This window comes from Actinokineospora alba, from assembly GCF_004362515.1.
GTDB classification, from domain to species: domain Bacteria; phylum Actinomycetota; class Actinomycetes; order Mycobacteriales; family Pseudonocardiaceae; genus Actinokineospora; species Actinokineospora alba.
On record NZ_SNXU01000001.1, the window covers coordinates 1,885,822 to 1,939,745 of the forward strand.

General features: G+C 68.0%; 60 protein-coding genes, 4 tRNA genes and 1 pseudogene (1 of these 65 running past the window's edge). 30 read left to right on the forward strand and 35 right to left on the reverse strand.

Annotated elements, in window-relative coordinates; translation table 11 throughout:
• The first annotated feature begins 515 nt into the window (after positions 1-515).
• Together C8E96_RS09005 and C8E96_RS09010 are read left to right on the forward strand one after the other, a co-directional pair.
• Positions 516-941 carry a MarR family winged helix-turn-helix transcriptional regulator gene (locus C8E96_RS09005; RefSeq protein WP_091380631.1) on the forward strand — a complete coding sequence of 142 codons (426 nt, stop codon included), beginning with the start codon at positions 516-518 and terminating at the stop codon, positions 939-941.
• A gap of 38 nt (positions 942-979) precedes the next feature.
• Positions 980-1,064 (forward strand) — tRNA-Ser (locus C8E96_RS09010).
• Between the two features lie 77 nt (positions 1,065-1,141).
• Here C8E96_RS09010 and C8E96_RS09015 read toward each other — a convergent pair.
• The 15 genes from C8E96_RS09015 to C8E96_RS09070 form a co-directional block, all read right to left on the reverse strand.
• Positions 1,142-2,449, reverse strand: a complete 1,308-nt coding sequence (locus C8E96_RS09015; protein ID WP_091380372.1) for a tyrosine-type recombinase/integrase — start codon at positions 2,447-2,449, stop codon at positions 1,142-1,144.
• 10 nt (positions 2,450-2,459) lie between these two features.
• A complete protein-coding gene (locus tag C8E96_RS09020) occupies positions 2,460-2,756 on the reverse strand; it encodes an excisionase family DNA-binding protein (protein ID WP_091380369.1) in 297 nt (98 codons plus the stop codon).
• Positions 2,753-3,940: a DUF3631 domain-containing protein gene (locus tag C8E96_RS09025; RefSeq protein WP_091380366.1), complete on the reverse strand. Its 1,188-nt coding sequence runs from the start codon at positions 3,938-3,940 to the stop codon at positions 2,753-2,755. Before C8E96_RS09025 ends, C8E96_RS09020 begins: the two co-directional genes overlap by 4 nt.
• The gene (locus tag C8E96_RS09030) at positions 3,937-4,905 is read right to left on the reverse strand and encodes a DNA cytosine methyltransferase (protein WP_133794282.1); all 969 of its coding nucleotides are present in this window, start codon (positions 4,903-4,905) and stop codon (positions 3,937-3,939) included. The genes C8E96_RS09025 and C8E96_RS09030 overlap by 4 nt, the downstream gene beginning before the upstream one ends.
• Positions 4,902-5,411: a hypothetical protein gene (locus C8E96_RS09035; RefSeq protein WP_091380363.1), complete on the reverse strand. Its 510-nt coding sequence runs from the start codon at positions 5,409-5,411 to the stop codon at positions 4,902-4,904. The genes C8E96_RS09030 and C8E96_RS09035 overlap by 4 nt, the downstream gene beginning before the upstream one ends.
• A 213-nt stretch (positions 5,412-5,624) precedes the next feature.
• Positions 5,625-7,856 (reverse strand): FtsK/SpoIIIE domain-containing protein, encoded by a 2,232-nt coding sequence (locus tag C8E96_RS09040; RefSeq protein ID WP_091380360.1) that lies wholly within the window; start codon positions 7,854-7,856, stop codon positions 5,625-5,627.
• The gene (locus C8E96_RS09045; protein WP_091380357.1) at positions 7,856-8,779 is read right to left on the reverse strand and encodes a hypothetical protein; all 924 of its coding nucleotides are present in this window, start codon (positions 8,777-8,779) and stop codon (positions 7,856-7,858) included. Before C8E96_RS09045 ends, C8E96_RS09040 begins: the two co-directional genes overlap by 1 nt.
• Positions 8,776-8,937: a hypothetical protein gene (locus tag C8E96_RS33155; protein ID WP_166657927.1), complete on the reverse strand. Its 162-nt coding sequence runs from the start codon at positions 8,935-8,937 to the stop codon at positions 8,776-8,778. The genes C8E96_RS09045 and C8E96_RS33155 overlap by 4 nt, the downstream gene beginning before the upstream one ends.
• Entirely contained in the window at positions 8,937-9,110 is a 174-nt protein-coding gene (locus C8E96_RS33160; RefSeq protein ID WP_166657928.1) for a hypothetical protein, read from the reverse strand. The genes C8E96_RS33155 and C8E96_RS33160 overlap by 1 nt, the downstream gene beginning before the upstream one ends.
• Complete coding sequence (locus tag C8E96_RS09050; RefSeq protein WP_091380354.1) at positions 9,110-9,517, reverse strand: hypothetical protein; 408 nt, start codon at positions 9,515-9,517, stop codon at positions 9,110-9,112. Before C8E96_RS09050 ends, C8E96_RS33160 begins: the two co-directional genes overlap by 1 nt.
• A 23-nt stretch (positions 9,518-9,540) precedes the next feature.
• Entirely contained in the window at positions 9,541-9,699 is a 159-nt protein-coding gene (locus C8E96_RS33165; protein WP_166657929.1) for a hypothetical protein, read from the reverse strand.
• On the reverse strand, positions 9,696-10,139 hold the full coding sequence (locus C8E96_RS09055) for an RRQRL motif-containing zinc-binding protein (RefSeq protein ID WP_228770101.1): 444 nt from the start codon (positions 10,137-10,139) through the stop codon (positions 9,696-9,698). The genes C8E96_RS33165 and C8E96_RS09055 overlap by 4 nt, the downstream gene beginning before the upstream one ends.
• A complete protein-coding gene (locus C8E96_RS09060) occupies positions 10,139-10,669 on the reverse strand; it encodes a hypothetical protein (protein ID WP_091380351.1) in 531 nt (176 codons plus the stop codon). Before C8E96_RS09060 ends, C8E96_RS09055 begins: the two co-directional genes overlap by 1 nt.
• Complete coding sequence (locus tag C8E96_RS09065; RefSeq protein WP_091380347.1) at positions 10,666-11,328, reverse strand: HNH endonuclease family protein; 663 nt, start codon at positions 11,326-11,328, stop codon at positions 10,666-10,668. The genes C8E96_RS09060 and C8E96_RS09065 overlap by 4 nt, the downstream gene beginning before the upstream one ends.
• Entirely contained in the window at positions 11,328-11,579 is a 252-nt protein-coding gene (locus C8E96_RS09070) for a hypothetical protein (RefSeq protein ID WP_091380344.1), read from the reverse strand. Before C8E96_RS09070 ends, C8E96_RS09065 begins: the two co-directional genes overlap by 1 nt.
• A gap of 196 nt (positions 11,580-11,775) precedes the next feature.
• Between C8E96_RS09070 and C8E96_RS09075 the strand changes: the two genes are divergently transcribed.
• The 3 genes from C8E96_RS09075 to C8E96_RS09085 all read left to right on the forward strand — a co-directional run bounded on the left by C8E96_RS09075 (position 11,776) and on the right by C8E96_RS09085 (position 13,947).
• The gene (locus tag C8E96_RS09075) at positions 11,776-12,630 is read left to right on the forward strand and encodes a GntR family transcriptional regulator (RefSeq protein WP_091380341.1); all 855 of its coding nucleotides are present in this window, start codon (positions 11,776-11,778) and stop codon (positions 12,628-12,630) included.
• A 145-nt stretch (positions 12,631-12,775) separates the two neighbouring features.
• Positions 12,776-13,174, forward strand: coding sequence for a hypothetical protein (locus C8E96_RS09080; RefSeq protein ID WP_228770100.1), 399 nt, complete (start codon positions 12,776-12,778; stop codon positions 13,172-13,174).
• Positions 13,175-13,617: 443 nt separating this feature from the next.
• A complete protein-coding gene (locus C8E96_RS09085; protein WP_091380335.1) occupies positions 13,618-13,947 on the forward strand; it encodes a hypothetical protein in 330 nt (109 codons plus the stop codon).
• Between the two features lie 282 nt (positions 13,948-14,229).
• On the opposite strand, the gene C8E96_RS34595 is transcribed toward C8E96_RS09085, so the two are convergent.
• From C8E96_RS34595 to C8E96_RS09105, 4 genes are read right to left on the reverse strand one after another with little or no spacing between them, the layout of a single operon-like run.
• Positions 14,230-14,529: a CPCC family cysteine-rich protein gene (locus C8E96_RS34595; protein ID WP_091380332.1), complete on the reverse strand. Its 300-nt coding sequence runs from the start codon at positions 14,527-14,529 to the stop codon at positions 14,230-14,232.
• A 60-nt stretch (positions 14,530-14,589) separates the two neighbouring features.
• On the reverse strand, positions 14,590-14,982 hold the full coding sequence (locus tag C8E96_RS09095; protein WP_091380328.1) for a DUF5313 family protein: 393 nt from the start codon (positions 14,980-14,982) through the stop codon (positions 14,590-14,592).
• Positions 14,979-15,431: a MarR family winged helix-turn-helix transcriptional regulator gene (locus C8E96_RS09100; protein WP_091380325.1), complete on the reverse strand. Its 453-nt coding sequence runs from the start codon at positions 15,429-15,431 to the stop codon at positions 14,979-14,981. The genes C8E96_RS09095 and C8E96_RS09100 overlap by 4 nt, the downstream gene beginning before the upstream one ends.
• A 51-nt stretch (positions 15,432-15,482) precedes the next feature.
• Positions 15,483-16,118, reverse strand: coding sequence for a hypothetical protein (locus tag C8E96_RS09105; RefSeq protein ID WP_091380320.1), 636 nt, complete (start codon positions 16,116-16,118; stop codon positions 15,483-15,485).
• Positions 16,119-16,365: 247 nt separating this feature from the next.
• On the opposite strand from C8E96_RS09105, the gene C8E96_RS09110 reads away from it, so the two are divergent.
• Positions 16,366-19,527 carry an SdrD B-like domain-containing protein gene (locus C8E96_RS09110; protein WP_133794285.1) on the forward strand — a complete coding sequence of 1,054 codons (3,162 nt, stop codon included), beginning with the start codon at positions 16,366-16,368 and terminating at the stop codon, positions 19,525-19,527.
• 63 nt (positions 19,528-19,590) lie between these two features.
• On the opposite strand, the gene C8E96_RS09115 is transcribed toward C8E96_RS09110, so the two are convergent.
• The gene (locus C8E96_RS09115) at positions 19,591-20,832 is read right to left on the reverse strand and encodes an MFS transporter (RefSeq protein WP_091380313.1); all 1,242 of its coding nucleotides are present in this window, start codon (positions 20,830-20,832) and stop codon (positions 19,591-19,593) included.
• 113 nt (positions 20,833-20,945) lie between these two features.
• Between C8E96_RS09115 and C8E96_RS09120 the strand changes: the two genes are divergently transcribed.
• Together C8E96_RS09120 and C8E96_RS09125 are read left to right on the forward strand one after the other, a co-directional pair.
• Positions 20,946-21,650, forward strand: a complete 705-nt coding sequence (locus C8E96_RS09120) for a GntR family transcriptional regulator (protein ID WP_228770099.1) — start codon at positions 20,946-20,948, stop codon at positions 21,648-21,650.
• Positions 21,651-21,675: 25 nt separating this feature from the next.
• Positions 21,676-22,431 carry a sulfite exporter TauE/SafE family protein gene (locus tag C8E96_RS09125; RefSeq protein ID WP_091380308.1) on the forward strand — a complete coding sequence of 252 codons (756 nt, stop codon included), beginning with the start codon at positions 21,676-21,678 and terminating at the stop codon, positions 22,429-22,431.
• Between the two features lie 37 nt (positions 22,432-22,468).
• Here C8E96_RS09125 and hisC read toward each other — a convergent pair whose 3' ends face one another.
• Entirely contained in the window at positions 22,469-23,536 is a 1,068-nt protein-coding gene (gene hisC / locus C8E96_RS09130) for a histidinol-phosphate transaminase (protein ID WP_091380305.1), read from the reverse strand.
• A gap of 120 nt (positions 23,537-23,656) precedes the next feature.
• On the opposite strand from hisC, the gene C8E96_RS09135 reads away from it, so the two are divergent.
• Positions 23,657-24,322: a dienelactone hydrolase family protein gene (locus C8E96_RS09135; RefSeq protein WP_091380302.1), complete on the forward strand. Its 666-nt coding sequence runs from the start codon at positions 23,657-23,659 to the stop codon at positions 24,320-24,322.
• A gap of 36 nt (positions 24,323-24,358) precedes the next feature.
• On the opposite strand, the gene C8E96_RS09140 is transcribed toward C8E96_RS09135, so the two are convergent.
• Both C8E96_RS09140 and C8E96_RS09145 read right to left on the reverse strand, forming a co-directional pair.
• Positions 24,359-25,021: a CoA transferase subunit B gene (locus tag C8E96_RS09140; RefSeq protein WP_091380299.1), complete on the reverse strand. Its 663-nt coding sequence runs from the start codon at positions 25,019-25,021 to the stop codon at positions 24,359-24,361.
• 2 nt (positions 25,022-25,023) lie between these two features.
• Complete coding sequence (locus C8E96_RS09145) at positions 25,024-25,791, reverse strand: CoA transferase subunit A (RefSeq protein WP_091380296.1); 768 nt, start codon at positions 25,789-25,791, stop codon at positions 25,024-25,026.
• A gap of 209 nt (positions 25,792-26,000) precedes the next feature.
• Between C8E96_RS09145 and C8E96_RS09150 the strand changes: the two genes are divergently transcribed.
• Together C8E96_RS09150 and C8E96_RS09155 are read left to right on the forward strand one after the other, a co-directional pair.
• Positions 26,001-26,090, forward strand: a tRNA-Ser gene (locus C8E96_RS09150).
• 35 nt (positions 26,091-26,125) lie between these two features.
• Positions 26,126-26,201: transfer RNA gene (locus C8E96_RS09155), tRNA-Arg, on the forward strand.
• A 176-nt stretch (positions 26,202-26,377) separates the two neighbouring features.
• Here C8E96_RS09155 and C8E96_RS34600 read toward each other — a convergent pair.
• Positions 26,378-26,770, reverse strand: a pseudogene (locus tag C8E96_RS34600) (tyrosine-type recombinase/integrase); the annotation flags it as partial.
• Between the two features lie 366 nt (positions 26,771-27,136).
• Here C8E96_RS34600 and C8E96_RS09170 point away from each other — a divergent pair.
• From C8E96_RS09170 to C8E96_RS09185, 4 genes are all read left to right on the forward strand, one after another.
• A complete protein-coding gene (locus tag C8E96_RS09170) occupies positions 27,137-27,496 on the forward strand; it encodes a hypothetical protein (protein ID WP_133794287.1) in 360 nt (119 codons plus the stop codon).
• Between the two features lie 354 nt (positions 27,497-27,850).
• Positions 27,851-28,720: a ParB N-terminal domain-containing protein gene (locus tag C8E96_RS09175; protein WP_133794289.1), complete on the forward strand. Its 870-nt coding sequence runs from the start codon at positions 27,851-27,853 to the stop codon at positions 28,718-28,720.
• Positions 28,721-28,966: 246 nt separating this feature from the next.
• Positions 28,967-29,548 (forward strand): hypothetical protein, encoded by a 582-nt coding sequence (locus C8E96_RS09180; protein WP_133794291.1) that lies wholly within the window; start codon positions 28,967-28,969, stop codon positions 29,546-29,548.
• Positions 29,535-30,698 carry a DUF262 domain-containing protein gene (locus C8E96_RS09185; protein WP_166657930.1) on the forward strand — a complete coding sequence of 388 codons (1,164 nt, stop codon included), beginning with the start codon at positions 29,535-29,537 and terminating at the stop codon, positions 30,696-30,698. Before C8E96_RS09180 ends, C8E96_RS09185 begins: the two co-directional genes overlap by 14 nt.
• Positions 30,699-30,728: 30 nt before the next feature.
• Here C8E96_RS09185 and C8E96_RS09190 read toward each other — a convergent pair whose 3' ends face one another.
• The 5 genes from C8E96_RS09190 to C8E96_RS09205 form a co-directional block, all read right to left on the reverse strand.
• Positions 30,729-31,214, reverse strand: coding sequence for a hypothetical protein (locus C8E96_RS09190; protein ID WP_091380290.1), 486 nt, complete (start codon positions 31,212-31,214; stop codon positions 30,729-30,731).
• A gap of 52 nt (positions 31,215-31,266) precedes the next feature.
• The gene (locus C8E96_RS33170; protein WP_166657931.1) at positions 31,267-31,422 is read right to left on the reverse strand and encodes a hypothetical protein; all 156 of its coding nucleotides are present in this window, start codon (positions 31,420-31,422) and stop codon (positions 31,267-31,269) included.
• 155 nt (positions 31,423-31,577) lie between these two features.
• The gene (locus tag C8E96_RS09195) at positions 31,578-32,828 is read right to left on the reverse strand and encodes an MFS transporter (protein ID WP_228770098.1); all 1,251 of its coding nucleotides are present in this window, start codon (positions 32,826-32,828) and stop codon (positions 31,578-31,580) included.
• Between the two features lie 92 nt (positions 32,829-32,920).
• The gene (locus C8E96_RS09200) at positions 32,921-34,504 is read right to left on the reverse strand and encodes an ABC transporter permease (RefSeq protein ID WP_091380286.1); all 1,584 of its coding nucleotides are present in this window, start codon (positions 34,502-34,504) and stop codon (positions 32,921-32,923) included.
• Positions 34,501-35,394, reverse strand: coding sequence for an ABC transporter ATP-binding protein (locus tag C8E96_RS09205; RefSeq protein ID WP_091380282.1), 894 nt, complete (start codon positions 35,392-35,394; stop codon positions 34,501-34,503). Before C8E96_RS09205 ends, C8E96_RS09200 begins: the two co-directional genes overlap by 4 nt.
• A 72-nt stretch (positions 35,395-35,466) precedes the next feature.
• Here C8E96_RS09205 and C8E96_RS09210 point away from each other — a divergent pair, with 72 nt between their 5' ends.
• On the forward strand, positions 35,467-35,937 hold the full coding sequence (locus C8E96_RS09210; RefSeq protein ID WP_228770097.1) for a GbsR/MarR family transcriptional regulator: 471 nt from the start codon (positions 35,467-35,469) through the stop codon (positions 35,935-35,937).
• Positions 35,937-36,638 carry a GDSL-type esterase/lipase family protein gene (locus tag C8E96_RS09215; protein WP_091380613.1) on the forward strand — a complete coding sequence of 234 codons (702 nt, stop codon included), beginning with the start codon at positions 35,937-35,939 and terminating at the stop codon, positions 36,636-36,638. The genes C8E96_RS09210 and C8E96_RS09215 overlap by 1 nt, the downstream gene beginning before the upstream one ends.
• On the opposite strand, the gene C8E96_RS09220 is transcribed toward C8E96_RS09215, so the two are convergent.
• A complete protein-coding gene (locus C8E96_RS09220; RefSeq protein WP_228770096.1) occupies positions 36,619-37,071 on the reverse strand; it encodes an SRPBCC family protein in 453 nt (150 codons plus the stop codon). The genes C8E96_RS09215 and C8E96_RS09220 overlap by 20 nt on opposite strands.
• A gap of 59 nt (positions 37,072-37,130) precedes the next feature.
• On the opposite strand from C8E96_RS09220, the gene C8E96_RS09225 reads away from it, so the two are divergent.
• Entirely contained in the window at positions 37,131-38,759 is a 1,629-nt protein-coding gene (locus tag C8E96_RS09225) for a DUF885 domain-containing protein (RefSeq protein ID WP_091380278.1), read from the forward strand.
• 57 nt (positions 38,760-38,816) lie between these two features.
• Positions 38,817-39,470, forward strand: coding sequence for a DUF2238 domain-containing protein (locus tag C8E96_RS09230; RefSeq protein WP_091380274.1), 654 nt, complete (start codon positions 38,817-38,819; stop codon positions 39,468-39,470).
• Here C8E96_RS09230 and C8E96_RS09235 read toward each other — a convergent pair.
• Positions 39,445-40,215, reverse strand: a complete 771-nt coding sequence (locus tag C8E96_RS09235) for a hypothetical protein (RefSeq protein ID WP_133794293.1) — start codon at positions 40,213-40,215, stop codon at positions 39,445-39,447. The two genes, C8E96_RS09230 and C8E96_RS09235, sit on opposite strands and share 26 nt — an antisense overlap.
• A gap of 274 nt (positions 40,216-40,489) precedes the next feature.
• Between C8E96_RS09235 and C8E96_RS09240 the strand changes: the two genes are divergently transcribed.
• From C8E96_RS09240 to C8E96_RS09250, 3 genes are all read left to right on the forward strand, one after another.
• On the forward strand, positions 40,490-41,647 hold the full coding sequence (locus C8E96_RS09240) for a thioester domain-containing protein (protein WP_091380268.1): 1,158 nt from the start codon (positions 40,490-40,492) through the stop codon (positions 41,645-41,647).
• A 188-nt stretch (positions 41,648-41,835) separates the two neighbouring features.
• Positions 41,836-42,051, forward strand: coding sequence for an antitoxin (locus tag C8E96_RS09245; protein ID WP_091380266.1), 216 nt, complete (start codon positions 41,836-41,838; stop codon positions 42,049-42,051).
• On the forward strand, positions 42,048-42,686 hold the full coding sequence (locus tag C8E96_RS09250) for a putative glycolipid-binding domain-containing protein (RefSeq protein WP_228770095.1): 639 nt from the start codon (positions 42,048-42,050) through the stop codon (positions 42,684-42,686). Before C8E96_RS09245 ends, C8E96_RS09250 begins: the two co-directional genes overlap by 4 nt.
• Here the strand turns inward: C8E96_RS09250 and C8E96_RS09255 are convergent.
• Genes C8E96_RS09255 through C8E96_RS09265 form a run of 3 tightly spaced genes read right to left on the reverse strand, consistent with a single transcriptional unit; the run spans position 42,683 to position 46,928 of the window.
• Positions 42,683-44,638: a fibronectin type III domain-containing protein gene (locus C8E96_RS09255; RefSeq protein ID WP_091380262.1), complete on the reverse strand. Its 1,956-nt coding sequence runs from the start codon at positions 44,636-44,638 to the stop codon at positions 42,683-42,685. The genes C8E96_RS09250 and C8E96_RS09255 overlap by 4 nt on opposite strands.
• Before the next feature lie 57 nt (positions 44,639-44,695).
• Positions 44,696-45,673, reverse strand: a complete 978-nt coding sequence (locus tag C8E96_RS09260; RefSeq protein ID WP_091380260.1) for a prephenate dehydrogenase — start codon at positions 45,671-45,673, stop codon at positions 44,696-44,698.
• A 40-nt stretch (positions 45,674-45,713) separates the two neighbouring features.
• Positions 45,714-46,928, reverse strand: coding sequence for a M20 metallopeptidase family protein (locus C8E96_RS09265; RefSeq protein WP_091380258.1), 1,215 nt, complete (start codon positions 46,926-46,928; stop codon positions 45,714-45,716).
• 77 nt (positions 46,929-47,005) lie between these two features.
• On the opposite strand from C8E96_RS09265, the gene C8E96_RS09270 reads away from it, so the two are divergent.
• From C8E96_RS09270 to C8E96_RS09285, 4 genes are all read left to right on the forward strand, one after another.
• Positions 47,006-47,491 carry a tRNA adenosine deaminase-associated protein gene (locus C8E96_RS09270; RefSeq protein WP_091380610.1) on the forward strand — a complete coding sequence of 162 codons (486 nt, stop codon included), beginning with the start codon at positions 47,006-47,008 and terminating at the stop codon, positions 47,489-47,491.
• Positions 47,492-47,505: 14 nt separating this feature from the next.
• Positions 47,506-47,943: a nucleoside deaminase gene (locus C8E96_RS09275; protein ID WP_091380607.1), complete on the forward strand. Its 438-nt coding sequence runs from the start codon at positions 47,506-47,508 to the stop codon at positions 47,941-47,943.
• Between the two features lie 93 nt (positions 47,944-48,036).
• Complete coding sequence (locus tag C8E96_RS09280; RefSeq protein WP_091380256.1) at positions 48,037-48,246, forward strand: CsbD family protein; 210 nt, start codon at positions 48,037-48,039, stop codon at positions 48,244-48,246.
• A 106-nt stretch (positions 48,247-48,352) separates the two neighbouring features.
• A tRNA-Ser gene (locus C8E96_RS09285) sits at positions 48,353-48,443 on the forward strand.
• Positions 48,444-48,493: 50 nt separating this feature from the next.
• Here the strand turns inward: C8E96_RS09285 and C8E96_RS09290 are convergent.
• Positions 48,494-48,757: a YrhB domain-containing protein gene (locus C8E96_RS09290; protein ID WP_091380254.1), complete on the reverse strand. Its 264-nt coding sequence runs from the start codon at positions 48,755-48,757 to the stop codon at positions 48,494-48,496.
• A gap of 116 nt (positions 48,758-48,873) precedes the next feature.
• Between C8E96_RS09290 and C8E96_RS09295 the strand changes: the two genes are divergently transcribed.
• The 4 genes from C8E96_RS09295 to C8E96_RS09305 form a co-directional block, all read left to right on the forward strand.
• On the forward strand, positions 48,874-51,300 hold the full coding sequence (locus C8E96_RS09295; RefSeq protein ID WP_407642612.1) for a lamin tail domain-containing protein: 2,427 nt from the start codon (positions 48,874-48,876) through the stop codon (positions 51,298-51,300).
• A gap of 87 nt (positions 51,301-51,387) precedes the next feature.
• Positions 51,388-52,815: an aminopeptidase P family protein gene (locus C8E96_RS09300; RefSeq protein WP_091380252.1), complete on the forward strand. Its 1,428-nt coding sequence runs from the start codon at positions 51,388-51,390 to the stop codon at positions 52,813-52,815.
• A 36-nt stretch (positions 52,816-52,851) separates the two neighbouring features.
• On the forward strand, positions 52,852-53,004 hold the full coding sequence (locus C8E96_RS33175; RefSeq protein ID WP_091380250.1) for a hypothetical protein: 153 nt from the start codon (positions 52,852-52,854) through the stop codon (positions 53,002-53,004).
• 72 nt (positions 53,005-53,076) lie between these two features.
• Positions 53,077-53,924, forward strand: partial view of a DUF2786 domain-containing protein gene (locus C8E96_RS09305; RefSeq protein WP_133794295.1) — the 5' portion only. The gene runs 325 nt beyond the window's last position; only the first 848 of its 1,173 coding nucleotides appear in the window; the start codon lies at positions 53,077-53,079; its stop codon lies off the right edge, out of view.

A 53,924-nucleotide genomic window follows, 5' to 3' on the forward strand; every position in this document is an offset into this window, starting at 1 on the left:
CGAACGGTCTGGAGACACGTCCGACGCAGGGTTCAACAGCGTCGAGGTGCCATCCGGATGCGTGTCACGCATGGGCACTCTCGAACCCGGTGAATCCGCCGCTCACAATCACAGCTGGGTCGATGCTGTCGCCTCAGCCGCGGGGTCGCGGCGTGCCGCCGGCCACTACTGGGGATAGCTGCTCCGCCACGGCACCACCTATCCTTCCTCGGCAGGCACGGCGACCAGCGCGTTCGGCCTAGCGCTCGGGTCCACTCGGGCCAGCCGTCTCCCTTCCCATGTTGCTCCCATCACCCTCGGCTGACAACCCCCTCACGGGTCCTGAACTGGTGAAATTCACCCTCACTGTCCGGAACGGACCGCCCGCGTTCCGTTGTGGACACACCCACAAGCGGCGCCACGGATGAGTGACCGAACTGGCATGGCGTGAAAACGCGAAGAACATTGGCCGGCGCCGGTTTGGCCGTAACCTTGGGCCCGTGACACCTGAACCCCGCTGGCTGCAGCCCGACGAGATGCGCTCCTGGCGCGCGTACGTCATCGGCAGCGAACTGCTGCGTCAGCGGCTCAGCCGCGAACTGCAGGAGAGCGAGGGCATCGCCCTGCCGGACTACGAGGTCCTGGTCCGCCTCTCCGAGTGCGACGGGTGGCAGATGCGGATGAGCCACCTGGCGGGCCAGGTCGCGTCGTCCAAGAGCAGGCTCTCCCACCAGATCTCCCGCATGGAAAAACTCGGCCTCGTCAAACGCGTCGAATGCCCCGACGACGCCCGGGGCGTCATCGCGGAGCTGACGCAGAAGGGCATGGACACCCTCCGGGCGGCCGCCCCCACCCACGTCGAAGGCGTCCGAGCGCACCTCGTGGACCTGATGACCCCCGAGGAACAAAAGGTCGTCGCCGCCCTGTTCGAGCGCGTGATCGAGCATCTTGACCAGGGGTGAGGAACCCGGTTGTCGCCTTCGTTAGGCTGACCGGGCAGGGAGGCGTGGCAGAGCGGCCGAATGCATCCGCCTTGAAAGCGGAAGACGGGCAACCGTCCGGGGGTTCAAATCCCTCCGCCTCCGCTCTTTGACCAGCAGAAACGCAGCAAGGGCACGCCGTGTGGCGTGCCCTTGCTGCTGTCAGGGTCTCAGTCGGGGTCTCATTTGGGCTTCCACAGGAAGCCGTTGAGCTGCGCTGCGATGTCGTTCCGCAGGGCGGCCGTCACGTGCTGGTAGCGCTGCGCCATGGTCGCGTTGGACCACCCCATGAGGTCCATGACCGCGCGTTCAGGCACACCGAGCAGCAGCAGCACCGTCGCGGCCGTGTGTCGGGCGTCGTGCAGACGGGCGTCACGCACGTCGGCCTCGGCGAGTAGCGCCTTCCAGTCGTTGTGGTCGGTCCGGGGGTCGATGGCCTTGCCGTTGGGCTGGGCGAACATGAAGTCTTCGTCGTGCCACAGGTCAGCGGCGATCTCCCTTTCCTTGTCCTGCACCTCTTTGTGTGCGATCAACAGGTCGAACAACGCATCGGGAAGCCGGATGCCACGGCGACCGGCCTTCGATTTCACGTCCACCTCCATTACGCCGCCCACGCGCTGCGGACAGTGCATGGCGTGCTTGACGCAGTCCGGGCGACACGGCGGCGGGCAGTTCTTGTGGCGCTTGCAGGTCTCCTTGCAGGGCTCGGTCTTGTGGTGAGGCTCGGCGCATCGGGCCGGGTTGATGCATCCGTGTTCGTACGTGTGTCGCTGCCGCTGTTTGCTGACGCGCAATAGCTTGGTGGTCTTGTTGAGTCGAGACCATTTGAATCCGAGTGTCTCGCCCTTCCTTGTGCCAAGGGCAAGCGCGAGGATGAACCGCACACCGTTGCGTCGGTTCATGGCCGCTGCCATGAGCGCTTGGATCTCTTCCGGCTCGAACGGCTCTACTTCCTCTTCGTCAAGCCTTGGCGGTTTCACAAGATCAAAAGGTTGTTCGGTGATCACCTTGCGTCGACGTGCTTCGCCGAACGCGATGCGCGCGGTTCGGTGGACGTGGTGAGCCATTCCGGGCTTGTTGCCTGCCTTGATCAGTGCGGCGTAGACCTTCTCGAAGTGTTCCGGCTCGATCTTGTCCATTCGGTGCTTGCCGATTCGCGGGATGAGGTGGTTGTAGACGTCGATTCGGTAGCCCTGGATGGTGCGGTAGCGGACGGTCGGCGCGGAGATGTTCTCCACCCAGTGCGTCAACCATTCGGCGACAGTGGGAGCAGCGCCCGACTTCTTGACCACGCCTCCGTCCCGTTGCCGCTCCAGCTTCTGGACCTCTTGGACTACGTCGTCATGCTCTTTGCGCTTGACGTGACGACGATCTGTCGAACCGTCGTCCTTTACGCCCATCGTGACTCGGCCGTGCCAGTAGCCGTCAGCACCGAAGTAGATCGAGGATCGACCGTTGGGATTGCGAGTGTTCTTCTTCTTGCGCACCATGGCTTTCCCTTCAGGCTGCGGTGGGGCCGGTTTGGTCGGCGATGAGTCGCGCGGCGTATGCAGCGATCGCGGCCTTTGGCACGCGCCTAAGGCGGCCGATGCGTACGGAGTCGAGTTCTCCGGTGCCTACCAATCGCCACGTGAGGGTCTTTCCGATGCCGAGTTGGGCGGCGGCCTCTTCGACGGTGAACAAAACCCGTTCCGGCATGGATTGCGGCGCAGGGGTTTCCGGCTGACGCGGCTCGGTGATGGCTTCGAGAAGCTGAGCTATGAGCGCGCGGACGTCGGCGCGGTCTGCGGTGGTCATGCGGCACCTCCTGCAATCGGTCGCAGGGTCCGGTTTCCGGCCTCCCGGATCGGCTGTGTGGGCTCGGGCTGATCGGTCGGGATGGTCGGGACCCTTTCGAGCGTCGCGGGCAGGTCGGGGCAGTAGCGCGCCCATGCGTCGGTGAAGTGGGCACGCTGGTAGCCCTTGGCCTGGGTGCCGTTCGGGAAGCGGACGTTGCTGGATCGGATGTCGTACTCGCGCAAGAGCGCACCGAGCTTCGCGGCGGTGAGCCCGATAGGGCCGTGGGTGGCCCAAGGCGCTTCTGGGTCGCCCTTGAGGCGTTCGAGCATCAGGGCGGTGGGTAGAGCGGCGTCACGTCCGAACGCGGCGTGGCAGTCGACGAGAAGCCGCATGCGGTCGGACTGCTCGGTGTTGTCGGCGGCTTCGGCCGTGAGCGCCAGGACGGCGGCGCGGGCACGTTCCGGCCAGGTGCCCCCGGCGTGGTCGGCGACGATGACCAACGGTTCCCAGGTGTCGGCGGCGCGGTCTTCCACGGGCATCACGGGTTCGGCCGATTCGAGACTGGCCAGGATGCCGCGCAGCCACCCGTAAAGCGCGATGCGGAGGTCTTGCAGGTTGGGCCGGTCGCGGCGGTGCCGGTAGGGCGCCACTGACTCACCGGGCGCGCGGCGGCGCATTCGCACGACCACGGCGCGGTCTTCGATGGTGTCGGGCATCGCACCGATCCCAGCCAGGGCAGCCATGGCGAACGTGGGGATGGACTCCACACGGTTCGCGGCGGCGTCGTAGCGCTTGGCCGGGCGGTTGCGCTGGTGTCCGGCGTTAAGAAGCCCGCGTAGGTCCTCGTTGCCGTCCGCCTTCGGCCCGAAGATCGTGTCGGCTTCGTCGACGAGCATCGTGGGCGGGTCGTCGGTGATCGAGCGGTAGACGGCGGCGGTCGAGCTGTTGACCGTGATGAACGGGTCGTGGCAGGTGGCCTCCACGACATCGAGCAGCCGTGACTTGCCGCAGCGCTTCTCCGGTCCCCGGATGACCAGCCGGGGCGCGTGTGCCCAGGCGGGTTGGGCGTGGGTGGCGGCGATCCAGAGCGTGACCGCGTCGGCGGCTTCCGGGGTCGGGAGGATCACGTACCGGGTGAGCGCGGCGTGGGTGGCGTCGAGCAGCTCGGCTCCGATGGTGTCGGGCCTGGGTGCGGTGCTCATGCTGACCTCCGGTCGGTGGCGTGCTGGCGGGCGCGGTAGGCGGCTTGACGGCAGGCGTGGGAGCAATGGCGTGGCCAGCGCCCGGTTTCGGGCCGTCTCAGCGGTTGTCCGCAGTGGCAGGCGCGGTGGGTGACCGGTGACGGAAGCCCTGAGCTCAGCGGTGACGTAAGCGCCCTGGTGGTTTCCGTCTCGCCGCGTGGTGACGTAAGCACCGCGGCCTCCTCCCCGTAAAAGCCCAGGTCAAGCACCCTGGTGCCCGCAGTGCTTACGTCACACCGATCGGGGCGCTGCGCCATGAGCTGCGCACCGAGCCAGAACGTGAACGCGGGCGGGATGGCCTGGGTGAGCGCGGGCCAGGGCATCCAATCGATGCCCATCGCCGCGCGGGCCTGCTCAGTGCTGGGTGACGTTTCCCCCTCGACGTCGAGGGGCTTTCGTCCGCTGCGTTGGCCGTAGCTGCCGTAGACGGGCACGGCGGCGGCGGTCCGGTCGTGGTGGCACGGGGTGCCGTACAGCAACACGTTCGACTCGAACAACCGGTGGCGGCGCACACCGAGGCGCAGCGTGTCGCCGCACACCGTCACCGGGTCGATCAGCGGAGCACCGGGCACGTTCTCGATCACGTACGCCCACGGCCCTCCCGGCGCGGCCACCGCGTCGATGAGCCGTTGCCGAATCGGCGCCACCAGGTCGGGGTGAGCGTCACGCCGATGTGTCGGGGTGGCCTGGCTGAACGCCTGGCACGGCGGCGATGCGGCGATGACGTCGAACCCGGACAGGTCGACGGTGAGCGCGTCGGCCTGGATGAACGGGAACGGGTAGTGCGGCTGGGGTTCGATATCGACACCCACCACGTCGAACCCAGCCGCGTGGTATCCGGCGGACGCGCCACCGGCCTTGCAGCACAGGTCCAGCAGCCGGGGGCGGTGACGCTTTCCACCGGTGGATACCGTCACGACGCTCATGCCGCCCTCCCGTCCTGGGCGATGCGCAGCGTCGGGGCCTGGTCGTCGATGCGGGCGCGATGTGCGGCGAGTTCGGCGGCGACGTGGGCGGTGAAAGTGTCGAGGTCGGCGAGCACCGGCCGGGTGGCGGCTTGGACCAGGGCGGTACCGAGTTCGGCGACCGTGCGGCGGTAGCCGGTCTCGATGAGCCGGGCGACGTGGAAGTCGAGCGCCACCAAAGGAACGGCGACGGTGAAAGCGTTGAACACCCACCGGGTCAACAGGTTCGCGTGGTTGGTATCGGTGAACGCGCCGACCCGTTCGGCGAATCCGAGCAGCGTCGCGGGGTCGAGACTGGGCACGTCACCGGTGACGAGCGCGGCCATCAGGTCGAAGGTGAGTCGGGCGTTCGGGTTGGTGAAGTCGCGGTAGTGCAAGCGCGTGAGCGTGGGGCGGGCTTCGGTGGGCGTGGCCTGCATGAGGGTGCCCAGGACGATGGTTTCCGGGTCGATCGTGGGGCTTCGCATCGAAAGTCCTTTGGTCACGCTGAGTAGCGACATGAGGGCGTGGTTGGTCGGGACTAGCGCCCTGGTGATGGGCCTAGAACCTGGGGTTAGCGGTGTTTTGGGTGCTCTGACCTGGGGTTCTGCTAGTTGATAGCGCCCTGGTCAGGTTGGGTGTGGGGTGCTAGCGGGGGGTGCTAGGTCTAGCGGTTGCCGAGTGCTAGCACCCCCGTTCTGCTAGCTCTCCGCGTGGTTACGCTCCGTAGAGGCTCGGCGCGTGGCGAGGATGGCGTCAGCGATGTCGTCGAGCCGGTAGCCGCGACGGTTGCGCTCCTCGCCGTTCTCGTCGCGCATCGGCACCTGCCGGGGCGTGATGCCGTAGGGCTTGAGCGCGGCGGCGATGCTGTTGGGCGTCGCGCCCTGGTAGGTGTCGGGGTACTGCTGGGCCAGGCGGGCGGCGACCACTTCGGACCACAGCCGGTCCTCACCTGCCGCGTAGATCCCGGCGATGTCGTCGAGGATGTTCGCCCGTGCGGTGTCCTCGGCGAGCGAGACGTCACCGATGGCATGTCCGGCAAGGGTTCCGGCCTGCTCACGCAGCGCGCGGGCACGCAGGACGATCTTCTCGGCGGTGGGGTTGTCGATGTAGGCGGAGCGGGCGATCTGCGGTTCGTCGGCCGCGCCGACCATGTAGCCGATGCCCTTGTCCTTCGGAGTGAACGTGGTCGCCCTGATGCCGTTCTGGTACATCGACGTGCCCAGGATCATGTCGTTTTCGAGCTGTCCCATGACCCGCAGGCAGAACCGCACCCCGACGTTGGCGGACACGGCGGTGGGGAGGCTGGTCTTGTCCGGGCGCTGCGTGGCCAGCAGCAGGATCACCCCCAGGGCGCGACCGCGCTTGATGATCGCGGTGCACAGTTCCCCGGCTTCCTTGCCGAATTCGGGGTGGGAGAACAGTTCCTGGCACTCGTCGATGGCCACGACCAGCGGGAACAAGCCCAGCTTGCGGTTCGCGGCGAGTTCCTTGGTGACCTTGTTCTCCGGGCACTGCGCACGCGGCAACTTGCTGATGGTCTTCGCCCGGCGTTCGAGGTCCTTGTAGACCTCCCGCAGCGACACCACCGTCTGCTCGATGGTCTCGTCATCCGGGCCGGAGGCGTAGTGGTAGGCAACCGGCTCCAAAGTGGACAGGTCACCGGAGCCCTTGAGCTCGAACAACCGCAGCTCTGCGGTGGGGTCGAGGGCGGCGGCGAGCAGCAGCACCCGCAGCGCGAACGTCTTGCCCGCACCGGGCATCGCCCCGATGAGCATGTTCGAGTACATGAGATCCACGCCCACCGGGCGTCCACGCTGGTCGGTGCCGAACGGCACGGCCTTGAACAGGTCCGCCGCACCCGTGCGGGCCAGCGGCCACGGCTTCGGCTTGGCCTGCGACATGTCCACATCGGAGACGAACAGGACCATGCGCCCGGCGTGCTGGTCGTGGGCGGGCTCGGGCCACACACACCCCAGCGGGCGGCGCAGACCCGAGGCGAGCGCGGCACGGCGGGACAGGATGTCCGAGACGGTGACCCCGTAGGGCAGGTCGACGTCCGCGCGCCATCCGTTGCCCTCACGGGAGATCGGCGCGGGGAAGGTGATCCCGCTACCGCCCTTGCCCACAGCCTTGTTGATCTCGGCCACACCGAGGGCGGCCAGGGCGCGCACCACGATGTCGCTGGTGAGTTTCTGGGCCTTGGTGGTCACCACGGCCCGACCACCCACGACGGGCCGGTCGGGGTTGCCGCCGAGCCACCCGAGCAGCCCGACGATGGTGCCGAACCCGAGCCACTGTGCCCACCAGGGCGCGTACCCGAGCAGCACCAACACACCTGCGGTCAACGCCACCGAGGCGGCGGCCACCGCGAGCAGGCGACCGGTGGGCTTGTCGTGCTTGATCCTCAGGTACAGCTCGGGGTTGCCGCGAATGACGGCCTCGGTGGCCGCGCGCTCTCGCAGCGCCTTGTTCTCGGTGTCGCGTACCCACTGGGTCGTGGCCACGGTCAGCCGCCACGCACCACGCGGGGAACGCGACGCCACCTTCGCCGCGTACACCGGGCACCGCACCGCGTGGAACGCCGTGGTGTGCGCGGCGTTGCGAGCGGCCCACTTCGCGGTCGCGGCGAACTGATCGCGGCTACGTAGCCACGGCGCGATGATCGGCCGCTGCCCCCCGGCTACAGCGCCCTGAATCCGGGCGGTCAGCGAACGGTCCTCGGCAACGGCGGGCGGGTCGACGGACACGCCGTGGTCGGTGACCTCTTCGCCCTCCACAATCGTGGGCGGAATGTACGGGTCACCGGTGGCCGGGGTGTTCGCGGGAACCGCGTCCGGTGTGGTCGCGGGCCGGATGGGCACCACGTTCGATCCGTTCACGTCCTGCTCCTCGGGGTCCGGTGTGCCAAGCGCGGTGGTGGTCGTGGACATCAGGCGGCCTCGCTCTCAGCGGCGGCGGGAACGGTCGGGTTGTGTGCGGCCAAGGCGGCGGTGGTGGTGTTCTCGACCGTCTCGGTGTTGAGCGTGTCGGCGACGTTCTTGGACGTCGCGCGCCCGATTCCGGGGATGTGTTCGCGAACCCAGGCCGGGGTCACCAGGTGCCCGGGGGTGTGGTGTTCGCGGGCCATCGCCACGTAGTCGGCCAGGAACAACCGACCGGTCTTCTTCTTCGCGGGCTTGCGGGAAGTCGAGCGGGTAGCCGTCCGGCGCGGACGTGCCGGTTCCTGGTTGACCTGCGGCGATGACGGAAGCACCGCGGCCTCCTGCCCTTCGGTGACGGAAGCCACCAGGGCGCCCGCGTCCCCGTCGCCACGGGCGGACGCGGCGGCCATGAGCACGGCCTCGGTGATGCGTTCCCGCACGTGCGGGGCGGCCTCAGCGATGAGCAGCACGATCACCGGGGGCACCGAGTGCAGCACGATCCCAGCGGGGTCGAGATGCGACCACGGTTGCCAGGTGTTCATCACGTAGGTGGCGGCGAACGCGAACACTTTGGTTCGCCGCACCCACGGCCCGGTCTTCACCTGCCATCGGGCGGTGACCTGTTCGGCCAGGAGCACGGCGATCAGGACCAGGGACACCATGGGGTCGAGCAGCCATGCCGAGATCCACGGCAGCGACCCGGGGGCGGCGTCCTCTGCGGCGAACTGCTGAACGTTGACCATGGTGAACGCCAACGCGAGCACCATCGCCACCCAGAACAGGGTGTCCACGGCCGTGCGGGTGCGTTCGGCCCGCAGCGCCACCACATCCGGGTGTGTGGTCAACGCCCGCACCTGCGCCGCGTTCGCCGCAGCCGCCCGCAGCTTGCCCACACTCGACGTGTCGGCGGTCTTCGTCGTCTGCGTGTTCACAGCTTCGCCCCCCGCTTCTTCGCCGCCGCGCAGGCCGGGCAGCGACCCCAGAAGACCGACACGGCGGTGCTCTTGCCCTTGGGGAACGTCAGCCCGCACAACGTGGTCATCTCCCCCGACCACCACGCCCTCTTGCCGATGTGCACGTGATTGGCCATCAGTGGTTCCCCCGCTTCTTCGCGGCCTTCAAGGCTTTGCAGGTGGCGCAGTCGATGCGGCCACCCCGGGTCGCTTTCTCGACCTTGAAAGTCAGGCCGCACAACGTGGTCGAGGTGCCGAACACGAACGAGCGGGACGCTTCGACGTGCATGACGAAGTCGCGCTTACCCATCAGTGGTTCCTCTCGTCGATCTCGTGGCGCAGCTCGGCAATGGCGTCTTCCTGGGTGGCGCACTCGGTGGCGAGTTCGTCGATCTCGGTGCGCAGGGCGCGGACGGTGCGGGTCTGCTCGCACAGCAGCGCCCACAGGGCGGCCCGCTGACGACGGACGCGGTTCAGCTCGAACCGCAGGTGGGAGTTGTCGAGGGACACGTCAGCGGCCCAGTTCACGGTGGTGCGGTGCGCGTCGCGCTCCGACTCGTACATCGCCGCCCACAGGTCGGCGGTCATCGTGGCGGCTAGCATCGGGGTCTCCTTGGCTGCCTGCTGGTGGTTGGGAGCCCCGGACTGGCGGGCGTTCTTGGCGGAGTGACCGCCGGTCCGGGTGTTGCTCATCTGCGTGATGTGCTTGGTGCTCATGGGTTTCACCTCCTGGGCGGTTCTCAGTCGTAGTAGCAATCGCAGTTGTCGTTGCAGTCGCCGTCTTCGTAGTGGCCACAAGGCAAGCGGTCCGACGCGCGCCTATTCGGCGGTGCGTAGCCGAACTCGTACTCGCAGTTCTGGCAGTCGCTTCCGGGTGTCTGGTCGTGGTCGTGGTTCATGCCGCGTCCGCCCATTCGGTCGTGGTGGTGGTGCCGTACTCGGCTGCTTCCCAGCAGGGGTGGCACTTGCCGTGCTCACGCGGCACGACGTAACCGGCGTCGCGCCCGCACTGCCCGCAGATACGGCGAGCGAGATTGGCCTTGGCGATGGCGGTGTGCTGTGCCGGGGTGGCGGTGCGCTTCGGCGCCGCTGCAGAGATGAGGAACAGTTCGGCGAACACCTGCTTGCAGGCCCGGCGGCACCGGAAGTACATGTACGCCACCGGTTCCTGGCCGCCCGGTCGCAGGCCCATCGCCGTCAACTGGCGGCGCGTGGCCAACAGGTGCCGGGGCGCAGTCCCCCAGGACAGCAGCGGCAGGCCCAAGTGCTTGCCACGGGTGAACTCCTGAACCGGGGACCAGGCGACGTCGGTGAGCACCCACGGGAACTGGCGGGCCATCACTTGCCCCCGTTCGGGCTGCCGTGTCCTTTTGGTCGTGCGTAGATGACGTGGCGAGACAACAGTCGGTCCGCCATAGCGCGTGCTTTCCGCTGCCGCTCCTGCCGCTCGAAGCGCCCTCGGAGCATCGGGTGCGGCTCCTTCTGCTTTGTGAACGCGCCCCTGTCGATGGCTTTGGCGAGTTCGTCACGGGTCAGGGGCTCGCCGACGCCGACCTCCGGGCGGTGGTGGCGCGGGGGAAGGTGCTCATCGGCACCGTCCCAGTCGACGGCAATCCGGTTGACGGCGTCCGGCCCGGTCAGCCCCAGTTCGGAGGCCCACGACACGATCACCGGCCACAACCGGTCCCCCGGCTCTACACCCTGGGCGACAACCTCGGCCAGGGTCACGGCCGTGATGGCTTGGTCGCGGGTCACTTGCAGGTGCGGCAGCCAGGACACCACCCACAGCCCGTACGGGTCACCAGCGAGAACGGTGCGGGCGTGGTGGCGGGTGTGATCGCTGCTCATCCGGTTGGTGGTGATCCTCATCGGACACCACCGGTCGGGCAGGTGTTCAGCATGGCGACCAAACCGGCGCGTTCCGCCTGGTCGACGTGCAGCGCGTACTTGGTCTTCACCTGGGCGTAGGCGGTGGCGTAGGCGCACCACGACGTGCGGTCGGCGGGCTTCCACTTCCCGGGGTCCCGGTCGGACTTGGACCCGTTGGACTTGCCCGTGACCGCCCACAGATTCGTGCGGTCGTTGTAGAACTCGGTGCGCCTCGCAGCCGACCATCCACGGGCGCCGGAGCGGTTGGCTTCCTTCACGGGGACGATGTGGTCGACCTGCAAGTCGTTCGGGTCCACAACGGACACCCCGTCATAGAGAGACACCCAGCACGGCACCGGGGCGGAACCTGCCGGAACCGGGCACAGCGGAGTGCACCCCTTGCCGCGCTTGAACGTGCTGCCCGCCACGGCCTGCTCCGCGAGCACCGCTTCACGGGTGTTGCAGCCCCCACCATGGGAAGCCCAACCGCCCCAAGCGTCACGGTCGTAGTGCGCGCCGGTGTCCTCGGTGCGCGGCTCACCCAACGCCGCCAGCAGACCGGCCGCATCCGGTGAAGCCTTCTGTGAACCCGCAGCAGGCACACACGCCGACACCGACACCAACGCCACACACAGCAGCGCGACACGACCCCGCGACATCACGCGGCCTCGCTGTCCGACACCAACACCGACCGGCGAACCGGCAGCGCACGAACAACAGCGTTGAACGCCCGACGCGCCTCACGACGCTGCCGACGCTCCAACGCCGAACCATCCAGCAACGCGGATGTCGGCTCCACCGGAGCTGTGACCCGCAGTTCGTCGTAAACCTCCCAAACCAGAGCGTTGATCACCGCGAGGCTCAGGCTGTCCGGGTGGTTCCCGGCGGCCTTCCTGTTGCGCTTCTTCACGTCAAACCCCTTGTGTCCTGGGCCACTCGATGTGGCCGTGGACACAAGCTAACAGTTGTTAGGAAACCAGGTCAACTGTTAGCTCAAACTTTCTCTAGACAACGGCGCTCACCTGCGAAAACGCGGCAAGACGGCCTGTTATGCCTCTGATAGGCTTGGTCAGAAATGCGTGAGACGACACCAGGAGGAGCACGCCATGGCGGACCCGCGAAGGTCTCGCGTACCTCGGTCAGAGTCGCTCCACCAGCAGGTTGCGCGGAACATCCGAAACGACATCGCTGCAGGTGTCCTCCGTGATCGTGAACCACTGCCATCCACCCGCGCGCTTGCCGAGCGTTGGGGCGTCAGCGTGTTCACGATCAACGAAGCTATGAAGATCCTCATTGATGAAGGGGTCGTGATCAGCAAGCCGCGTGCCGGTCGAGTTGTTAACGCGCCTGACCAGGCGCAAGGCAATGAGCTTCGGACGTACAGGCCCAATGTGGTGATGATTGGCGGGTACGCGGGAAGCGGAAAGACCGAACTGGGAAGAATCCTGGCCAGGGAAACTGGTTGGCCGATGTTGGACAAAGACACTCTGACTCGCCCGGTGGTCGAGGCGGCGCTTGAGATGATCGGATGCTCGCCGCATGATCGCGAGTCGGACGCCTATCTGTCCAAGATTCGACCTCGTGAATATGAAGCGCTAGCCTCTGCGATGACTGAGAACGTTCAATGTGGCAGCAGTGCGCTGGTTACCGCACCATTCATTCGCGAGTTTCGAGACACCGCATGGCTGAGGCGGACGGAGGCTACTTGTGCCTCGATGAATGCGCGACTTCATGTCATTTGGGTCTATTGCGACGCCGAAACGATGCATACATACGTCCGGCACCGTGGCGCGGCTAGGGACAGCGTCAAACTAGCCGATTGGTCTGCGTATATGGCGGGCGTCGACGTGGACTTTCGGCCGGAGATCCCGCACACCGTGATCGACAACCGTACTTCTGGCGAACCGTTGCAGGTTCAGGCTCGCAAGTTCTTGGCGGCGGTCTTGGAGAAGGATGGATAGCTCATACGGTTTGGTCCTATACGGTCCGCCAGCGGCGGGCAAAGACACGGTTTCGTCCTGCCTTGAAGCAATCGACTCGCGATATCGACTATTCGCTCGCCTCAAAGTGGGGGGCGGGCGGACGGCTGGTTATCGAATGGCGACTATGGTCGACGTGGAAAACGTTCGCCGTATGGGCGGCCTGATATGGGAGAACGTTCGATACGATGCGCTCTATGTGATAGACCGTGATGGTCTAAAATCGTCGCTCTTGACCTCTATCCCGATAGTTCATTTAGGACAATCCGAGGCTGTCCCGGCAGTGCTATCGGCAGTTCCGGGAACCAAATGGCTTGTCGTTTCCCTCTGGTGTTCGCGGGAAATCGCCCTGGAGCGTGTCATAGAACGGGGGACTGGTGACGTGGATGCGCGACTGGCGGCATGGGACACCACAGGACCGTTGCCCTGGTCTGACCTTGCAATCGATACCGGCGTGACTTCGGCCATGGATGCCGCCCGCGCGATCGATGACCTTATGCAGAAGATGACTGGCGAGTCGCGATAGTTGCTGTTCGTGATCTAGTTTGACTCGGTGGGGTAGCCGTCCCAGCCGTCCCAGGCGTCCCATCGCAGGTCAGCCCTGGGACGGCTCGGGCACGTGGGACGGCTCAAGCCGTCCCAACGGTCTTGCGGGACCACTCACCGTTAACTTCGAGGGTTGGTAACCAGGCGTCCTGGTGGCTTTCGGCACGGCTCAATGACGAAAACCCTGCGGCGGTCTGAGACGGAAAACCCCAGGTCAGAGGGCACATTTGCCTGCGGGGCTTCCGTCACTATCCCCCCGTCGAAACACAGGGCATCGCGAGATCGGTGTAGCTCGTGGGACGGCTTGAGCCGTCCCACGTGCCCGAGCCGTCCCAGGGCTGATCTGCGATGGGACGCCTGGGACGGCTGGGACGGCTACCCCACCCATGCCAAATCATCGAACAAACGTTCTAGGATTGTCTCATGCTGAACACCCCGTACACCCGGTTGATAGGAGACCGTCTACACGGGACGACGCCGGAACTGACTCCGGCTTGGGTGCGCCTGGATGCGATCTGCGTGCCTCGCTCAGGCGTGCCCTCGGTGGCCGTCGCCGACGGCTTGCTGATGTCCGGGACCGTGCCGGGTTTCGTGCATGGCTGGTTCCGGGCTTCAACGGGGGAGTGGCTCGGCGTGGTCAACTACGAGGTCCGTTACGCCGACGGGCGACGGGAAAGCGTCTGGCTGACCGACCAGCTTGTCCCCGGATATGCCCTTGCGCCGCGCGATGACGGGCGGGACGCGACTCAGTGACCGTGGACCTCGGGTCTCAGATTGGGTCTCAATTGAGGTCTCATTCACGGGGGAGTGTGGGAGGTCGGGCGCCTTTCATGTCAGCCCTGAGCAGGCGTTTTGGTCCCGGATGAAGGGTCCCGGTGGTGCATGCCTAGAACTTGAAAGCGGAAGACGGGCAACCGTCCGGGGGTTCAAATCCCTCCGCCTCCGCAGCTGAAGAAGGGGTGTCGACCTCCAAGTGGATGGTCGACACCCCTTCTGTGTAGCAACGGGTGTAGGAACGCGCATGATCGGCAGCAACTACCGAAAGGGATGTTCGTCCGTGGTGGGTGGGCGAACGTGGCGCAAGCTCTTCGCGTCGCAAGCGCCGATCGTCGCGTAGTTGCGACGCGCTTTGGTGAGACTAAGCGATCCGTTGGGGCCACCACGGACACTGTCGGCGTCGTGATCGTCTTGGCCGTCGTCTTCCCAGAAACACACAGAGCAGATCTCGTATCCGCCCCGCTCTCCCAGCGTCAAGAAGCCGCAGCACGGGCACGCATGCGGACCGCAGGTGGCGTCACGGAAGACGTTGACAAACGGGGTAAGCACGTCACTCATCGTCGCACAGTGGGCCCTCTGCCAACCGTTCCATTAGGACGGTTCATACCCTTTCACCGTTCAGCGCCAGGCGGCGTCGTAGCGGGATTGGTGGCCGGCGTCGCGTTCGGCGGTGCGTTCCTTGCGGGCCTGTTCCGCGGCGCCGTGGGGGTAGCCGTATCTGGTGATTCGGTACTCGGTGCTCTCGATCGCGTAGGACACCGCGAAGTACATGCCCACGATCAGGCCGAGGGAGCCGCAGGCCAGTGCGAGCTGCCATGGGCCGCCGAGGCCGAGCAGCAGCCCGAGCGTGATCGCCGTGGACAGCGGGAGCATCCGGAGCAGGGCGCGGACCGCGAACCACACCATCCATTGAGGACCGGTCGCGTCGGCGAAGACCCATTCTCGGTAGCGCGGCGGGAGTTTGCCGCCCAGCAGGTACCAGAGTCTGCGGGGCGCGGAGGGCCGGTTCACGGCTTGGCCGCTTCGATGACCTGGGTGAGCGCTTGGTGCAGACGCTGCAACTCCGGCAGGTCCATGCCCAGCCGCTCGACGACCGCGGGTGGAATGAGCAGGGCGCGCTCCCGCAGCGCCAGGCCTTCCTCGGTCAGCGTGACCGCCAGCAGCCGCTCGTCGGCGCCGTCGCGGTCGCGGCGGAGGTAGCCGATCGCCTCGAGGCGTTTCAGCAGTGGAGACAGGGTGCCAGGATCGAGTACCAACAGCCTGCTCAACTCTTTGACCGACAGCGGCGCCCGCTGCCACAAAGCCAGCATGACCAGGTATTGAGGGTGGGTCAGCCCCATAGGTTCGAGCAGCGGCCGATAGATCCCGACGACGCCGCGTGCGGCGATCGACAGCGCGAAGCAGACCTGTCGTTCGAGGGCCAGCGGGTCCTCGGCGTCGAAAGTTTGTGCACCAACCATTGGCCCACCATAGATGAGGTCAGCGGTCGAGAGGAGCCCGAGAGGGCAGGGTCACTCGCAGCCGACGCCGTCGTTGTTCGGGTCGAACCGGTGCCGGTCGGGCGCGCGGACCGGGAAGCGCCGCTGGGGGATCTGGTAGCAGTCCAGGTCCGGGCCGGTGAGCGCGAGGCACATCGTCGGGTAGGACGGGTCGCAGCCAGGCTTCGTCGACAGCGGTGTGGCCGATGACGGTGCCGCGGCCGTCTCGCTCGTCGTGGTCGCCTTCGGCTTCGTGGAGATGGCCGGTTTGGTGACCTTGGTCGTCGTCGTGCGGACGGAAGTCGACGTGGCGGTCGTCGGCGGCGCTGTCACCGCGGCGGTGATCTCCGCTGTCGTCGTGCTGGGCGGTGCCGCCGCGGGTGCCTTCAACGGCGCCGCGACCAGCGGGGTCGCGTCCGGCGCGGGCAGGACGGCCCCCGCGATCAGGATGAGCGCGAACGCGATGGCCGCCACCGCGACCGCGTGCCCCCGGTCCGGGATGAACGCGAACCGCGCGTGTCCCACGACCGCGGCGAAGGCGGCGATCGCGAGCACCGGCAGCGCCACGGCGATCAGCATCACACCGACACCGCCCGCGACGAGGGCCGCGATGGCGGTGATCGACCAGATGATCCCGATGACGACGCGCGGCAGGGCAGATCGGCTCATGCCCTGGCTATCAATTCCACCCGACCGTCAGTTACCGACGCTACGCAATCGTGATCGTGTTCTTCGGCATTGCGGGTGTCTTGGCAGCGGAGTCTCGCTTTCGCTGCCTCTGCGCGTGGCTTTTCAATGGCGCCATCGGGTACCGTGCGGCTAATTGACTGTCGTGTGGCTCGAATGGGTCGGGGGACCCACAGAGGGACTTCGGGCGCCGCGCTGACTTGGGGAGATCACACTGTCACGCACTTCTGTGCGTCGAGCCGGAAACCGGCTCGGCGCGGCTGTGCTCGCGCTGCTCATGAGCGCCGCCATGGCCACCACCGCCGCCGCCCAAGAGACCGATCCCGTGAGTCCCTCCGCGGAGCCCACGGCGACCGAGTCCGCCGTCCCGACGTCCACTCCGGACCCGACGTCGCCCGAGGCGACCACGACCGAGCCCGCGCCGACGACAACCGAATCGTCGCCGTCCGAAACTTCCACCGACACAACGACTTCGTCGGAATCGACGTCGTCGAGCGCGCCTGCCACTTCGACGTCCACGACGCCGTCGCAGCCTGCCAAGGCCGCCGCGCAGCTGCCGAACGTCGGTGTCACAGCGTCCTTCGACAAGGCCGAGTACGTCACCGGTGACGACGTCCGGGTCACCGTCCGAATCACCAACAACAGCGACGTCGATGCCAAGGGCGTGCGGGCCTACGCGTCCGGCCACATCGACAACTACGGCCAGTGGGGCGACCTCGGCCAGGACGGCGGCGCGACCATTCCCGCGCGCGGCGTCCGGGAAGTGACGATCACCGGCGCCATCCTCGGTGTGGAGGGCGGCGAGATCAGCTTCGCCGTCAATGTGGTCGTCGACGGCGGCGACGCCGACCAGGTCGACAATTTCGATCTGGTGTCCGCGCCCGTGGCCCCGGCCAAGGGCCGTTTCGGCGGAATGATCTACAGCGACCACAACGGCAATGGGGCGTTCGATTCCGGCGAGGGCATCACCGGCGTCCAGGTCGGTATCCAAGGCGGTGTGCCGTACAGCTCCGATGTCCGCTACACGGACAGCGCCGGGCGGTTCGACTTCGGCGAGCTGAACGCGGGCGGCTACAGCGTGAGCTACAGCGCGCATGGCTACTCGATCAGTGGTGTCACCGGAAGCGACCGGGAGACCCTGAACATCGGCGGCGACCGGTACGCGGCCGTCAAGCTCCTGGCCACGCGGTCCCTGGACCAGTTCCTGGGCGTGAACATGCGCCTCGACAAGACCACCTACGCCGTGGGCGACACCGTGAGCACGCGTGTCACGCTGACGAACCGAGGCCCCCAGCCCCTCAGCGGGGTCACAGCGTCCTGCGGAATGGGCAGTTCGATCGGCGGTGGCGTCGGCTGGGGCGACCTGGCCACCGGAGGACCGGGCGTCTCCGTCCCCGCGGGCCACTCCGTGGTCGTGTCGGTCACCGACGTTGTGCCCGAGAGCGCGGGCGCGGCAGGCTTTCTGAGCGCTAGCTGCTCGTTCCTTGCCGCGGGCTATTCGACATCCGGCGTGCCGCGGGCCGAGGCGTCCGCGCGGGTGAGTGGCGCGCTCGGCTCAGGGCACGGTTCGGTGCGGCACGCCCCGGACGGTGGCCTGGGCGCCGCGGTCGCCGGTGTCAAGGTGCTGCTGCTCGACGAGCACACCGGTGCGACGGTCGCCGAGACGGTCAGTGACTCCGAAGGCGAGTTCCGCTTCTCCGACCTGCCGGTCGGCATCTACGACGTGCGCACTGACGGGCCGTGGGTAGTGACGTCGTACAACCGCTTCCCGATCCGGGCCGATGGCCTGGGCGGGGCGTACCTGTTCGTGCAGCCGGACGAGGCGGGCCAGGGCCGCCTGGCCAACCTGAAGGTCTCGGTGAGCTTCGACCGGGACACATATACCTCTGACCAGCCGGTGAAGGCCACGGTCACCGTCACCAACATCGGCAGCGCCGCCGCCAAGAACGTCCGACTGCTGACCGGGCCATCCAGCAACTATTGGCCGGAGACCGGCGGCGGTTGGGGTGAACTCGAGTACTCACGTGGCACCACAGTCGAAGCGGGACAGACGCGGACCTTCGAGTTCGTAGGGAACCCGATGTCGATGACCGGGGACTCAGCCACGGTCGTCTTCGAAGGTGGGCTGCTCGCAGAACCGCAGGACATGAACAGGGACAACAACTCCTTCTTTGTCCAGGCATCGGTCACCAAGGTCGTCGGCGAGTACAGCGGGATGGTGTTCGCCGACAAGAACGGCAACGGCAGCGCCGATGAGGGCGAAGGCCTCAGCGGGGTCCAGGTCAGCGCGACCGGCGGCAGGCCCCTCTCGATGCGCTCGACAACCACCGACGCCGACGGGCGCTTTGCGTTCGACGACCTTCGCGCGGGCCAGTACGCCGTCTACTTCTCGGAAGGCGCGCACGGCTGGATCCCGCTCGGCGAGAGCGGGGATGGTTACGACCGATTCACCCTGACGGCCGAGGGGCGCAAGAATGTCGCGATCCGCGCGGTTCGTCCGCTCACGGACGTGTTGTCGGGAACCTTTGAGTTCACCGCCGACTCGTACAAGGTTGGCGAATCCGCGAAGGCCATGGTGACCCTCACCAACTCCGGAACCGCCGAGCTCAAAGGCGTCCGCGCGAACTGCTGGTCCGGCGATGGGTATCACGACAACACCAAGGGCTGGTTCCCCATCGGTCACACCGACCCGGGCGCCGATCTCGAGCCGAGTGAGACTCGGACGTTCGAGGTCGCGGACATCATCACCGACTTCGACCGTGAGCTGGGATATCACGACGTCGGCTGCGAGTTCGTCGCCAACGGGCATCCCGATACGGGCGCTCCACGTGCTCGCGACAGTGTGTTGGTGCTCGGCGCGCTGGGAACCAGGTCCGGCGAGCTCGTGCACGACGCGAACGGCGACTGGGAGATCGGCGACGACGAGCGGCTCGCCGGCGTCAAAGTCCAACTCGTGAACATGACCACCGACGAGGCGATCGCGGAGACCCGCACCGACGCGGCGGGCCGGTTCACCTTCAGTGACGTCCAGGCAGGCCGCTACCGCGTGCACGTCGTCGGCCCGTGGGCGTTCAAGTGGGAGGGCGACGGCCGGTTCTACATCTTCGCCGGGGAGAGCGAGTACGACGCGCGGTTCTTCATGGTGCCTGGACCTGAGCAGCCTGAGCTGCCCATCGTCAAGCCCGTGCCGACCGAGCCCACCCCCGTGCCCGGCGTCCCGACCCCCGGCGTCCCGGCGCCTCAGGCCGGAGTCGCTCCCACGGCGAGCACCGGCGGCGATGAGTTGGCACAGACGGGTGCCAGCGTGCTCGGCCTGACAGTGCTCGGTCTCGCTGTGCTCATGGCGGGTGGGATCACTGTGATGGCGACCAAGCGCAGGCGAACTTACTGATAGCGACAGAAAGCAGGGGCGGTGCCGGATGTTCTGGCACCGCCCCTGTGCTTTGGGTAGAGCTCAGGTCAGTTCGCGGTCCCGGGTCTCGGGCAGCCCGAACAGCGAGATCACGACGAGCGCGTAAGCCAAAGCACCGAAGGACATCGCGCCGCCGATGCCGTAGTGGCCGGCGAGAACCCCGATGGCGGCGGGGAAGAAGGCGCCGACCGCGCGGCCGAAGTTGTAGGTGAAGCCCGGACCGGCCCCGCGCGCCCGGCTCGGGTACAGCTCGGCGAGGTACGCGCCGAAGCCGCTGAAGATGGCCGACGAGCAGAAACCCAGCGGGAAGCCCAGGAACAGCACGTAGCCCGCCGCGGAGGGCGGTAGCTGGGTGTAGAGCATCAGCAGGGTCGCGCTGAGGACCGCGAAGATGCGGAAGGAGTGCTTGCGCCCCAGGCGATCGGACAGATACCCGCCGGTCAGGTAGCCGAGGAACGCGCCGGTGATCAGGAAGGCCAGGTAGCCGCCGGTGCCGATGACGGTCAGGCCGCGCTGCTTGCTGAGGTACGTCGGCAACCAGGTGGCGAGCGTGTAGTAGCCGCCCTGGCAGCCGGTGGCCAGCAGTGACGCGAACACCGTGGTGCGCAACAGATCCCGGCGGAAGATCGCCCGCAGCGAGCCGCGGGCGGCGGCCTTGTGCTCGGTGAACACGGGCGCGTCCTCGACCCCGCGCCGCAGGTAGACGACCAGGATCGCGGGCAGCGCGCCGGTGATGAACAGGACGCGCCAGGCCAGGTCCGGGTCGACGAGGTGGAACACCACCGTGTAGACGATCACCGCCGCGCCCCAGCCGACCGCCCACGAACTCTGGATGACCGACGCGACGCGGCCGCGGTGGCGGGCGGCGGTGTACTCCGCGACGAGGATCGCGCCGGTGGCCCACTCGCCGCCGAAACCGAGGCCCTGCAACGCCCGCAGGACGAGCAGCGTCTCGTAGTCCTGCGCGAACCCGCACAGCGCGGTGAACAGGGCGTATGTGACCACCGTGATCATCAGCGTCCGGACCCGGCCGATCCGGTCGGCGAGCACGCCCGCGATCACGCCGCCCACCGCGGAGAACACCAGCGTCGCCGTGGACAGCAGCCCGGTCTGACCGGTGCTCAGGCCGAACGACGACGCGATGGCCGCGAGCCCCAGCGGGAGCACCCAGAAGTCGTACGAGTCGAGGCCGTAACCGAGGAACGCCCCGACAAATGCCTTGCGCCCCTTGGCTGGGAGCTCTCGGAACCAGCTCATCGCAGGCTCGGTCCGGACTGTGCTCATGCTCCACCCCGCTCGCTCGATGGCACCGTCACCCCCGTACCGTAGGGATTGTTCAACAATCTGACAATGGGACGATCAGACAATTACCCTGGAAGGACGAGTGGGAGGAAACCGTGGCATCGGTCGACATCGTCGGGCGGCTCACCGAGCTGGTCCGTGAGCGGCGGCAGGGGCGCAGCAGCGCGGCCGACGTCGCCGCGTCGGCGCTGCGCGACCTGATCATGGAAGGCGCGCTGCCGCCGGGCAGCCGGGTCACCGAAGAGGCGTTCATGGCGCCGCTGGAGGTCTCCCGCAACACCCTGCGCGAGGCGTTCCGGCTGCTCACCCACGAGAAACTGCTGGTGCACAAGCTCAACCGGGGCGTGTTCGTGCGCAGCCTGGTCCGGGCCGATGTCCGTGACCTCTACCGGGTCCGCAAGGTCGTCGAGTGCGCCGCGCTGGCGCAGGCGACCGAGGCGGGCGTCGAGCGGATGACCGCGGCCGTCGAGCGCGGTGAACGGGCCGCCGCCGAGGGCCGCTGGGTCGACGTCGGCACCGCCAACATCCGCTTCCACCAAGCGATCGTGAGCCTCGTCGGCAGCCCCCGGCTCGACGAGATGATGCGCCAGGTCGGCGCCGAACTGCGGCTCGGCTTCCACGAGATGGGCGACCCGCGCTCGTTCCACGAGGGCTACCTGCGGCGCAACCGCGAGATCCTCGACCGGGTCAAGGGCGGCGAGCCGGAACGAGCGGAGGAACTGCTGCGGCGGTACCTCGACGACGCCGAGAGTGAGATGTTCGACGCATTCCTCACGCGCGACAGGAAACTCACGAACTAGTGTCCACATCTGTGGGATGGACACAATGACGACTTGGGAAGCCATCGCCGTCGTGCTGGCGGGGATCTTCGCCGGCGGGATCAACACCGTCGTCGGCTCCGGCACGCTGGTCACGTTCCCGGTGCTGCTCGCGGTCGGGTTTCCCCCGGTTGTGGCCAATGTGTCCAACACCCTGGGCTTGGTACCGGGATCGATCACCGGCGCCGTTGGCTACCGACGCGAACTCGCCGGACAACTCCCGCGACTGCTGCGGCTCGGCGCGGCATCCCTGGTCGGCGGCGTCGTGGGCGCGGTCCTGCTGCTGGTCCTGCCACCCGGCGCGTTCGAGACGATCGTCCCGATCCTCATCGGACTCGCGCTGGTGCTGGTCATCCTGCAGCCGTGGCTGGCCCGCAAACTGACTGAGCGGCAAGGGGAACGGCACGTCCACGGTGGACTGGCGCTCCTCGCCGGGGTGTGCGCCACCGGCATCTACGGCGGCTACTTCGGTGCCGCGCAAGGGGTTCTGCTGCTCGGCCTGATGGGCATCCTGATGGACGAGAGCCTGCAGCGGATCAACGCGGTCAAGAACGTCCTCGCCGCCATCGTGAACCTCGTGGCGGGCATCGTCTTCATCTTCGTCGCCGACGTGGCCTGGGACGCGGTCGCGCTGATCGCCGTGGGCGCAATCGTGGGCGGGCTCATCGGCGCGAAGGTCGGCCGCAAACTGTCGCCGACCGTGCTGCGCGCGGTGATCGTCCTGGTCGGACTCGCCGCGATCTTCCAGCTGCTGACCCGGTGACGGCGTGTCCATTGAGGACACGCCGGCACCGGTTCGATCAGCGCGGGAAGGACGTGGCGGCGGCTAGGAAGGCGTCGTTCTCGTCGGGCGTGCTGATGGTGACGCGGGCGCCCTCGCCGACGAACGCGCGGACGACCACCTTGTGCGACAGGCAGTGCTCGTTGAACGCCGCCGTCCGCTCACCCAGCGGCAGCCACACGAAGTTGGCCTCCGTGACCGGAACCTCGTAGCCCGCCTCGATCAGCGCGGCGCGCACCCGGCCGCGCTCGCCGACGATGTCGCGGCAGCGGGCCAGCAGCTCGTCCTCGGCGTCGAGCGAGGCGATCGCGGCCACCTGGGCGACCATGTTGACCGCGAACGGTACGAACACCTTGCGTACCGCGGCCGTCACCGCCTCGGGCGCGATCAGGTAGCCCACGCGCAGACCCGCGAGGCCGTACGCCTTGGAGAAGGTGCGCAGCACGGCGACGTTGTCGCGGCCCGCGGCCCACTGCTCCTTGGCCAGCTCCACGCCGTCGGCGATGTCCGGGTTCTCGACGAACTCGCCGTACGCCTCGTCGATGATGATCAGCACGTCGTCGGGCACGGCGGCGATGAACCGCTCGATCGCGGCCTTCGGGTGCGCTGTACCGGTCGGGTTGTTGGGGTTGCACAGGTAGATCAGCCGGGTCTTCGGCGTGACCGCGGCGGCCATCGCGTCGAGGTCCAGCTCGTGTCCGTCGGTCAGCGGGACGCGCACCTGGGCGGCGCCGACGACCTGGGTGATGATCGGGTAGGCCTCGAACGAGCGCCACGCGAACATGACCTCGTCGTCCGGCGTGCAGGTCGCCTGGACGAGCTGCTGGCACAACGTCACCGAGCCGCAGCCGACGGCCACCTGGTCCTCGGACACGCCGAGCTTGCGGGCCAGCCGCGCGACCAACTCGCCCGCGCCGCTGTCCGGATAGCGGTTGATGTGGCCCGCCGCCTGGGCGATCGCCTCGACCACGCTCGGCAGCGGGCCGAGCGACACCTCGTTGCTGGCGAGCTTGATCGCGCCCGGGATTGACTTACCCGGCACATAGCCGGGCAGCGCGTCCAGGTCGGCGCGAGTACGCACACTCATCGAAGCTCCTCGTCGTCACGGGTGGCGGCCACGCTGCCGCTGCCCCGAATCTAGCCCGATACGGCGGGTGAGCGGGTGATCACGTTGACGAGGACACACCCACCCGTGGTTGGCTTGGTCATGGCCCAGACCCGCACCGAGGACTTCCGGCTGGCCGATGGCCGCGCGCTGCGCCTCACCTACGCCGAACCCGACCGAGTGACCCGCGGCGGTCTCGTCGTGCTGCACGAAGCCCGCGGCATCACCGAGGCCGTGCTGGCCATGGTGGCCGGGCTGGCCGCCGAGGGGTGGCTGATCGTGGTCCCGCACCTCTACGAAGGCGGGTCGGCGGAAGTCGACCACGCGGAGGCCCGCGACAAAGTCAGTGAACTGTCCGGGGAGTCCGTGCTCGCCGCGACCGACATCGCGTTCGCCTGGCTCGCCGAGCACAAGGTGAACCTCGACCGGATCGGCGTCATCGGCTTCGAACTCGGTGGCGCGGTAGCCCTTGTCGTCGCCGCCAGCCGCACGATCGGCGCCGCGGTGACCGTGGCGGGCGGCGGGATCATCGAGCCGCTGTCGGCCGGTCTGCCCCCACTGGTCGAGGTCGCCGCGGACCTGCGGGTGCCGTGGCTGGGCCTCTACCGAACCGAGGGCGACGACATCACCGAGCAGCAGGTGGAGAAACTGCGCGACGCCGCGGCCACGGCGTCGGTCGCGACCGACGTGGTCCGCTTCGCCTTCGAGACCGGCGGCTTCGAAGCCTGGCAGCGCGCCCTGAACTGGTTCGACGCGCACCTGCGCTGACCTGGCGGGGCTCGGCGCCCCGCCAGGCCGCTGGCGTCAGACCGCGACGGCCATCTCGACGACGTCCGAGCCGACGGTGAGTTCGGGCTCGGTCTTCTCGCGCACCTCTTCGACACTGACCCCCGGCGCGGTCTCGCGCAGGACCAGGCCGTCGGCGGTGATGTCGATGACCGCGAGGTCGGTGATGATCCGCTGCGCCACCCGCAAACCGGTGTAGGGCAGCGAACACTCGTTGACGATCTTGTACGAGCCGTCCTTGGCGACGTGCTCCATGAGCACGACGACGTGCTTGGCGCCGTGCACCAGGTCCATCGCGCCGCCCATGCCCTTGACCATCTTGCCGGGGATCATCCAGTTGGCGATGTCACCGACCTTCGAGACCTGCATGGCCCCCAGGATCGCGGCGTCGACCTTGCCGCCGCGGATCATGCCGAACGACGCGGCGGAGTCGAAGAACGAAGCGCCCTTGCGCAGGGTCACCGTCTCCTTGCCCGCGTTGATCAGGTCGGGGCTCTCCTCGCCCTCGTACGGGTACGCGCCGACGCCGAGGATGCCGTTCTCCGACTGCAGCACGATCTCGACGTCGTCGGGCACGTAGTTCGGGACCAGGGTGGGAAGCCCGATGCCGAGGTTGACGTACGAGCCGTCCGACAGCTCGGCGGCCGCGCGGGCGGCCATCTGCTCACGGGTCAGTGCCATGCTCAGGCCTCCAGCTTCGGACGGACGGTACGGCGCTCGATGCGCTTGTCGGCGGCCTGCTCCGCGGTCAGCGGGACGACTCGCTGGATGAAGATGCCCGGCAGGTGGACCTCGTTGGGGGCCAGCTCACCCGGCTCCACGAGCTCCTCGACCTCGGCGATGCTGATGCGGCCCGCCTGGGCGCAGAGCGGGTTGAAGTTCTGCGCGGAATCGCGGAACACGAGGTTGCCGTGCCGGTCGCCCTTCCACGCCCGCACAAGGCCGAAGTCGCACACGATGGCGTGCTCCAGCACGTAGTCCAGCCCGTCGAACTCGCGGACCTCCTTGGGCGGCGAGGCCACGGAAACGTTGCCCTCGCTGTCGTAGCGCCAAGGCACCCCGCCGTCGGCCACCTGAGTCCCGACCCCGGTCCGCGTGTAGAACGCCGGGATTCCCGCGCCGCCTGCCCGCAGCCGCTCGGCCAGCGTCCCCTGGGGGGTGAGCTCGACCTCCAGCTCGCCGGACAGGTACTGGCGGGCGAACTCCTTGTTCTCACCGACGTAGGAGCTCGTCATCCGCGCGATCCGGCGCTCGCGGAGAAGCATCCCCAGACCCCAGTCGTCGACCCCACAGTTGTTGGACGCCACGTCCAGTCCCGTCACGCCTTTGGCGAGCAAGGCCTGAATAAGCACGCTCGGGATGCCGCACAACCCGAACCCGCCCACGGCCAGGCTCGCGTTGTCCGGGATATCGGCGACCGCATCGGCGGCGCTGCGGACGACTTTGTCCATGTGTGCCCCTCCTTCTGGGTGTGGCAATCGCGACTCTAGCGGGGGCGGGGCGGGTGTCGATGTGGCTGAGGACCACCTTCCTGGGCCCTGGGTGTGGGCGGGCGGTAGTTGGCGGCTTTGACCTGCGGATTTGCTGTTGGGAGGGGGGCGTTTTGCCTCTCACCTGGGGGCCTGTGTAGTCTTATCGCCGAGCGGCTTGGGGCTCCCCGGGAGGCTTCGCCTAGTCTGGTCTATGGCGCCGCACTGCTAATGCGGTTTGGGGTAACCCCCCATCCCGGGTTCAAATCCCGGAGCCTCCGCTGTACTACTCGGTCCGCCGAGCACAACTGAACACGCGCCCGTAGCTCAACGGATAGAGCATCTGACTACGGATCAGAAGGTTAGGGGTTCGAATCCCTTCGGGCGCACCACTCGAAACCGCAGAGAGACCTCGTCTAGCTGCGGTTTTGTTTATGTTCCGGCATTGCCACCCCCTCTCGCTATTGGTCCCGCTTGGGTGCCCGAGCGTTTGTCTGGGCGCCCGCGGGATGAGCGCGACGGTCGCCTCGGCGGCGTCGCGGGCCAACTCGGGTAGTACCGACGTGTAGAGGTCACTGGTCGTCTGGAGAGTTTCGTGCCCGAGTGTTTCCTGGATGACCTTCAGGTCGACCTTGGCGGCGAGCATCATCGTGGCGGCCACGTGACGCAGGTCATGGAAGCGGATCGGTGGCAGTCCGGCCCCGGCGATGAGTGCGGCGAACCGGTCGCCGAGCCAGCTGGGCCGCAGATCCGCGCCGTCCGGCCTCGTCCACACCCGTCCGGAGCCTGCCCAGTCTGAGCCCAGGCGTAGCCGGGTTCGCGCAGCAAGATCCGGCGCAGGTAGTCCTGCTCGACGACGGCCAGGCCGCGGCCGACGCGCTCTCGCAGCGCCCGGGGTGATCGTGCTCTTTCCGCAGCCCGACGGCCCGCGCAGCACGATCAGCTTCGTCGCCGGGGTCATCGGGGAGCCTATTCCGCCTGGTAGCCGATCTCGGTGGCGAAGGGCTTGCCAAGCAGGCGCAGCGTCTGGCAGGAGAGGGCTCGTCGCAGGCTGGGCACGATCCGGGCCCCATGTGCAGGGCGGCGAGTTGGCGCTTGGCCTCGATGGAGGCTCGGTGGGTTCCGGGTCGAGGTCGTGCCACTTCTCCCAGGCCGATTGCTTGCTCTGGTGCAGGGCGGTCGCGATCTCCGACCAGCTGCGGCCGTGGGCTCGGGCGGTGGCCACGGCGTTGAGTTCGGGGCCACCCAACCTGCAAAAACGCACCACATCACGCACAGTGGATGCGGGGTTCCGCAGGGGTGAGAGCCCGCAACGAAGGAGCAAGCCGTGTCATTTCCCGAAGACCGGGGCCGCGTTGTCCGGATTACGTTCGACATCGTGTACCCCACTGGCCAGCTCAAGACCGTGGCGATGAACATGTCTGACAGCGATTGGGGCGACACAGCGCTCATCGCGTTGAGCGAGGAAGGAATCCACGACATCGTCGCACCAGGTCTTGGAGTACACATCGGTGCAGAAGCAGCTGACGGAGCGGTCCGGGCGTTCGATACCAAGGAGACCGACGATGCTCCATTCAAGCCCGCGATGCTCATCGTCGCAAATGACGGACGTATCGATCCCAGATGTGGTGCTCACGGGAGCGTTTCGCACGCAGAAGCCGACAATCCCATCGGGCGATTCATCTGAGCAGCCGCACCCGCTGGTCCGGGGCGGAGTCGACGTGGGGAACGCTGCCCGAAGCTCGGCTGCGAGCCGGTCCAGCGCGGCCAGGTCGACCTCGCTGCGGATCGGCAGGGGGTGGACGATGGTGCTCGGTCGGTACCGCGCTGGTGTGGGGCGGCGACTGTGCACCGCACGAAGCTAACCATTGGAGTCGAGCACAGCACCGCACGGACGCTGCGGTGGTATCGGTGACGATCACTCGATGTGATGAACTTGGGGCTCGACCAACGTATCGGACAAGCCGATTGCCTGGGGGTATCACGCAGCGTAACAGGGCCCTTCGGATCTGCGGGTTGCCAGTTGAGCCACAATCTCTACGTGAATCTGGGCAAACGAGACCCGGTCCCAATGGGGGACCAAGCTGAGCAGTACGCAGAGGTCATCGAGGTGTCACCGTCGATGGCGAAAGCTTGGCTGAAAAAGATGGCACCAAATCGGAGTATCAGCAGGAAGCGGGTGAAACATCTCGCAAACCTGATGAAGATGGAACGATTTAAGCTCAATGGTGAAACCATCAAATTCGACGAGGAAGGTTGGCTTATAGACGGGCAGCATAGACTTGCTGCGATTGTGTTCGCCGATATACCCGTGGTGATGTATGTTGCTCACAATGTTCCGCGGTCGGCGATTGTGTCGATCGACATGGGACGATCCCGGTCATTGACCGACCAACTGCGTGTCGCATACAACTACCGCAACCCGGGTGATCTGGGAACTATAGTTCGCATGATCTTGGAATGGAATGAGACCGGGTGGATCTCTCAGAAATCATTTCGGCAGGTTGATCCAGACGAAGTGCATGACTATATCCGTTCGAATCCGGATGTCATCGAACTTCCGAGGGTTGCTACAGGCCTGGGCGGGGACCTTGTCACTGCGATCATGAAAAGAAATCAGTGCGGTTTCTTGATGTGGCTGCTCTCCCGAGTGGATGCAGACGACGCCAAGCGATTTATGAACAATCTGGTCAATAGTGTTGCGGATTACGAGAACGATCCCTGCGTGCTACTGCGGAAGCACCTGCTCAAGCTCCGTAATGACCGGTACGGAGATGTCAAGCGGAATATTGTGCTGGGGTTGACTATCCAGAATTGGAATAAGTGGCGCGACCGGCAGCCGGTCAAATTGATCCGTGTACCGCGTTCGGGGCAACCTTGGGACGTCAGTAGTTTTCCCAAACCGATCTGACCAGAAACCTAGAGCGGGAGCAGGTCTCGACGCCGAGACCTGCTCTCCTGCATATGAAAGCGCATCAATGTCTCAGGTTCTTCACCAGAAATTCGGACTGGTGGCAGGTTGAAGGAAAAACGTTCCACGTCCGTCCAGTTGCCGATAAGCCGCTCTTCTCAGGCAGGAGACGTTCTTCATTCGAAGTCAGAAAATAGCACCGGGCACCCTGAGACTCGATCGGGTCTGGAGGGCGAAATTGAATACTTGACTCCTGAGAAGTTTGTCGATCACCATATCCTCGATCGTGTGCCCTGGCTCTTTCCGTCGTGGTGGTCATATCGCGAATGGAAGAGTGAACTTGCCGCAGGTCTCAACGTCGATCCGCATGACATCATTGTGGTCGGAAGTGCTGCATTGGGCTTCAGTCTGGCGCCATCAAAGGACCTGTCAGCATTCCATGACGGCTCGGACATTGATGTTGCTGTAATCAGCACTTGGCATTTTGAGGCGGCCTGGCGAGAACTGCGTGCAATTGATGCGATTGATCGACTGCATAGAGGCGGAGCTGAAGCGGACTACTTGAGCTGGCACCGTCGTGACCTGGTCTACAGTGGCGCCATCGCGACGGACAAGGTCCTTCACCTGCTCTCTTTCGGCCACTTGTGGACTATAGCATTTGCGCATGCCGCGAACCGTGATCCGACAATTGGACGAGAAATACGCGCACGAATCTATCGCGATTGTGAATCTCTGCGGATATACAATGTCAAGAATGTCCGTAAGCTGCGCAATCGGCTGATCTATGCTTCCATCGACGAAGACGAGCCAGATGATGCAACGAACTGAAGAGTATCCACAGAGATTTCTGGAAGTAACCCATCATACCGTGTCGTGGTTCTGGCAGCGGCTTCAAAATGACGAGCTTGATATGCGTCCGCCATTTCAACGTAATCCGGTTTGGCAAGTTCGCCAAAAGGCATTATTGATCGACTCTATACTCCGAGGATTCCCAGTCCCGGAGCTTTACATACAGACGAATGTGAATGGCGAAGGCGAAGAGAGCCATGTCGTCGTCGACGGGCAACAGCGAATTCGGGCGTGCCTTGAGTTCCTCACAAACAAGTTCCCGTTGGGGGACGAATCGGATCATCTTGGCGGCTTGAAATTCGAACAGCTTCCGAGCGTCGAGCGACGGAGGATCTTCGAATACAAATTTGTTGTCCGAGTATTGCCTGAACTTTCCAATGAGAAAGTTCGGGAGATATTTGGAAGACTTAACATCAATAACATAGCGCTCAATAGGCAAGAAATTAGGCATGCTACCTATTGGGGCGACTTTATCTCATGCATGGAGGAGATTAGTCGACGAACCTTCTGGTTGAAGTCTGGCATATTTAGCAGCAACGATATCCGGCGTATGAATGATGTTGAATATGTCAGCGAACTTGCAATCGGCGTCTTGTTTGGGCCGCAGAACAAAAAGGCCAACCTTGATCACTATTACGCCGCTTTCGAGGAGGAATTTCCAGATCGCCCAAAGACCGAGTCGATCTTCTCTTCGGTTCTAGGCGAACTTGAACAGCTGGCGACTTGGCCTAACAAGCTTCGATGGTCGCGTAAAGTGGACTTCTATTCCCTCTTCCTGGTGCTGGGAGGCATGGTTTCGGAGCTACCGTTGGATCGAACTGAACGGGCTTTGGTATCAGGTCGACTAGTGGATTTCTCGATGGCAGTAAATCGGCTAGTGTCTGTTGCGGACGACAGGAAGCGGAATTCGGATGAGGTCGATGCTCGGACAATGGCGTACGCACGTAGCGTACGCAATTCAAGTGATCTCAGCAGTCGGCGGACAAGGGTCGCAGCCTTGGATGCCTTCCTTCGCGGAAAGCCCATATCCTTCGAGCCGACACAGGTGAGAACGCGCGATCCGCTCCGTTCCCTGCCTTCCGCTGAAATTTTGATGTCTCGGACTGGCGAAATATTGGAGGATGAATAGAAAATAGTTGCGACTCAATTAGGCAGAAGACTACTTGGATTGCTGGGAGACGCTGGCTCCGGCGATGGCGTCGCGGCCGAGGAGTTCGGCGGTTTCCGGGGTCAGTAGCCTTCCGGCCACGTCCGGGTCGCAGCCGATTCGGCCCAGGCGGGCGCGGATGGCGGCGGGGGAGCGGCCGCGGGACTTGGCCAGCTCGCGGATCGAGGTGGTGGCCGGGGTGGATGACGGTTGGGCGAGCCAGTCCTCGCGCAGCGAGGCGTCGTCGTCGGGGGTCCAGCGGGCGTGGGAGTTGGCCACCCGGGGGCGGGCCTTGCCCTCGAAGATCGCGATGGTCGCGAGGGCCTGGCGGACCAGGCCCGCTGCTTCCGTGGCGCCGCCTGGGGGCAGCTTGATCGTTCCCTCGGCGACGATGTCGCCGTTCTCGGCCGCGCCGAGGAGTTCCAGGGACGTGGGGGACGCGGTCAGGGCGTAGGTGACGCCGTGGACGGTGCTCGTGAATTCCATGGTGAATGCCATGTGGTCACGTTACGTCGCCGGGCCGATACGGCGCGGAAGTTATCCACAGGGGTCAGGATTGTGGGTGCTTTCCCAGGTGGTGTGGGGTGCGCTCGTCGGCGTCGAGGTCCGCCGTGCGCTCGCGTTCCTCACGCATGATGGTGGAGAACGTCTGGTTGGCCCGGCGCAGGCTCCAGATGAGGAAGGCCGCGAACAGCACCGCGGTCACGATCCACAACGTAGCCGTCATCCTGATCAACTCGCCTCGCCCTAGGCCCTATCTCAAGGTTCCCACCGGACCGGGCGTCGAAACAGCACATTTTGGTCATTGCCGGTTTGGATCAACGGATTCCGCTCCAACGGAGCAACCTAGTACACCGTGCGTCACGGAAGCTCGGCCCCGATGGCCTCTTCAGGAGTCGGGTGGACGGTCTTCTCCTCGGACTTGGCAGGCAGCGTCTCCCGGGCGGGCAGCCACACCAGGGCCGCTGCCAGCGACAACGCCCCGGTGGCGACGAAGGCGGCGGTGTAGGACAGCCGGTCCGCGAGCATGCCCGCGATGACCGGGCCCAGGATGGCGCCGATGTCGGCGACCATCTGGAACGACGCCAGGACCTGGCCGCCGCGGGCCTTGCCGATGACGTCGGCGACGGCGGCGCTCTGCGGCGGGCTGAGGATGCCGGTTCCGAGCCCCGCGATGGCCGTGACCAGGAGGAACGCCGGCACCGACGTGGTGTAGCCGATCGAGATCGTGGCCAGGCCCGCGACCGTCAGCCCGATGAGCACCGGCGGTTTGCGCCCCCACCGGTCCGACAGCTTGCCGGAGAACATCAGCATCGCGACGTTGCCCGCGGCGAACACGGCTAGCGCCGTCCCCGCGAAGGAGTCCTCTTTGTTCAGCACCTCGGTGATGAACAGCGGCACCAGGGACACCCGGACGCCGAAGGCGGCCCAGCCGTTGGCGAAGTTCGAGGCGAGGGCGGCCCGGTAGCCGCTGTCGCGCAGCGCGGTCCGCAGCGGCATGTCGGGTTGCGGGTCGTCGTTCGCTGACGCGATGAGGGTGGAGTTTCGCAGCGCCAGCCACACGATCAGGATGGCGACGACGAGCGCGGCCGCGTAGGCGAGGAACGGCGCGCGCAGCGAGATGGTGATCAGGCCGCCGCCGACGAGCGGGCCGACGACGGTGCCGAGCAGGAAGCTGGTGCCCCACAGCCCGGTGGCCTTGCCGCGGACCCCCGCGGGGGTCAGGTGGATCAGCAGCGCGATGCCGGACACGGTGAACATCGTGGAGCCGATACCGCCGAGCGCCCGCACGGTGACCAGCTGCCAGTAGTCGTTGGCGAACGCGCAGGCCCCGGTGCTGGCCGCCACGATCCACAGGCCGATCAGGTACACCCGCCGCTCGCCGATGCGGCTGAGCAGGGCGCCCGCCGCGGGCGCGAAGACTAATCGGGCCACCGCGAAGGCACTGACCACAATGGACGCCGCGGTCACGCTGACGTTGAAACTTCGGGCGAAGGTGGGCAGCGCGGGCGCCACCAGACCGAAGCCGATCGCGATCACGAAGTTGGCCGAGACCAGCACCCACACTTCACGGGGAAGGGTCTCGGGCCGTTCCAACGTTGCAACCGACACCCGAGACCGCCCCCAGAGAAGTTGTTCAGCGCGCGCACTGTAGGTCGGGATGACCTGATCGGGTCAACCCGTTTACCCGCGCGCGCATTCCGTCAGCCGAGGTCCCGTCGACGGAAACCCACGATTCCCAGCCCGAAGAGCACGATCGCGACAGCGGAGAGCCACAGGAACGGTGTCGGCGTGAACTCCGCGCCCGGGAGTTTGGGGACGTGGGTGAACGGCGAGACGTCGAGCATCGGCTGGCTGAGCCGCAGCGCCGGTCCGAACAGGGTGATCAACGCGAACACCCCGACCAGGGCCCACGCGGCGGTCGTCGCCTTCGGCAGCAGTCCGAACAACAGTGCGGCGATCGCTCCCGCGACCCAGACCGCCGGTAGCTGCGCGAGCGTCCCGCCGAGGATGCCGCCGACCTGCCCGAGGTCGCCGACCCGAAGACCGTGCGCGAGGCCCATCGAGAGCCCGGCGGACGCGAGGAGCACCGCGGAGCCGACGACGGCGAACGCGAGATGGCTCACCACCCATGAGACGCGGCTGACACCGGTCGCGAGGACCGGTTCGGCGCGCTCACCGGTCTCCTCGGATCGCGCGCGTAGCGCCGCCTGGGTCGCGTACATCGCCGTGACGATCCCCAACATCCCCGCGATAGCGGCGATGAACGAGTCGACCAGGCTCTGGGCCGCGCCCATCCGCTGCATGATCTCGCGAATCTGCTCGTTGCTTCCCACAAGGTCGACGATGCCGTTGGCGATCGACCCGAACACCGCCGCCATGATCACCGCGCCGACGGTCCAGCCGAGCAGGGCGCCGCGCTGCAGCCGCCAGGCCAGCCCGAACGCGTTCGACAGCGACGGCGGTGCGTTGACCGGTCCGGGCTTGCCGGGCAGCAGGCCCGCGCCGAGGTCGCGCCGCGAGACCAGCTGGTAGGCGCCCGCGGCGAGCACGGCGGTCGCGACCACCGCGAGACCGAGGGGCCACCACAGGTCCTCGATGAACGGCTTCGCGCGCTGCGGCCACGCCAGTGGGGACAGCCAGGACAGCCAGTCGAGCGAGACCGTCGAGTCGCCGACCCCGCGGACCAGGAACGAGCCGCCGAGAACCGCGCACGCGATTCCGTTCGCGGAACGGGAGTACTCGGTGAGTTGCGCGGTCACCGCGCTGATCGCGGTGAACACCAGGCCCGCGCTCGCCACGCCGAGCCCGAGCACGAACGAGCCTGACGCGCTCAGTCCTGCCCCGGTCAGGCCCAGACCGATGGCCAGGCCGATCACCACGTTCGCCCCCGCCGCGGTCGCGATGGCCGCGGTCAGCGCGGCGTGCCTGCCGACGACGCCGGACCCGATCAGCTCGAGCCTGCCGCTGTCCTCCTCCGCGCGGGTGTGCCGGGTGACGGTGAAGACGCTCATCAGCGCGGCGAACAACGCGAGGAACAGCCCGTAGCGCCAAGCGGTGAACCCGCCCGCCGTGCTCAGGTCGTACGCGGGCCCATAGAGCACCGCGAGCGACGGGTTCGCCCCCGCGGAGGCGCTGAGCATCGCGCGCGAAGCCGCGTCCGGATAGAGCTGTTCATAGGCGGCGACCGTGGTCGCCGGGGTCAGGCCGAGCAGCACGATCCAGATCGGCAGGATGATCCGGTCGCGGCGCAGCGCGAGCCGGATGAGCGTCCAGGTGCCGGTCATCGCGCCACGTCTTCCTGGTAGTGGCGCATGAACAGCTCTTCCAGTGTCGGTGGCTGGCTGGTCAATGACCGGATACCGGAGTGAGTGAGCGCGCGCAGCGCGGCGTCGAGTTCGTGGCTGTCCACGTCAAACGACACGTGGTGGTCATTGACCTTGAGGTCGTGCACACCGGCGAGGGACGCGAGTCCGTTCGGGGGCGTGGCGAGTTCGGCGGTGATCGTCGTGCGGGTCAGGTGGCGCAGCTCGGCCAGGGTGCCGGTCTCTACCGTGCGGCCCGCGCGGATGATGCTCACCCGGTCGCACAGGCTTTCCACCTCGGCGAGGATGTGGCTCGACAGCAGCACCGTGCGGCCGCGGTCGCGCTCCTCGGCGACGCACTCCTGGAAGACCGACTCCATCAGCGGGTCCAGGCCCGAGGACGGCTCGTCGAGCAGCAGCAGTTCGACGTCGGAGGCCAGCGCGGCGACCAGGGCGACCTTCTGCCGGTTGCCCTTGGAGTACGTGCGGCCCTTCTTGCGCGGGTCGAGGTCGAACCGTTCGAGCAGGTCCGCGCGCCTGCGCTTGTCCAGGCCGCCGCGCAGCCTGCCCAGCAGGTCGATCACCTCGCCGCCGGAGAGGTTGGGCCACAGCGAGACGTCGCCGGGCACGTAGGCCAGCCTGCGGTGCAGTTCGGTGGCGTCAGCCCACGGGTCGCCGCCGAGCAGGGTGGCGTTGCCCGAGTCGGCTTTGAGCAGCCCGAGCAGGACCCGGATGGTCGTGGATTTGCCCGCTCCGTTGGGGCCGAGGAAGCCGTGGACTTCCCCGGTCTTCACCGTCAGGTCGAGCCCATCGAGCGCACGGGTCCGGCCGAAGGTCTTGACCAGGCCGGACACCGAGATTGCCGTTGTCATGATTCACAAGCTACTCTTGTTTCACAACTTTGTGAATGTTCTGAAGACGATGCGACCTGAGAAGGTGAACCCGTGACCGATTCCAAGGATGACGATGTGGCGCGCTTCGTGGAGCGCTTCGCACTGCTGCTCTCCGAAGCAGGAATGGCACGGATGCCCGCTCGGGTGTTCACCCGCCTGCTCGCCACCGATTCCGGCCGGATGACAGCGGCCGAATTGGCCGAAGCGCTCGACGTCAGCCCCGCCGCGATCTCCGGCGCGGTGCGGTACCTCGACCAGGTCCACCTCATCCACAAAGGACGGGAGCCGGGCGAGCGGCGTGACCACTACGCCGTCGACGACAACACCTGGCTCGAAGCGATCACCAACCGCGACAAGCTCTACGACGCCTGGAACTCCGCGCTCACCGACGGCGCGGAAGCGCTCGGCACGGACTCGCGCGCGGGCAAACGGATAGACGACACGCGCCGGTTCTTCCTGTTCCTCAAGGCAGAGACCGCGGCTATGCAAGAGAAGTGGCGCGCGCAGGAAGCGGCTCGCTGATGCGCGCGACCCTCGCCACCGCCGCACTGCTTCCGGTGCTCGCGGTCCAGGGCCTCACCCTGCGCCGCACCATTCCGCGCCTGCCCGGCGCCGAAGGCCCGACCACGGGGGCGGCAGGCGAGGGTGAGCCGCTGCGGCTGGCCATTCTCGGTGAGTCGACCGCCGCGGGCGTGGGCGCGCGGACCCATGACGTGGGCCTGGCAGGCCGACTCGCGGCGGCCCTCGCCGACCGTGGACACGCGGTGAGCTGGCAGGTCTCCGCGAGGATCGGCGCCAACGCCCACGTGACCCGCACCGAGCTGGCACCCGCCCTGGACCCGGCCGACGTCGTGGTCGTGGTGCTCGGCGTCAACGACGTGATCGAGTTCCACTCCGCCGCCCGCTGGACCCGCGACCTGCTGCGACTGCTGATCGACCTGCGCGCGACGCACGGCCGGATCGTGCTCGCCGGTGTCCCGCCGATGGCCCGGTTCCCGGCGCTGCCCCGCCCGCTGCGCTCCGTCCTCGGCCTGCGCGCCGCCGAGCTCGACGCGGCGGCCGCGCGCGTCGCCCGGCGGGTGCCAGGCGTCGCGCACGTCCCACTGCCGCACGAGTTGATCGACGGCGACCTCTTCTGCGCCGACCGGTTCCACCCGTCCGAGGGCGGCTACGCCCTGTGGGCCGACGGGCTCGCCGACGCCGTCAGCGCTGCGCGGCGCTGATCAGCTTGCGGCTCAGCATCTTGATGCCCTTGTTCAACCCGAACCGGAGGATCGGCCCGGTCCCGGGCACCAGCTCGGTGAAACTCGCCCGCCACACGACCTCCGTGCCGCCGTCTTCGCGCGGGGTCAGCGTGATCTCGCCCTGGTAGTCCTTCATCGGCGACGGAGTCCGCAGCGCGTAGACGTGGCGGCGGTCCTGCTCGTACTCCAGGGTCTCCTCGCGCACAAGCACCGGTTTGCGGCCCAGCAGCCGCACCCCGCCGACCCCACCGGGCGCCGGGTCGCCGAGCCGCTCCAGCGAGGAGTGCGCGATCACCGGGCCCGCCCACTCCGACCAGCGAGCGCCGTCGGCGACCAGGGCGAAGATCGTCGCCGCGTCGGCGCGACTGCTCGCGGTGACCTCGACGGCGTAAGTCTGTCGGCTGATGACCATGAAGTGCCTCCTGTGCGCGGGAACCTCATCGTTACACGCGCCCTTGTAGCCTCGGGCGCATGACCTCTGGGGAGACCGCGCTCGCGGACGAACTGCTGGACGCGCTGATGGACGCCGACCCGCTCGGCGCGAGCCTGATCGGCCTGCCGGGCTATGACGACCGGCTCTCCGACCCGTCGGAGGAGGCCGAGCAGCGGCTGCGGTCGAAGATCGCCGACATCGCGGCCCGGGCCCAGGACTCGGCCGACGTCACCGGGCAGGTCGTCGCGCAGCAGGCCCGCGCGGCGATCGACCGGATCGACTCGCGGATGATCGAGTACACGATCTCCGACTTCTTCGTCGGACCCGCCGCGGCGCTGCTCACCTTCCTGCCGATGGTCGCCCTGCCGGACGCCGAGCGCGCGAAGGCCTACCTGACCCGGCTGCGCGCGGTGCCCGAGCACCTCGACGGGGTCACCGAGCGGCACCGCGCCGGGATCGCCGCCGGACGGGTGCCGGTGCGCAGGCTCGTCGACGCCGCGGTCGCGCACCTCGATCGCTACCTCGGTTCACCGGACACCGACCCGCTGTTGTCGCAGCAGTTCGATGACGCGGAGTTCAACGCCGAGCGCGCGCGGATCGTCGGTGACCTGGTCCGACCGGCGTTCGCCCGCTATCGCGAGACGCTCGCCGAGGAGTTCGCCCCGCACGGCCGGTCCGACGACCGTCCCGGCCTGTGCGCGCTGCCCGACGGCGAGGCCGCCTACGCCGGGCTTTCCCGGGCCCACACCACGACCGATCGCACCCCGGAGGACCTGCACCAGACCGGTCTCGACCTCATCGCCGCCCTGCGCGAGGAGTACGCCGAGATCGGCGAGCGGGTATTCGGCGTGCGCGACCAGGCAGAGATCTTCCAGCGGATGATCACCGACCCGGCCATGCGCTGGCGCGACGGTGAGGAACTGCTCGCGCACGCGCGCACGACCATCGAACGGGCTGAGGCCGAGGCGCCGAAGTGGTTCGGCACACTGCCCGGCCAGCGCTGCCAGGTGCAGCCGGTCCCCGCCGCCGAGGCGCCGGGCGGGCCCGCGGCGTACTACATGCCGCCGTCACTCGACGGGCTGCGACCCGGGGTGTACTTCGCCAACACCGACCGTGCCCACGAGCGCGACCGGTTCGTCGCCGAGGTCACCGCGTTCCACGAAGCCGTGCCGGGGCACCACTTCCAGCTGACCATCGCCCAGGAGCTGACCGGCCTGCCGACGCTGCGCAAGCTCGCCGACGTCAACGCCTACACCGAGGGCTGGGGGCTCTACACCGAGCGGCTGGCCGAGGAGATGGGTCTCTACAGCGGCGACGTCGACCGGCTCGGCATGCTCTCGATGGACTCGCTGCGGGCGGCGCGGCTGGTGGTGGACACCGGCCTGCACGCGAAGGGTTGGAGCCGGGAGCAGGCGCTGTCCTACATGCGTGAGAACACCCCGCTTTCCGCGCTCGAGATCGGCAACGAGGTCAACCGGTACATCGCGTACCCGGGTCAGGCGCTGTCCTACATGGTCGGCAGGCTCGAGATCCTGCGTATCCGCGCGGCGGCCAAAGACCGGCTGGGTGCGGCGTTCGACATCCGTGGGTTCCACGATCTGGTTCTAGGCGGCGGACCGCTGCCGCTGTCGGTGCTCGCGGAGGTTGTCGAGCGCTGGGACGGCTGAGCCCCAACGGTTTCCTGAGATCGGCGGGCTCCTCCCAAGGTCGGCATAATCCGCGCGATGAGCCACACGACGATCCCGCGGTCGCATCCCCGCCGCGCCACGGGGCTGCTGATGATCGGGATCGTGCTGGCGGCCCTGCTCGTGTCCGGGTGGGCGCCACGCGAACGCGGTACTTGGCTGCTGGAGGTCGTCTGGGTGCTGATCGCCCTGCCGCTCGTGTTGTTCACCCGGCGCCGGTTCCCGTTGACGACCCTGCTGTGCTGGCTGCTGGTCGTGCACGCTCTGGTGCTCTGCTACGGCGGGCACTACACCTATGCGATGACGCCGCTGGGCGACTGGGCGCGTGACGCGTTCGACCTGTCCCGCAATCACTACGACCGGCTTGGCCACCTGGTGCAGGGTTTCGTGCCCGCCATCCTGGTGCGCGAACTGCTGCTGCGGCTGACTCCGCTGCGGCCGGGCGGCTGGCTGTTCGTCCTGGTGAGCTCGGTGTGCCTGGCGGGCAGCGCGTGCTTCGAGTTCGTCGAGTGGGGTGCCGCTGTGGTGCTCGGATCCGGGGCGGACGCGTTTCTCGGCGCGCAGGGCGATGTGTGGGACACCCAATGGGACATGGCGCTGGCGCTCGTGGGCTCGGTCCTCGCCCAGCTCTCGTTGGCCCGGCTGCACGACCGCCAGCTTGGGCAGCCTAGTTCCGCCGCGCGCTCTCGATGATCTTGCGGGTGGTCGCGCCGGGCAGGGACTTCGGGCTGTCCGGCCCGCCCGCCAAGTCGTTGGTGACCACCAGCAGAGCGGCGCCGCGGTCGCCTAGTCCCGTCGCGAGAACAGTCACCTCGGCATCCTTCGGCAGGCACGCCTCGGCTGCCTTCGGGCTGATCTTCGCCGTCACCACCACAGCCTTCTTGCCGTCGACGAGCGTCGACTCGGTCGCGGGCGAGTCGACCCGGGCGCCGGGGTAGTAGGTGTCGGCGAAAGCCTTGGCGAAGGCCGCGGCGGTCGACTCCGGATCGAGGGGCTTGGCCGACTTGCTCTGCGCCGCCGCCCCGACCACGCGCGCCCGGGACCGTCGGGTGCCCGCGCAGTCGTAGACGCCGTACTCGGCGACCCCGGTGAAGCTGACGCCGAGCACCTCGACGGCGTCGTTGGACGCCACCCAGTCCGTCGGAACCGCGTAGGTCAGCCGGGCCGGGGTGTTGACGATGGAGCTGGTCGACGGCGGGGCGCTCCTGGTGGCCGGGGCGGGCGTCAACGCGGGAACCGCCTCGGGGGTACCGCCATTGCGGTTGATAACCCCGATGGCGATAACGGTTCCGACAATGGCGATGATCGCGATGATGCTCAGCGTCGCGGGCAATAGGGACCTGGTCGGAGCGGGCAATTCGGTGAAAGTGGACAGTGGCGGCGAGCCGCTTACCGGGGTGTGTTCACGCTGCGGATCTTCGCTCGGCCAACCGGTCACGCACCGACTTTAGTGCGGGTGCGACAACCCCGTATTCGGTTCGCGGCGAGCGCCACTCCACCTCGGTTTCACCCAGCGGTACTGGCCACCCGGTTAGGGGTCACCCCAGTGACGGGGTGACTACAACTCTGAGTAGAGTTCGGCCCGCTGAAGGGGATGATCTTTACTCAATCGAGTGACGGTTATTCGCTGAACCAGCCCGCGGCGGGCATTGCGCATCCACGCCGCATCCACGGTTTGCAGGATCGTCGTCGGATCTGAACAAGGAGACTCCATGGGAACTCGCTTCCCGTCGCGCCGCGTCGGCGCCGTACTCGCCGCGGCATCGGCCACCCTGATGCTGGCCGCCCTTCCCGCCTCCGCCGACCCGGTCAAGGGCCGGGCGCAGCAGGAGCCCAAGTCCGATGGCCACGCGGTCAACATGGGCGCGGGCGACCTCGCGGGCATGCAGCCCTCGCTGTTCACCCTCAAGCTCGCCGACGGCTCGACGCTGCGGGTCTACTGCGTCGAGGTCCACACAAACCTGAGCTACAAGAAGGACATGGTCGAGGTCCCGTGGGACAAGTACCCCACGCAGAACTCCCCCTTCCACAAGAACCGCGCCAAGGTCAACTGGGTGCTGCACAACGGCTTCCCGGCCAAGCAGGTCGACGACCTGAAGAAGCTTCCCGGCCTCGACGGCCTCGACGAGAAGGAAGCCATCTCCGCGACCCAGGCCGCGGTGTGGCACTTCAGTGACGACGTCAACCTCGACGCGAACAACCCGACGCCGAAGAACGCCGACGCCAAGAACGACGTCAAGGCGTTCTACGACTACCTCGTCGGCTCGTCCAACACGGGCATCGCCGACCAGCCGACCCCCGCGCTGGAGATCAACCCGGCCAAGGTCAGCGGTCAGGCGGGCAAGCTCGTCGGCCCGTTCAAGGTCAGCACGAACGGCGCCGTCAAGGAGATCGAGAAGAACCTGCCGGAGGGCGTCACGCTCACCGACAAGGACGGCAAGGAGATCGCCGCGGGCGGCATCAAGGACGGCGCCGAGCTGTTCCTGAAGGTCCCGGCCGACGCCAAGGCGGGCGACGCGGACTTCAAGCTCAAGGGTTCCTCGAAGGCGGACACCGGCAGGCTGTTCGTGATCGAGAACTACGAGTCCGGCAAGGGCCAGTCGCTGATCGTGGCCGACTCCTCGGAGCTCAAGGTCGAGGCGGGCGCCAAGGGTGACTGGAAGGTCGCCCCGGTGACCACGACGACCACGACGACGACCACCCCGGCCCCGACGACCCCGGCGCCGACCACGACTCCCGCCCCGACCCCGCAGGGCTCCGACCTGCCGGACACCGGCGCGTCGATCCTGGTCCCGGCGCTGGTCGGCCTCGGCCTCGTCGGCGCGGGCGCGGGCGCGCTGATCTACCAGCGCCGCCGCCGCTCGGCCTGAAGCTGATCTGAGGGAGGCCCCGCCGGCACCGTCCGGCGGGGCCTCACCCATGTGTGCGCCAGGTCGCGGACTGAGCCGAAATGAGTAAGTTGATCCACGCGGAGCAGCTTCCGCAGTGGGATGGCAAGACTTGGTTGGGTACCCTGCACGGGTGCGCGCCCGAGTCGGGGAGTGCGTGAGGAGCACTGATGGGTATCGACTTCAACGAGCTCAAGAACAAGGCCGCTGGTCTTGTCGAGGAGCACGGCGACAAGATCGAGCAGGGTGTCGAGAAGGCCGGCGAGTTCGCCAAGAGCAAGTTCGGTCACGACGAGCAGGTGGACGGTGTCGTGAACAAGGTCCAGGAAATGATCCCGGACAAGCCCGGCGCCACTCCTGAGACCCCCGAGGGCAACCAGGCGTGAGTTTGGACAGGCAGAACGACGAGCGGGCCCTTCCTCAGGGAGGGGCCCGCTCCTCTGCTGCCCGCAAACCCTCGATGGTCACCTGGCAGTGCGACAGCCCGCCCCGGCTCGAGTCGGTCCGGCTGCTGGTCAGCGACAGCAGGCTGCGCGCGTCCGGCCGGATCATCGCCGCGGCCGACGACTCGGCTGAGGCGTTCAGCGCGTCGTTCGAGGCCTCCGTCGAGGGCGACACCGCGGGCAGGTTGCTGCTGCGGACCACGACGTCGGAGGACGAACGCCAGATCTCGCTCAGCCGCACCGAGGACGGTGTCTGGCTGGTCGACCGCGACGGGGTGTCCCGGCGCGATGAGTTCGACGGGTCCGTGACGGTCGCCGTCGCGGGCGCGATCACGTTCCACACGCTGCCGATCCGCAGGCTGGGGCTGCACCGGACCGCGGGCGAGGCCGAGATCCCGGTCGTGTTCGTCGCGCTGCCGGACCTCGCGGTGAGCCTGGTCCGGGCGACCTACCGGACCGTGTCGATCACCGAGGACGGCGCGGTCATCGAGGTCACCAGCGCCGGGACCACCAGCACGCTGGTCGTCGACGCCGACGGAATCGTCATCGATCACGAAGGCGTGGGCCGCCGCGTCTAGACGCGGAACGGCGCATAGGCGACCGCGAACGCCGCGCGCGGGTCCACCCCGATCGCCTTGATCTCGATCACGTGCTCGCCCGCGGCCATGCCCGTGGTGTCCACGGCCAACCGCCACACACCCGCGGTGCCAGGGCCGTCGGCGACCGTCGGGATCCCCGCGATCCGCTGGTCGTCCAGCCGCACCTCGATCCCGGCGAGGCCTGCCAGCTCACCGCCGAGCCGCTGCCCACCGGGCCCGTCGGCGGTCACCTCCAGCACCAACCGCCCACGCGGGACCACCCCGCCCTGGCCGATCACCTGACCCGCCGCGTCGAGGAACCGCGCGCTGGGCCGGGCCAGCGCGATCCGGGTCAGGGCGAGCGGCACGTCGGTCCCGGACCCGCTGGCCGCGGACACCGCGCCAGGTGGGGCGGCCAGCTCCACCGACGCGCTGACCACGCGGGCCGCGCCCTCGCCACGCCGGATCGGGCCGCGCACCCGGATCGGGAGCGTGTCGCTGTCCGCGCGCAGGACGAGCGCGTCGGCGGGCACGTCGGCGACGATCGGGTACCGGACACCGCGCGCCGGGGTCTGGCCGGCGACCGCGGGTCTCGCCGGGAACTCGCGACCGCCGACTTCGACGGTGAACTGGTCTTCGGTCGGAGCGCGGTTCGTCGGCACGAGAGTCACGCGGAGCTGCCCACCGGTAGTGCCTTGGACGCGCGCTCCGCCGGACGGTGTGACAAGGCCGCTCCCCGCCTCGACGACGGACCGGCCGGTGTCCAGGACCGGCGGCACCACCAGGACCGGGGCCGCTGTCGGCGCCCCCAGGAACGCGATGAGGTCGACCGCCGCGTGCAGGCCGGTAGGACCGCCGATGAACCCGACCAGGACGGTGGCTTCCCGCCACGCGACGACGGCGTCGCTTGCCGCGACGACCTTCCCGTCCCGCACGAGCCTGACACCGTCGGTGCGGACCACAACCTCCCAGCGGACAGTGATACCGATCTCGGCGGGAGCCATCGGGCTGAGGTCGGCGGTGACGCCGCTGCGGGCCATGCCGGGGGCCGCCCGGATCTCGGCGAAGGCGGTGGCCTCCCCGGTGACGCGGACGCGGATCGAGCCCGGCGGCAGCGTCGGGTCCTCCTGGGAGGAGGCGAACGGACCACCGACGAGGTCGGCCGGGCCGGGGACCAGGTCGATCGTCAGCTCGCCCGCCTGCCCGGGGTGGTCGGTCTCCACCACGACGCGCCCCAACTCGCCGTCGGTCGCGCTGTCGCGGAGTTTGAACGGGGCACGCGGACGCAGGACGAGCGGCTCGGTGCCGCACTGGCCGCTGATCACCATGCGTTTGCCGTCGTTGCCCTCGCCCCTCGTCGCGCGTCCACAGTCCGAGGTCCCGCCCAGCCGCCAGCGCTGGGGTTCGGGGACGACCCGGGAGCTGAACCGGTCGACGAAGGACCATGCCGAGTCGTTGTCCGGGGCCTTCGGCTCCGCGTTGACGACGGCGGGGAGGGAGCGCCTGCCGAAGGCGTCGACGGTGCGGACCTCGACCTGGTACGACGTGCCGTTCTCCAAGGCGTCGAGTTGGGCGACCGGCTGGGAGAGCAGGCGGACGTTGGTGAGCGTGGTGCCACGTCCCCAGCGGATCTCGTATCCCGCCGCCCGGTCCGGTTCCGGTTTGCCGGTGCGTTCCGGTCCCCAAGCGACAAGCAGCCGCTGCGGGCCGGGGACGACGCTCAGGCTCGCGGGCTGGGCGGGCGGGTTGCCGGGCGCGGGGAGGACTATGCCGTCCGCGGCGAACTCCTTGACCGTGGTCTGCGGAGGTGGAACCGGGCGTGGACCTGATTCGACGGGCTCTGGCGTGCGCAGGAGCGCTATCGCCGCGCCGATTACCGCCAGGCCGCCCGCGACTATCGCGACCCGGCGAAGCGTTCGGCGCTTGGGTAAGGCGGGCTCTTGGAGATCCACCGGCTCAACGTATGACCGTTCAGGTGATTGCTCACCTTTCGTTGCCGAGCCGATATCTCAGTGCTCGAGGACGGGCAATTCCGCGATCGCGATGTCGCCGGTGAAAGCGACCACCCGCCCGCCTTGAACGCCGACCAGCTGCAGCTCGTCGATCGCGTCCCGGCCGGTGAGGTCGACGGTGACCCGTTCGGTGTCGGCGGACCGGATATCAACCAGCTTCGCGCGGCCGGCGTGGCCCGCGCGGATCGTGGCGCCGAGCGATCCGGTGGAGGCGAGCGCGCCCCGCGCGGCGCCGAGTTTGCCCAGGGCGTCGTCGACGGCCGCGAGCAGCGCCGGGCGGTTTCCCTCGCACATCGCCAGGACCAGCTCCGGGCGCGACCCCATGACCCGGGTGCCGTCGCCGAAGGACCCGGCGGCGAGCGCGAGGGCCAGCGGACCGCCGTCGGCGCCGCAGGAGGCGAGGACCGCGGCCAGCACGTGCGGCAGGTGCGAGATCCGGGCGACCGCCGCGTCGTGCTCGTCGGCCGTGACCGGGACGACGTGCGCGCCGCAGTCGATGGCGAGGTCGGCGGCCGCCCGCCACGCCGTCAGGTCGGTGTCGTCATCGGCGACCACGACCCACGCGGCGCCGCGGAACAAGTCGGCCGTACTCGCCGACCAGCCCGACGCCGACGTCCCGGCCATCGGGTGCCCGCCCGCGAACCGGGTTTCCGGCGCGCTGCGGGCGACCGCGTCGGCGACCGGACCCTTGACGCTGACGACGTCGGTGAGCAGGCAGTGCGGTGCCACGTCGGCGACCTGGCGCAAGACCTCGTCGACCGCGGGCAGCGGGACCGCGAGGACCACCAGCGCGTCCTCGTCGGCCGCGCGCTTGAGGGCTTCGGTCATGGAGGCGACCGCGAAGCCGTCGGCGGCCGCGGCGTCCGAGTCGGCGGTCGAGCCGGTGGCGCCCCACACCGTTCTGCCTGCGGCTGCCGCCGCGCGCAGGACCGAACCGCCGATGAGACCCAACCCGATCACGCACACCGATCGCATCGGGCCATCCTGCCCTAGGTCATGATCCACAGGACACGCCCTACCCCGACAACGCGTCCAGCGCGAAGGCGGCGTACATCGTCACGCCGTGGGCGAGGGCGGCTTCGTCGAAGTGGACGCGGTTGGAGTGGTTGGGCGCGGCGTCGGCCGGTTCGGTGTCGGGCGGGCAGCCGCCAAGGAAGGCCATCGCGCCGGGGACCTGCCGCAGGACGTAGGAGAAGTCCTCCGCCCCCATCAGCGGGTTGGGCTGGACCGTGGAATAGCGCGGGCCCAGCACCTCGGCGGCGATCGCGAGGACGCGGTCGGCGACCGCGTCATCGTTGACCGTCACCGGGTAACCCGGCTTCACCCACGCCTCGACGGCGCAGCCGTGCGCGGCGCCGACGTGCTCGCAGACGCGGACGATCTCCTCGACCATCGTCTTGCGGGTCTGGTCGGACAGCGTGCGCAGCGTCCCCTCCAGCAGCGCGGTCTCCGGGATGATGTTCGTCGTGGTCCCGGCGGTGATCTTGGCGACCGTGATCACGGCGGGCTCGAACACGCTGATCCGCCTGGTCAACGCTGTCTGCAGGGCGCCGACCATCGCCGCGGCAGCCGGGATCGGGTCGAGCGCGTCGGCGGGCATCGAGGCGTGGCCGCCGCGGCCGGTGACCTTGACGTGGAACGAGTCGGCGCCCGCCATGATCGGGCCCGGCCTGCACCGGATCACCCCGGAGAGCTCCTTGGACGTGATGTGCAGGGCGAGCGCCTGCTCGACCGGGGTGCCGGCGACGTCGAGCAGGCCCTCGTCGAGCATGAACCGGGCGCCGTGGTGGCCCTCTTCGCCCGGTTGGAACATGAAGACGACCTGGCCCGCGAGGTCGTCGCGGCGGGCGTGGAGCAGCCGCGCGGCGGACGCGAGCATCGCGGTGTGGGTGTCGTGGCCGCAGGCGTGCATGGTTCCGGGCTCGGTGGAGGCGTACTCCAGGCCCGTGTCCTCGGTCAGCGGGAGCGCGTCCATATCGCCGCGAAGGAGCACGGTGGGGCCCGGACGGGCGCCGCGGAGGACCGCCACGACCGAACCGACGGCGTTTCCTTTCACGATCTTGAGGTCAAGACCCTCCAACGCGTGCAACACTGCCGCTTGCGTTTTCGGCAGCAAGAGCCCCTGTTCGGGGTGCTTGTGGAGCTGCCTGCGCAGGGAGACTGTTTTAGGTTGCAACGCGTGGGCGGCTTGGAAAAGGCCGCTGAACCTCGAGTCGTGCGGCATATTCATCTCTCGATAGTGTCATCGACCCCCAGTTAGGGGGACTGCTTCTTCCGGGTGACCTCTTAGCGGAATACGGTGTGGGCATGTCGGAGCAGGAGCCGGTAACGGGCTTCGGAGTGACGGTCGTCCGTGAGGACGGCAAATGGCGCTGCGACCCGATGGACGCCTCGTCGCTGCGCGAGCTGGACGCGGCGATCACCGAGCTGCGCAAGGCGCGGTCGACCGGCGCGGTGTTCGGTCTCCTCGCCATCGACGACGAGTTCTTCCTGCTGCTGCGCCCCAGCCCCGGCGGGGTGTCGCTGCTGCTGTCGGACGCCGCCGCCGCGCTGGACTACGACATCGCCGCCGATGCCCTGGACCTGCTGCGGATCGATCCGCCGGAGGACGAGGACGAGGTCTGGCCGGAGGGGTCGCTCGACATCCTCGCCGACCTGGGCCTGCCCGCCGCCGAGATGCAGGTGATCATCGACGAGATCGACCTGTACCCGGACGAGCAGCTGCAGATGATCGCCCAGCGCCTGGGCTTCGCCGACGAGTACGCGAAGCACCTCGACACCATCCTGCAGTGATCCCCGAGGTCGACATGGTGCGGGCGGCGATCACCGCCGCCCGCGACGCCGAGGCGACGGGTGACATCCCTATCGGCGCGGTGGTCTTCGACCCGGACGGCAAGGTCCTGGCGTCGGCGTGCAACGCCCGTGAAGCCCTCGGCGACCCGACAGCACACGCCGAGATCCTCGCGCTCCGGGCGGCCGCGGCGGCGTTCGGGGACGGCTGGCGGCTGGCCGGGTGCACGCTCGCGGTGACCGTGGAGCCGTGCACCATGTGCGCCGGGGCGCTGGTTCTGGCACGTATCGAACGGGTGATTTTCGGGGCCTGGGAGCCGAAGACGGGGGCTGTCGGTTCCCTCTGGGACGTCGTGCGCGACCGCAGGCTCACGCACCGTCCGGAGGTCACGGGCGGTGTTCTGGAGGCCGAGTGCGCGGCGTTGTTGGAGGCTTTCTTCGCCTCCCGGCGATGATGTGACCCCCGTCACATTCATGTGGGATTGGGCCGAATGCGGGACACCCCTTGACTGAGGGCGAATCAGCCCTCGGACAGGGAGGAATGTCCGATGAGTGTGTTCGACAAGGCCAAGGACAAGGCTGAGCAGGCACTGGGTCAGGCCAAGGAGAAGCTGGGCCAGAAGACTGACAACGAGGACCTCGAAGCCTCGGGCAAGGCCGACCAGGCTGAGGGCAGCATCAAGGAAGCGGGCCACGACCTGCGCGACAAGGCGGGCGCCGCCTTCGAGGACGCCAAGGACAAGCTGCGGCGCGACTGACCGCCGCTCGTCCTCCGAGTCCGCCGTCGACCCGATCGACGGCGGACTCGTCGCGTTTGGCACACCCCCTGACGGCACGCCCACGGCGTTCGGTAATCTCTTTCGCGGTGGCGTGTCCGAGCGGCCGAAGGAGCGCGCCTCGAAAGCGCGTGACGGGTAACCCCCGTCCGTGGGTTCAAATCCCACCGCCACCGCCAGCCAGAACGCCGGTTCTCTCCACGTGAGAGGACCGGCGTTCTGCTGTTCGCTAGAGGTGCCCTATCTGAGTGTCGACCGGGCTGCCCGAGGCGCTGAGAAACGCATCTTTCCCCGACTTCGGCACCACCACGGGGCCGCCGCCCACGAGGCAGGCTGAGAGTTCCCCGTGCGCCAAGAACCGCCGCGTGTTGTACCCGAACGCCCATGCGTTCGGGAACTCGGTGCACGAACAGATGACGACATCCGGCGAATCCGGCCGCACCATGGCGTCCAGCAGCGCTTGGGCGGTCTCGTAGGCGTCCTGCAAGAGCATCGCGGTCTCTTCTCGGTCGGATATCAAGGGCCCTTATTCCTCACCCGGCGTGGGGATGATCTGCCCTCGCGGGCCTTTCACTGTTAACCAAACAGGTGAAGGATGCCGGGACCGCAGTGAGGAAGGAACACTCTGTGAGAACACCCCGGTTAGTGCTGCTCGGCACCGCCCTGTCGCTCGGCGTGGTCGCCGTGGCCGCTCCGGCCGCGACCGCCGTGCCCAGTGCGGGTGCGATGATCGCCGAGGTCTACGGCGGCGGCGGTAACTCCGGCGCCACGCTGACCAATGACTTCATCGAGTTGGGAAACGCGGGCTCGACCGACGTCTCCCTGGCCGGCTGGAGCGTGCAATACCTGCCCGCTTCCGCGAGCGCGGCGAGCCCGTGGCAGGTCACCCCGCTGGCCGGAGCGCTCGGTGCGAACGGTCGCTATCTCGTCGCCGAGGGCGCGGGCGCGGGCGGCACCGTCGCGCTGCCCACGCCGAACGCCAGCGGGAACATCCCGATGTCGGCGACCGGCGGCACGGTCGCCCTGGTCAACACGACGACCGCGCTGACCTGCAAGACCGCCGCCGACTGCGCCGCCGACGCGCGCATCGTCGACCTGGTCGGGTATGGCGCCGCGGTGGTCCGCGAGACCACGCCCACCCCGGCCACGAGCAACACCACCTCGGCGGCCCGTCCCGCGCTCGTCGACACGGACAACAACTCCGCGGACTTCGTGATCGGCGCGCCGACGCCGACCAACGCCGCGGGTGAGACGCCCGGTGGCGGCGGTCCCGCACCGACCCCCGCCAAGATCAACGAGATCCAGGGCGCAGGCCACCTGTCCGCGATGGACGGCGTCAAGGTCAGCACCACCGGTGTCGTCACCGCGGTCCGGGCCTTCGGCTCCTCGCGCGGCTTCTGGCTGCAGGACCCGCAGGCCGACGCGAACCCGGCCACCAGCGAGGGCCTGTTCGTCTTCACCGGCTCGACCACCCCGAACCTGGCCGTGGGCGACGCTGTCACGGTCGTCGGCACGGTCGACGAGTTCTACCCGGACGCCGCCCCCGCGTCGTCGGTCATGCTCGCCACGACCGAGCTGACCAGCGCCACCTGGACGGTCAACTCCAGCGGCAACGCGCTGCCCGCCGCGGAGGTCCTCACCCCGACCACCGTCCCGAACGCCTACGCGCCGAGCCCCGGTGGGTCCATCGAGGCCCTGCCCCTCGACCCGTCCGCATTCGCACTCGACTTCTACGAGTCCCGCGAGGGCATGCGGGTCCAGGTCGACAACGCCCGCGTCGTCGGCGCGACCACCGCGTTCAACGAGGTGTTCGTGACCACCAAGCCGGACCAGAACCGCTCCGCCCGCGGCGCGACCGTCTACACCGGCTACGACGACTCCAACAGCGGCAGGCTGCAGGTCCTCTCGCTGATCCCGTTCGCGCAGCGGCCCTTCCCGCAGGCGAACGTCGGCGACACGCTCGCGGGTGCCACCGCGGGCCCCGTGGACTTCAGCCGGTTCGGCGGCTACGTCCTGCAGGCCACGCAGCTCGGCGATCACGTTTCCGGCAACCTCCAGCCCGAGGTGACCCGGGCGGAGCGCGGCGGCGAGCTGTCGGTGGCGACCTACAACGTCGAGAACCTCTCGCCGGTCGACTCGCAGGCGAAGTTCGACCGCCTCGCGCGGGCGATCATCACCAACCTGGCGACGCCGGACATCCTGTCCCTGGAGGAGATCCAGGACAACACGGGTCCGGTGAACGACGGCGTCGTGGCGGCGGACCAGACGCTGCGCAAGTTCAGTGACACCATCGTCGCCCTCGGCGGCCCGCGCTACGACTGGCGGCAGATCGACCCGATCGACGGCCAGGACGGCGGCCAGCCCGGCGGAAACATCCGCGTGGCTTTCCTGTTCAACCCGGCGCGTGTGTCCTTTGTGGACAAGCCGGGTGGCGACGCGGTCACCCCGATCGAGGTCACTCAGGGCGAGTTCCCGTTCCAGGCCAAGCTTTCGATCTCCCCGGGCCGCATCGAGCCGGGCGACGAGGCGTGGGAGAACAGCCGCAAGCCGCTGGTCGGCGAGTTCACCTTCCGCGGCAAGCCGGTGGTCGTGGTGACCAACCACTTCAACTCCAAGGGCGGCGACCAGCCGCTGTTCGGCCGCTTCCAGCCGCCGAACCGCAGCTCCGAGGTGCAGCGGCTCAAGCAGGCCGCGCTGGTCAACGCGTTCGCGCGCAAGATCACCGACATCGATCCGTTCGCGAACCTGGTGGTGCTGGGCGACATCAACGACTTCCAGTTCTCCCCGGTGATGGCGAAGCTGACCGAGGGCGGCGCGCTGCGGGCGCTGATCGACGACCTGCCCGTGACCGAGCGCTACAGCTACGTCTTCCAGGGCAACGCCCAGGCGCTCGACCACATCACGGTGAGCCCGTTCATCTTCCGGGCGGACTACGACATCGTGCACATCAACGCCGAGTTCGCCGACCAGGCGAGCGACCACGACCCGCAGGTCGTGCGGTTCCACCCGACCAGCATCCCCTGGCCGAGCAGCTAGATCCCGACCACAGCGGGCCCGCGTCACGGTGACGCGGGCCCGCTGTGCTTTGGTGGTCTTAAAGCGACAAGCAGAGAAGGTGAGCAGATGAGCGACCGCCCGGCTCGGCGAGACCCGTCGAAGTTGGTGGAAGCCCCAGGTTTCCGCGACTACGTCCGCGACGACTGGGGTCCGGCCGACCGCCGGGTCCGCGCGGTCCCCGGTGCCGCGGAGGCCGCCGCCGCGCACCGCGCCCGGCTCTCCGCCGCGTTCCCCGGCAAGCGCATCGCCGTGGGCGCGGGTCGCGCGCCCGTGCGATCCAACGACACGGACTACGAGTTCCGCGCCGACAGCGACTTCGCCTGGCTCACCGGCTGCTACGCCGAGGGCGCCGTGCTCGTCATGCACCCGGTCGGCGACGGCCACGACGCCGTCCTGCACCTGCGCGAACCCGCCGGGCCCGCCGAGGCGGACTTCTTCGCCAACGCCCGCGACGGCGAGCTGTGGATCGGCGCCGCCCCCGGCCTCGCCGAATGGGCCGAGGCCCTCGGCATCGCCTGCCGCCCGCTGGAGGAACTGCCCAAGGTCCTGCGCGGGCAGCTGCCCGAGGTGCTGGCCGCCAAGGGCGTGGAGCCGCTGCTCGACGCGCTGGTCGGGGCGCACAGCTCCGAGCTGCGCACCACCCTCGCCGAGCTGCGCCGGATCAAGGACGACTGGGAGATCGGGCAGCTCCAGGCCGCCGTCGACGCGACCGTGCTCGGCTTCGCCGACGTCGCCCGCGAACTCCCCGAAGCCGTGCGTGGCGGCGGTGAGCGCTGGCTGCAGGGCACCTTCGACCGGCGCGCCCGCACCCTGGGCAACGGCCCCGGCTACGCCTCGATCGTCGCCGCGGGTGAGCACGCGCCGGTGCTGCACTGGACCCGGTGCGACGGCCCGGTCGCCGAGGACGGCGTGCTGCTGCTCGACGCGGGCGTCGAGATGGGCACCCTCTACACCGCCGACGTGACCCGGACGTTCCCCGTGTCCGGCGAATTCAGCGACGCCCAGGCGCGGGTTTACGACTTGGTTTACGAAGCGCACGTCGCGGCGATGGCCGAGGTCCGCCCGGGTCGCGAATACAAGGCCTTCCACGACACCGCCATGCGCGTGCTCGCCGAGGGCCTGCACGACTGGGGCCTGCTGCCGGGGTCGGTCGACAAGTCGCTCGACCCGCGGGGGCAGCACCACCGCCGCTACATCGTCTGCGGAGTCGGTCACCTGCTCGGCCTCGACGTGCACGATTGCGCCCGCGCGAGCGCGGAGTCGTACCACGAAGGGGTGCTCGAAGTAGGTATGGCGCTGACTGTCGAGCCCGGCCTGTACTTCCACCCGAACGACCTCACCGTGCCCCCGGAGCTGCGCGGAATCGGTGTGCGGATCGAGGACGACCTGATCGTCACCGCCACCGGCAACCAGGTCATCTCCGACGCGCTGCCCATCACCCGCGACGGGATAGCCGAGTGGGTCCGGGCTCGCGCAGGTAGCCTCGGCTCCTAAGTGGAGTACACAGTCAGGGGAGCGAAGGAGGGCGTCGTGTCGAACACAGACCACGACACTCGCACGAACGAGGTCAAGGCAGGTAAGCACGCCGCCCCGGAGGGAGCCGAGCGGCATCCGCTGATCGACCTGTCCCGGGATCCGAACCCGGGTCGCGCCGACCACGCCGCGCCGGACGACGAAGCCTGATCTACCAGGTGAAACGCAGGTCATCCCGCGGGATGGCCTGCGTTTGTCGTACCTGGGGTGCACCATGGCCCCATGCGAACACATGATCGAGAGACGCGGGGGTCGGTCGCGGTGCTTGCGGCCCGGCTGACCGAGGCCGCCGCGGTGCGGTCTCGGGGCACGCCCCAGGCCGTCTCGGCTTATGTCCGCGACGTGGCCGCGCACGGGCCGGAGCAGGCGGGCGCCGCCGCCGCGTCCGCCATGGGGCACACGGTCGAGTTGCTCTGGCGGCGCGGCTGGCTGCCCGCCGACGTCGTGGCGGCGACACCCCGTTCGCTGTCCACCCTCGTGGTCGACGTCGTGGCGGCGCAGACCGCCCAGTACCGGCAGCTGCATCCGCGCTGGCGGCAACAGCTCGCGGAGATCGGCGCGGACGTCTGGTGGACCGGCGCGCACCTGCCCCTCTGGGCGGAACGCAAACGCTTGTCCCTGGTTGAGGCCCTGGCCAGGGTGGTCGACCTCATCGCGGCGCTGATGGTGCTGCCGCAACTGCCCCACCTGGTCCCCGCGCCGGGGGAGTCCTTCGCTCGCGAGACCAAACCGACCGGCGTGGACGCCCGGGTGCTGATCCGGGTCCGAGGCTTGCTCGCCAAGGCGGAGTCGACGGCGTTCCCGGAGGAGGCGGAGGCACTCTCGGCCAAGGCCCAGGAGCTGATGGCCCGCTACGCGTTCGAGCAGGCCGTGGTGGAGGGCATCGACGACCGCCCGCAGGACGCCGCCGCCCACCGCTTATGGCTCGAAGCGCCCTACCAGGGACCGAAGGCGCAGCTGGTCGACGTCGTGGCGGGCGCGAACCGGTGTCGGGCGGTGTTCTACCCAAAGCTCGGGTGCGTGGTGCTGGTCGGCCACGAGACCGACGTGGAGATCGTCACCATGCTGTC

Excerpts from the sequence above, each read along its gene's own strand:
- C8E96_RS09005 (WP_091380631.1), top strand. The coding sequence starts at position 516 with ATGCGCTCCTGGCGCGCGTACGTCATCGGCAGCGAACTGCTGCGTCAG.
- C8E96_RS09015 (WP_091380372.1), bottom strand. The coding sequence starts at position 2,449 with ATGGTGCGCAAGAAGAAGAACACTCGCAATCCCAACGGTCGATCCTCG.
- C8E96_RS09020 (WP_091380369.1), bottom strand. The coding sequence starts at position 2,756 with ATGACCACCGCAGACCGCGCCGACGTCCGCGCGCTCATAGCTCAGCTT.
- C8E96_RS09025 (WP_091380366.1), bottom strand. The coding sequence starts at position 3,940 with ATGAGCACCGCACCCAGGCCCGACACCATCGGAGCCGAGCTGCTCGAC.
- C8E96_RS09030 (WP_133794282.1), bottom strand. The coding sequence starts at position 4,905 with ATGAGCGTCGTGACGGTATCCACCGGTGGAAAGCGTCACCGCCCCCGG.
- C8E96_RS09035 (WP_091380363.1), bottom strand. The coding sequence starts at position 5,411 with ATGCGAAGCCCCACGATCGACCCGGAAACCATCGTCCTGGGCACCCTC.
- C8E96_RS09040 (WP_091380360.1), bottom strand. The coding sequence starts at position 7,856 with ATGTCCACGACCACCACCGCGCTTGGCACACCGGACCCCGAGGAGCAG.
- C8E96_RS33155 (WP_166657927.1), bottom strand. The coding sequence starts at position 8,937 with ATGGCCAATCACGTGCACATCGGCAAGAGGGCGTGGTGGTCGGGGGAG.
- C8E96_RS33160 (WP_166657928.1), bottom strand. The coding sequence starts at position 9,110 with ATGGGTAAGCGCGACTTCGTCATGCACGTCGAAGCGTCCCGCTCGTTC.
- C8E96_RS09050 (WP_091380354.1), bottom strand. The coding sequence starts at position 9,517 with ATGAGCACCAAGCACATCACGCAGATGAGCAACACCCGGACCGGCGGT.
- C8E96_RS33165 (WP_166657929.1), bottom strand. The coding sequence starts at position 9,699 with ATGAACCACGACCACGACCAGACACCCGGAAGCGACTGCCAGAACTGC.
- C8E96_RS09055 (WP_228770101.1), bottom strand. The coding sequence starts at position 10,139 with ATGGCCCGCCAGTTCCCGTGGGTGCTCACCGACGTCGCCTGGTCCCCG.
- C8E96_RS09060 (WP_091380351.1), bottom strand. The coding sequence starts at position 10,669 with ATGAGGATCACCACCAACCGGATGAGCAGCGATCACACCCGCCACCAC.
- C8E96_RS09065 (WP_091380347.1), bottom strand. The coding sequence starts at position 11,328 with ATGTCGCGGGGTCGTGTCGCGCTGCTGTGTGTGGCGTTGGTGTCGGTG.
- C8E96_RS09075 (WP_091380341.1), top strand. The coding sequence starts at position 11,776 with ATGGCGGACCCGCGAAGGTCTCGCGTACCTCGGTCAGAGTCGCTCCAC.
- C8E96_RS09080 (WP_228770100.1), top strand. The coding sequence starts at position 12,776 with ATGGTCGACGTGGAAAACGTTCGCCGTATGGGCGGCCTGATATGGGAG.
- C8E96_RS09085 (WP_091380335.1), top strand. The coding sequence starts at position 13,618 with ATGCTGAACACCCCGTACACCCGGTTGATAGGAGACCGTCTACACGGG.
- C8E96_RS34595 (WP_091380332.1), bottom strand. The coding sequence starts at position 14,529 with ATGAGTGACGTGCTTACCCCGTTTGTCAACGTCTTCCGTGACGCCACC.
- C8E96_RS09100 (WP_091380325.1), bottom strand. The coding sequence starts at position 15,431 with ATGGTTGGTGCACAAACTTTCGACGCCGAGGACCCGCTGGCCCTCGAA.
- C8E96_RS09105 (WP_091380320.1), bottom strand. The coding sequence starts at position 16,118 with ATGAGCCGATCTGCCCTGCCGCGCGTCGTCATCGGGATCATCTGGTCG.
- C8E96_RS09115 (WP_091380313.1), bottom strand. The coding sequence starts at position 20,832 with ATGAGCACAGTCCGGACCGAGCCTGCGATGAGCTGGTTCCGAGAGCTC.
- C8E96_RS09125 (WP_091380308.1), top strand. The coding sequence starts at position 21,676 with ATGACGACTTGGGAAGCCATCGCCGTCGTGCTGGCGGGGATCTTCGCC.
- hisC (WP_091380305.1), bottom strand. The coding sequence starts at position 23,536 with ATGAGTGTGCGTACTCGCGCCGACCTGGACGCGCTGCCCGGCTATGTG.
- C8E96_RS09135 (WP_091380302.1), top strand. The coding sequence starts at position 23,657 with ATGGCCCAGACCCGCACCGAGGACTTCCGGCTGGCCGATGGCCGCGCG.
- C8E96_RS09140 (WP_091380299.1), bottom strand. The coding sequence starts at position 25,021 with ATGGCACTGACCCGTGAGCAGATGGCCGCCCGCGCGGCCGCCGAGCTG.
- C8E96_RS09145 (WP_091380296.1), bottom strand. The coding sequence starts at position 25,791 with ATGGACAAAGTCGTCCGCAGCGCCGCCGATGCGGTCGCCGATATCCCG.
- C8E96_RS09185 (WP_166657930.1), top strand. The coding sequence starts at position 29,535 with ATGCAACGAACTGAAGAGTATCCACAGAGATTTCTGGAAGTAACCCAT.
- C8E96_RS09190 (WP_091380290.1), bottom strand. The coding sequence starts at position 31,214 with ATGGCATTCACCATGGAATTCACGAGCACCGTCCACGGCGTCACCTAC.
- C8E96_RS09200 (WP_091380286.1), bottom strand. The coding sequence starts at position 34,504 with ATGACCGGCACCTGGACGCTCATCCGGCTCGCGCTGCGCCGCGACCGG.
- C8E96_RS09205 (WP_091380282.1), bottom strand. The coding sequence starts at position 35,394 with ATGACAACGGCAATCTCGGTGTCCGGCCTGGTCAAGACCTTCGGCCGG.
- C8E96_RS09215 (WP_091380613.1), top strand. The coding sequence starts at position 35,937 with ATGCGCGCGACCCTCGCCACCGCCGCACTGCTTCCGGTGCTCGCGGTC.
- C8E96_RS09220 (WP_228770096.1), bottom strand. The coding sequence starts at position 37,071 with ATGGTCATCAGCCGACAGACTTACGCCGTCGAGGTCACCGCGAGCAGT.
- C8E96_RS09225 (WP_091380278.1), top strand. The coding sequence starts at position 37,131 with ATGACCTCTGGGGAGACCGCGCTCGCGGACGAACTGCTGGACGCGCTG.
- C8E96_RS09230 (WP_091380274.1), top strand. The coding sequence starts at position 38,817 with ATGAGCCACACGACGATCCCGCGGTCGCATCCCCGCCGCGCCACGGGG.
- C8E96_RS09240 (WP_091380268.1), top strand. The coding sequence starts at position 40,490 with ATGGGAACTCGCTTCCCGTCGCGCCGCGTCGGCGCCGTACTCGCCGCG.
- C8E96_RS09245 (WP_091380266.1), top strand. The coding sequence starts at position 41,836 with ATGGGTATCGACTTCAACGAGCTCAAGAACAAGGCCGCTGGTCTTGTC.
- C8E96_RS09260 (WP_091380260.1), bottom strand. The coding sequence starts at position 45,673 with ATGCGATCGGTGTGCGTGATCGGGTTGGGTCTCATCGGCGGTTCGGTC.
- C8E96_RS09265 (WP_091380258.1), bottom strand. The coding sequence starts at position 46,928 with ATGAATATGCCGCACGACTCGAGGTTCAGCGGCCTTTTCCAAGCCGCC.
- C8E96_RS09270 (WP_091380610.1), top strand. The coding sequence starts at position 47,006 with ATGTCGGAGCAGGAGCCGGTAACGGGCTTCGGAGTGACGGTCGTCCGT.
- C8E96_RS09275 (WP_091380607.1), top strand. The coding sequence starts at position 47,506 with ATGGTGCGGGCGGCGATCACCGCCGCCCGCGACGCCGAGGCGACGGGT.
- C8E96_RS09280 (WP_091380256.1), top strand. The coding sequence starts at position 48,037 with ATGAGTGTGTTCGACAAGGCCAAGGACAAGGCTGAGCAGGCACTGGGT.
- C8E96_RS09290 (WP_091380254.1), bottom strand. The coding sequence starts at position 48,757 with ATGCTCTTGCAGGACGCCTACGAGACCGCCCAAGCGCTGCTGGACGCC.
- C8E96_RS09300 (WP_091380252.1), top strand. The coding sequence starts at position 51,388 with ATGAGCGACCGCCCGGCTCGGCGAGACCCGTCGAAGTTGGTGGAAGCC.